The sequence below is a fragment of the Microcoleus sp. LEGE 07076 genome (assembly GCF_015207455.1).
In the GTDB taxonomy this organism is placed as follows: Bacteria; Cyanobacteriota; Cyanobacteriia; order Cyanobacteriales; family Microcoleaceae; genus Microcoleus.
Map to the genome: position 1 here is coordinate 1 of NZ_JADEWV010000021.1, position 49,210 is coordinate 49,210.

General features: G+C 45.5%; 51 protein-coding genes, 1 tRNA gene and 1 pseudogene. 29 read left to right on the plus strand and 24 right to left on the minus strand.

Annotated features, from left to right (window positions below):
- Positions 1-296: 296 nt before the first annotated feature.
- The gene (locus IQ270_RS05445) at positions 297-461 is read left to right on the plus strand and encodes a hypothetical protein (protein ID WP_193972232.1); all 165 of its coding nucleotides are present in this window, start codon (positions 297-299) and stop codon (positions 459-461) included.
- Positions 462-501: 40 nt separating this feature from the next.
- On the opposite strand, the gene IQ270_RS05450 is transcribed toward IQ270_RS05445, so the two are convergent.
- Positions 502-777, minus strand: coding sequence for a hypothetical protein (locus IQ270_RS05450; protein ID WP_193972233.1), 276 nt, complete (start codon positions 775-777; stop codon positions 502-504).
- A 539-nt stretch (positions 778-1,316) separates the two neighbouring features.
- Between IQ270_RS05450 and lpdA the strand changes: the two genes are divergently transcribed.
- From lpdA to IQ270_RS05465, 3 genes are all read left to right on the plus strand, one after another.
- Positions 1,317-2,753 (plus strand): dihydrolipoyl dehydrogenase, encoded by a 1,437-nt coding sequence (gene lpdA, locus IQ270_RS05455; RefSeq protein ID WP_193972234.1) that lies wholly within the window; start codon positions 1,317-1,319, stop codon positions 2,751-2,753.
- A gap of 277 nt (positions 2,754-3,030) precedes the next feature.
- Positions 3,031-3,522, plus strand: a complete 492-nt coding sequence (locus IQ270_RS05460; RefSeq protein ID WP_193972235.1) for a DUF4365 domain-containing protein — start codon at positions 3,031-3,033, stop codon at positions 3,520-3,522.
- On the plus strand, positions 3,519-4,094 hold the full coding sequence (locus IQ270_RS05465) for a hypothetical protein (protein WP_193972236.1): 576 nt from the start codon (positions 3,519-3,521) through the stop codon (positions 4,092-4,094). Before IQ270_RS05460 ends, IQ270_RS05465 begins: the two co-directional genes overlap by 4 nt.
- On the opposite strand, the gene IQ270_RS05470 is transcribed toward IQ270_RS05465, so the two are convergent.
- From IQ270_RS05470 to IQ270_RS05485, 4 genes are all read right to left on the minus strand, one after another.
- Entirely contained in the window at positions 4,091-4,480 is a 390-nt protein-coding gene (locus tag IQ270_RS05470; RefSeq protein WP_193972237.1) for a HEPN domain-containing protein, read from the minus strand. The genes IQ270_RS05465 and IQ270_RS05470 overlap by 4 nt on opposite strands.
- A complete protein-coding gene (locus tag IQ270_RS05475) occupies positions 4,477-4,803 on the minus strand; it encodes a nucleotidyltransferase domain-containing protein (protein WP_193972238.1) in 327 nt (108 codons plus the stop codon). The genes IQ270_RS05470 and IQ270_RS05475 overlap by 4 nt, the downstream gene beginning before the upstream one ends.
- 101 nt (positions 4,804-4,904) lie before the next feature.
- The gene (locus tag IQ270_RS05480) at positions 4,905-6,251 is read right to left on the minus strand and encodes a DUF2254 domain-containing protein (RefSeq protein WP_193972239.1); all 1,347 of its coding nucleotides are present in this window, start codon (positions 6,249-6,251) and stop codon (positions 4,905-4,907) included.
- Positions 6,248-7,279, minus strand: coding sequence for a mechanosensitive ion channel family protein (locus IQ270_RS05485; protein WP_339384338.1), 1,032 nt, complete (start codon positions 7,277-7,279; stop codon positions 6,248-6,250). The genes IQ270_RS05480 and IQ270_RS05485 overlap by 4 nt, the downstream gene beginning before the upstream one ends.
- Positions 7,280-7,354: 75 nt before the next feature.
- On the opposite strand from IQ270_RS05485, the gene IQ270_RS05490 reads away from it, so the two are divergent.
- From IQ270_RS05490 to IQ270_RS05500, 3 genes are all read left to right on the plus strand, one after another.
- Entirely contained in the window at positions 7,355-7,534 is a 180-nt protein-coding gene (locus tag IQ270_RS05490) for a hypothetical protein (protein ID WP_193972240.1), read from the plus strand.
- Positions 7,535-7,683: 149 nt separating this feature from the next.
- Positions 7,684-8,073, plus strand: coding sequence for a hypothetical protein (locus tag IQ270_RS05495; RefSeq protein WP_193972241.1), 390 nt, complete (start codon positions 7,684-7,686; stop codon positions 8,071-8,073).
- Positions 8,074-8,087: 14 nt separating this feature from the next.
- Positions 8,088-8,273 (plus strand): hypothetical protein, encoded by a 186-nt coding sequence (locus tag IQ270_RS05500; RefSeq protein ID WP_193972242.1) that lies wholly within the window; start codon positions 8,088-8,090, stop codon positions 8,271-8,273.
- A 41-nt stretch (positions 8,274-8,314) separates the two neighbouring features.
- On the opposite strand, the gene IQ270_RS05505 is transcribed toward IQ270_RS05500, so the two are convergent.
- Entirely contained in the window at positions 8,315-8,707 is a 393-nt protein-coding gene (locus IQ270_RS05505; RefSeq protein WP_193972243.1) for a hypothetical protein, read from the minus strand.
- Positions 8,708-8,868: 161 nt separating this feature from the next.
- Between IQ270_RS05505 and IQ270_RS05510 the strand changes: the two genes are divergently transcribed.
- Together IQ270_RS05510 and IQ270_RS30710 are read left to right on the plus strand one after the other, a co-directional pair.
- Positions 8,869-10,338, plus strand: a complete 1,470-nt coding sequence (locus tag IQ270_RS05510) for an NB-ARC domain-containing protein (RefSeq protein WP_193972244.1) — start codon at positions 8,869-8,871, stop codon at positions 10,336-10,338.
- On the plus strand, positions 10,298-10,528 hold the full coding sequence (locus IQ270_RS30710; RefSeq protein WP_228056098.1) for a hypothetical protein: 231 nt from the start codon (positions 10,298-10,300) through the stop codon (positions 10,526-10,528). Before IQ270_RS05510 ends, IQ270_RS30710 begins: the two co-directional genes overlap by 41 nt.
- Positions 10,529-11,200: 672 nt before the next feature.
- Here IQ270_RS30710 and IQ270_RS05515 read toward each other — a convergent pair.
- Entirely contained in the window at positions 11,201-11,593 is a 393-nt protein-coding gene (locus tag IQ270_RS05515) for a XisI protein (protein WP_193972245.1), read from the minus strand.
- Positions 11,578-11,997 carry a XisH family protein gene (locus tag IQ270_RS05520; protein ID WP_193972246.1) on the minus strand — a complete coding sequence of 140 codons (420 nt, stop codon included), beginning with the start codon at positions 11,995-11,997 and terminating at the stop codon, positions 11,578-11,580. The genes IQ270_RS05515 and IQ270_RS05520 overlap by 16 nt, the downstream gene beginning before the upstream one ends.
- Positions 11,998-12,145: 148 nt before the next feature.
- Between IQ270_RS05520 and trpC the strand changes: the two genes are divergently transcribed.
- The 3 genes from trpC to IQ270_RS05535 all read left to right on the plus strand — a co-directional run bounded on the left by trpC (position 12,146) and on the right by IQ270_RS05535 (position 14,877).
- A complete protein-coding gene (gene trpC / locus IQ270_RS05525; RefSeq protein ID WP_193972247.1) occupies positions 12,146-13,045 on the plus strand; it encodes an indole-3-glycerol phosphate synthase TrpC in 900 nt (299 codons plus the stop codon).
- 350 nt (positions 13,046-13,395) lie between these two features.
- Complete coding sequence (locus IQ270_RS05530; RefSeq protein WP_193972248.1) at positions 13,396-13,641, plus strand: DUF5340 domain-containing protein; 246 nt, start codon at positions 13,396-13,398, stop codon at positions 13,639-13,641.
- Positions 13,642-13,719: 78 nt separating this feature from the next.
- Positions 13,720-14,877: an alanine--glyoxylate aminotransferase family protein gene (locus IQ270_RS05535; protein WP_193972249.1), complete on the plus strand. Its 1,158-nt coding sequence runs from the start codon at positions 13,720-13,722 to the stop codon at positions 14,875-14,877.
- A 53-nt stretch (positions 14,878-14,930) separates the two neighbouring features.
- Here the strand turns inward: IQ270_RS05535 and IQ270_RS05540 are convergent, their stop codons facing one another.
- Positions 14,931-15,143 carry a DUF2949 domain-containing protein gene (locus tag IQ270_RS05540; protein ID WP_193972250.1) on the minus strand — a complete coding sequence of 71 codons (213 nt, stop codon included), beginning with the start codon at positions 15,141-15,143 and terminating at the stop codon, positions 14,931-14,933.
- A 133-nt stretch (positions 15,144-15,276) separates the two neighbouring features.
- On the opposite strand from IQ270_RS05540, the gene IQ270_RS05545 reads away from it, so the two are divergent.
- Together IQ270_RS05545 and IQ270_RS05550 are read left to right on the plus strand one after the other, a co-directional pair.
- Positions 15,277-15,423, plus strand: coding sequence for a hypothetical protein (locus tag IQ270_RS05545; RefSeq protein WP_193972251.1), 147 nt, complete (start codon positions 15,277-15,279; stop codon positions 15,421-15,423).
- Between the two features lie 444 nt (positions 15,424-15,867).
- Positions 15,868-16,104, plus strand: a complete 237-nt coding sequence (locus IQ270_RS05550) for a hypothetical protein (protein ID WP_193972252.1) — start codon at positions 15,868-15,870, stop codon at positions 16,102-16,104.
- Here the strand turns inward: IQ270_RS05550 and IQ270_RS05555 are convergent.
- Both IQ270_RS05555 and nblR read right to left on the minus strand, forming a co-directional pair.
- Complete coding sequence (locus IQ270_RS05555) at positions 16,101-16,616, minus strand: DUF192 domain-containing protein (RefSeq protein ID WP_193972279.1); 516 nt, start codon at positions 16,614-16,616, stop codon at positions 16,101-16,103. The two genes, IQ270_RS05550 and IQ270_RS05555, sit on opposite strands and share 4 nt — an antisense overlap.
- A gap of 203 nt (positions 16,617-16,819) precedes the next feature.
- Positions 16,820-17,515, minus strand: a complete 696-nt coding sequence (gene nblR, locus IQ270_RS05560) for a response regulator transcription factor NblR (protein WP_193972253.1) — start codon at positions 17,513-17,515, stop codon at positions 16,820-16,822.
- Between the two features lie 399 nt (positions 17,516-17,914).
- On the opposite strand from nblR, the gene rbsK reads away from it, so the two are divergent.
- The gene (gene rbsK, locus IQ270_RS05565) at positions 17,915-18,901 is read left to right on the plus strand and encodes a ribokinase (protein ID WP_193972254.1); all 987 of its coding nucleotides are present in this window, start codon (positions 17,915-17,917) and stop codon (positions 18,899-18,901) included.
- 106 nt (positions 18,902-19,007) lie between these two features.
- Here rbsK and IQ270_RS05570 read toward each other — a convergent pair whose 3' ends face one another.
- Positions 19,008-20,282 (minus strand): ribulose bisphosphate carboxylase small subunit, encoded by a 1,275-nt coding sequence (locus IQ270_RS05570; protein WP_193972255.1) that lies wholly within the window; start codon positions 20,280-20,282, stop codon positions 19,008-19,010.
- A 128-nt stretch (positions 20,283-20,410) separates the two neighbouring features.
- On the opposite strand from IQ270_RS05570, the gene IQ270_RS05575 reads away from it, so the two are divergent.
- Entirely contained in the window at positions 20,411-21,682 is a 1,272-nt protein-coding gene (locus tag IQ270_RS05575; protein ID WP_193972256.1) for an aspartate aminotransferase family protein, read from the plus strand.
- A 452-nt stretch (positions 21,683-22,134) separates the two neighbouring features.
- Positions 22,135-25,770, plus strand: coding sequence for a CHAT domain-containing protein (locus tag IQ270_RS05580; RefSeq protein ID WP_228056099.1), 3,636 nt, complete (start codon positions 22,135-22,137; stop codon positions 25,768-25,770).
- 261 nt (positions 25,771-26,031) lie between these two features.
- Here the strand turns inward: IQ270_RS05580 and IQ270_RS30715 are convergent, their stop codons facing one another.
- The 3 genes and pseudogenes from IQ270_RS30715 to IQ270_RS05590 form a co-directional block, all read right to left on the minus strand.
- Positions 26,032-26,466, minus strand: a complete 435-nt coding sequence (locus IQ270_RS30715; protein WP_228056103.1) for a CAAD domain-containing protein — start codon at positions 26,464-26,466, stop codon at positions 26,032-26,034.
- 363 nt (positions 26,467-26,829) lie between these two features.
- Positions 26,830-28,254 (minus strand): annotated as a pseudogene (gene gltX / locus IQ270_RS30720) (glutamate--tRNA ligase); the annotation flags it as partial.
- Positions 28,251-28,484, minus strand: a complete 234-nt coding sequence (locus tag IQ270_RS05590) for a hypothetical protein (RefSeq protein WP_193972258.1) — start codon at positions 28,482-28,484, stop codon at positions 28,251-28,253. The pseudogene gltX and the gene IQ270_RS05590, both read right to left, overlap by 4 nt.
- A 120-nt stretch (positions 28,485-28,604) precedes the next feature.
- On the opposite strand from IQ270_RS05590, the gene IQ270_RS05595 reads away from it, so the two are divergent.
- Both IQ270_RS05595 and IQ270_RS05600 read left to right on the plus strand, forming a co-directional pair.
- Entirely contained in the window at positions 28,605-29,087 is a 483-nt protein-coding gene (locus IQ270_RS05595; protein ID WP_193972259.1) for a thiol-disulfide oxidoreductase DCC family protein, read from the plus strand.
- Positions 29,088-29,188: 101 nt separating this feature from the next.
- On the plus strand, positions 29,189-29,398 hold the full coding sequence (locus tag IQ270_RS05600; protein WP_193972260.1) for a hypothetical protein: 210 nt from the start codon (positions 29,189-29,191) through the stop codon (positions 29,396-29,398).
- Positions 29,399-29,456: 58 nt separating this feature from the next.
- Here the strand turns inward: IQ270_RS05600 and IQ270_RS05605 are convergent, their stop codons facing one another.
- The 4 genes from IQ270_RS05605 to IQ270_RS05620 form a co-directional block, all read right to left on the minus strand.
- Entirely contained in the window at positions 29,457-30,119 is a 663-nt protein-coding gene (locus IQ270_RS05605; RefSeq protein WP_193972261.1) for a Uma2 family endonuclease, read from the minus strand.
- A 162-nt stretch (positions 30,120-30,281) separates the two neighbouring features.
- Positions 30,282-30,355: transfer RNA gene (locus tag IQ270_RS05610), tRNA-Asp, on the minus strand.
- 56 nt (positions 30,356-30,411) lie between these two features.
- Positions 30,412-31,539 carry an esterase-like activity of phytase family protein gene (locus IQ270_RS05615; protein ID WP_193972262.1) on the minus strand — a complete coding sequence of 376 codons (1,128 nt, stop codon included), beginning with the start codon at positions 31,537-31,539 and terminating at the stop codon, positions 30,412-30,414.
- 120 nt (positions 31,540-31,659) lie between these two features.
- Positions 31,660-33,441, minus strand: a complete 1,782-nt coding sequence (locus IQ270_RS05620) for a TM0106 family RecB-like putative nuclease (RefSeq protein ID WP_193972263.1) — start codon at positions 33,439-33,441, stop codon at positions 31,660-31,662.
- 95 nt (positions 33,442-33,536) lie between these two features.
- Between IQ270_RS05620 and IQ270_RS05625 the strand changes: the two genes are divergently transcribed.
- From IQ270_RS05625 to IQ270_RS05650, 6 genes are all read left to right on the plus strand, one after another.
- Entirely contained in the window at positions 33,537-34,688 is a 1,152-nt protein-coding gene (locus IQ270_RS05625) for an aminotransferase class V-fold PLP-dependent enzyme (RefSeq protein WP_193972264.1), read from the plus strand.
- Between the two features lie 188 nt (positions 34,689-34,876).
- Positions 34,877-35,437, plus strand: coding sequence for a Uma2 family endonuclease (locus IQ270_RS05630; protein ID WP_193972265.1), 561 nt, complete (start codon positions 34,877-34,879; stop codon positions 35,435-35,437).
- Between the two features lie 200 nt (positions 35,438-35,637).
- Positions 35,638-35,862 carry a hypothetical protein gene (locus IQ270_RS30725; protein ID WP_228056100.1) on the plus strand — a complete coding sequence of 75 codons (225 nt, stop codon included), beginning with the start codon at positions 35,638-35,640 and terminating at the stop codon, positions 35,860-35,862.
- Positions 35,825-36,103: a hypothetical protein gene (locus tag IQ270_RS05640; protein WP_193972266.1), complete on the plus strand. Its 279-nt coding sequence runs from the start codon at positions 35,825-35,827 to the stop codon at positions 36,101-36,103. The genes IQ270_RS30725 and IQ270_RS05640 overlap by 38 nt, the downstream gene beginning before the upstream one ends.
- 128 nt (positions 36,104-36,231) lie before the next feature.
- Positions 36,232-37,566, plus strand: a complete 1,335-nt coding sequence (locus IQ270_RS05645; RefSeq protein ID WP_193972267.1) for an AAA family ATPase — start codon at positions 36,232-36,234, stop codon at positions 37,564-37,566.
- Positions 37,567-39,654 (plus strand): tetratricopeptide repeat protein, encoded by a 2,088-nt coding sequence (locus IQ270_RS05650; RefSeq protein WP_193972268.1) that lies wholly within the window; start codon positions 37,567-37,569, stop codon positions 39,652-39,654. It begins immediately after the preceding gene.
- An 18-nt stretch (positions 39,655-39,672) separates the two neighbouring features.
- On the opposite strand, the gene IQ270_RS05655 is transcribed toward IQ270_RS05650, so the two are convergent.
- The 3 genes from IQ270_RS05655 to IQ270_RS05665 form a co-directional block, all read right to left on the minus strand.
- Complete coding sequence (locus IQ270_RS05655; RefSeq protein ID WP_193972269.1) at positions 39,673-40,206, minus strand: hypothetical protein; 534 nt, start codon at positions 40,204-40,206, stop codon at positions 39,673-39,675.
- A complete protein-coding gene (locus IQ270_RS05660; RefSeq protein ID WP_193972270.1) occupies positions 40,203-40,772 on the minus strand; it encodes a hypothetical protein in 570 nt (189 codons plus the stop codon). Before IQ270_RS05660 ends, IQ270_RS05655 begins: the two co-directional genes overlap by 4 nt.
- A 332-nt stretch (positions 40,773-41,104) precedes the next feature.
- Positions 41,105-42,328: a ferrochelatase gene (locus IQ270_RS05665; RefSeq protein WP_193972271.1), complete on the minus strand. Its 1,224-nt coding sequence runs from the start codon at positions 42,326-42,328 to the stop codon at positions 41,105-41,107.
- A 503-nt stretch (positions 42,329-42,831) separates the two neighbouring features.
- Here IQ270_RS05665 and IQ270_RS05670 point away from each other — a divergent pair.
- The 4 genes from IQ270_RS05670 to IQ270_RS05685 all read left to right on the plus strand — a co-directional run bounded on the left by IQ270_RS05670 (position 42,832) and on the right by IQ270_RS05685 (position 46,374).
- A complete protein-coding gene (locus IQ270_RS05670) occupies positions 42,832-43,416 on the plus strand; it encodes a hypothetical protein (protein ID WP_193972272.1) in 585 nt (194 codons plus the stop codon).
- Complete coding sequence (locus IQ270_RS05675; protein WP_193972273.1) at positions 43,409-44,137, plus strand: DUF3120 domain-containing protein; 729 nt, start codon at positions 43,409-43,411, stop codon at positions 44,135-44,137. The genes IQ270_RS05670 and IQ270_RS05675 overlap by 8 nt, the downstream gene beginning before the upstream one ends.
- 194 nt (positions 44,138-44,331) lie before the next feature.
- Positions 44,332-45,180, plus strand: coding sequence for an alpha/beta fold hydrolase (locus IQ270_RS05680; protein WP_193972274.1), 849 nt, complete (start codon positions 44,332-44,334; stop codon positions 45,178-45,180).
- Between the two features lie 108 nt (positions 45,181-45,288).
- Complete coding sequence (locus tag IQ270_RS05685; RefSeq protein WP_193972275.1) at positions 45,289-46,374, plus strand: pentapeptide repeat-containing protein; 1,086 nt, start codon at positions 45,289-45,291, stop codon at positions 46,372-46,374.
- 369 nt (positions 46,375-46,743) lie between these two features.
- Here the strand turns inward: IQ270_RS05685 and IQ270_RS05690 are convergent, their stop codons facing one another.
- Together IQ270_RS05690 and ggt are read right to left on the minus strand one after the other, a co-directional pair.
- Positions 46,744-47,610 (minus strand): choice-of-anchor L domain-containing protein, encoded by an 867-nt coding sequence (locus IQ270_RS05690; protein ID WP_193972276.1) that lies wholly within the window; start codon positions 47,608-47,610, stop codon positions 46,744-46,746.
- Between the two features lie 302 nt (positions 47,611-47,912).
- A partial coding sequence (gene ggt, locus IQ270_RS05695; protein ID WP_193972277.1) for a gamma-glutamyltransferase occupies positions 47,913-49,210 on the minus strand: 1,298 nt, incomplete at its 5' end.

The following is a 49,210-nucleotide window of genomic DNA, read 5'->3' on the forward strand; positions in this document are numbered from 1 at the left end:
GGAGAGCCCGTCCAGGACGGGCTCTCCCGCCCCTCCCACAAACTTGTCTAAATTATTTAATTCGCGCTCCTAATTCATATCCTGTCCGATCGACCGCGATTAAAAGCCGGGGCTGGTTTGGGAGATTGTCAATTGTTGGCAGATATTTTTGGTAAGCGATCGCCTACGAGATGAGGGGCGATCGACCGGACGCGAGATGGCTGAGTAAGTTACCAAAACTCTTGTCGCTGCTTCGTTTTGTGGGATTTTGCTCTCAAGCCATACCTCTAGATTTTGCCGATCTCAAACAATAAATTATGTTGATCGATCGCTTCACAGCCCAATTCAGCAGCGCCAAGAAACGTGCGATCGCCTCGATCTCCTATCCAAAGAATTCACATCCGAAAATTGATGCCAGAAGTGTCCTCTGGCGATCGCACTCTCGGGTAAAATCCAATCAGGGCGATCGCCCGCGGGCCTAGATCGTCATTTGCCGGACATAATTAATTAAAACGTGTCGCACTATTGATTAGATTCGCGATTCTGGCGCTTATTCTGAATAAACTGTTCCAAATCGGCGATCGCATCTTCAAAATCAGACAAATTAATTTTCGCAGGTTTAGCCTTCTTCGGCGGACTCGAAGGCTGACTCGCAGACTTAGCTTCAGGAGGCGGAGACTGAGGCTGTGCCGCTTCAGTGTTGGCAGCTTCTATATAATCAAACAATTCATCCAGGGACTGAAAAAAAGATTGAGCCGAGGCCCGGCGTGAATCTTTGCTATCGTCGTCATCCATCATAATCTACTCCATAGACTCTAAAACTTGCCGAGAAACTCCGCCCCCGGCGCGTACAGATATTGGACATCAAAACCCCAATCAGCTAAAACTCTTGAGAAATTTCACTTCGATCCGAGATTAGATCCACCTCAATCCCCCTTAAGAAGGCGAGTAGGGGTTGACTTTGACCGCCTCTTGTTCCCTCCTTATTCAGGGGCTGCGAGGGCGATCGGGGCTATAGGATCAAACACGAAACCCGTACTGCATTTGACTTGGTTGTTGACACCGATCGGCATTGTCACCCCTCAAAGTGTATCTAGCTTTGCCCGCCGTGTCAGTGATTTGAAACTTGGCGCACACTCAGATCGAAATCATCATCCCTAAAAAAATTTCAGTTACTGTCTAATTAACCCTAGTCTAGTCGAGAATAAGGACACAGGACTCATGCAACTATTACCGCTGTTTGTAGGTGGCGATCGCCACCTACAAGCTTAAAATAACTGACAGACGGTGTTTTTGGCTTGAGTCCTAAGATTTCAAAGGCATTAGGAGATTTTAAGGTGACTCAGGGATTTGATTACGATTTAGCAATTATCGGCGCTGGCGTGGGCGGGCACGGGGCGGCCATCCACGCGGTTAGCTGCGGGCTGAAAGTGGCAATTATCGAAGCGGGCGACATGGGCGGGACTTGTGTCAACCGCGGCTGCATTCCCTCCAAGGCGCTGTTGGCGGCTTCGGGGCGGGTACGGGATTTGCGAAATGCTCACCATTTGAAGACTTTGGGGATTCAGTTGGGAAGTGTGGAGTTCGATCGTGGGGCGATCGCCAATCATGCTAACACTATTGTCAGCAAACTGCGTGGTGATTTGACCAACAGCCTCAAGCGTTTGAATGTCGATATCATCCAAGGTTGGGGCAAAATCGCCGGTTCTCAAAAAATCATCATTGAAACCGACAAAGGCGAGAAAACAATTACAGCCAAGGATATTATTCTCGCTCCCGGTTCAATTCCTTTTGTCCCCCCAGGCATAGAAATTGACGGCAAAACTGTATTTACTAGCGACGATGCTGTCAGATTGGAATCGCTACCGAAGTGGATTGCGATTATTGGTAGCGGTTATATCGGTTTGGAATTTTCCGATATTTACACTGCATTGGGCTGTGAAATCACGATGATTGAAGCTTTAGACCAATTAATGCCTACTTTCGATCCAGATATTGCTAAGTTAGCGGAACGGGTGTTAATTACACCCCGCGACATTGAAACGAAAGTCGGTGTGTTGGCTACAAAGATTACTCCAGGTTCCCCGGTAATTATTGAATTAGCTGATTTCAAAACTAAAGAAATTGTCGAAATTTTGGAAGTTGATGCTTGTTTGGTAGCAACTGGCCGAGTTCCGGTGAGTAAGAATTTGGGGTTAGAAACTGTTGCTGTGGAAACGATGCGCGGTTATATCCCGGTCAACGATAAGATGCAGGTTTTGGCTGGGGGAGAACCGGTCAAGCATTTGTGGGCGATCGGCGATGTGAATGGCAAGATGATGTTAGCTCACTCTGCATCGGCGATGGGCATTGCGGCGGTGGAAAATATCTGCGGGCGCGATCGGGAAGTGGACTATTTGAGCATCCCGGCGGCGGCTTTTACTCACCCAGAAATTAGCTATGTGGGAATGACGGAACCTGCGGCGAAGGAGTTAGGAAAAACCGAAGGGTTTGAGGTAGCTTCTGTCAAGACTTATTTTAAGGGAAATTCTAAAGCTATTGCTGAAGGTGAAACCGACGGTACGGCTAAGGTGATTTACCGGAAAGATACTGGGGAATTGTTGGGCGTTCACATTTTCGGTTTGCACGCTTCGGATTTGATTCAAGAGGCGGCAAATGCGATCGCCCAACGGGATTCTGTCAACACTTTAGCATTCCGAGTGCACACTCACCCGACGCTTTCGGAAGTGTTGGATGAGGCGTTTAAACGCGCGGCTGGAGCGGGCAGTCATTAATCTGTAGGGGCGGTGTTCCCGTTGGTGTCAAATTAAGTCTAAACCCTTGAGAAAACTCGTTTGCATTCCAGTCGAGCTCCCCCTGGTTGTAGGGGGACTTTGAGAATACTCTTGTCCCCCCTTCTTAAGGGGGGTTAGGCAGGATCTCCGGGTCTTAAAACACCCCATAGGGGAGATATAAAGCCTATCGGAGCAACAAAAGACTGGTACTATATTTGACGTGTTTGTTGACACCAATGTGCGATCGCGATCGCCCCTTTTTGAGAATTGTGTTTAAATGGAACTGAATCAGCGAAAAGAATTATTTAGCAAAGCTTACGTGCGTGCTGTGGCGGCAGTCGCTGGCTGTTCTGTAGATCAACCTGAGAATGATTATGATAGCGTGGATCTCTGTATCAAGGCGATCGGCAGCGATCCAATGCAACCGCACCGCCTCGAATTGCAGTTAAAATGTACTTCAAGAGATGTACTCGATGCTCAATCTGTGCGATATCCGCTCAATGTCAAAAATTATAACGACTTGAGGGTCACTGCGTTTATTCCCCGCCTGCTGGTTGTCGTTTTAGTACCGGAAAATATAGGGGAATGGATACAACAGTCAGAACAGGAAATGTTGCTTAGACATTGTGCCTATTGGGTATCGCTGCGGGGAATGCCTGAAACTAGAAATACAAATCGCATTACTGTTGAATTGCTCCGCCGGAATAAGTTTTCACCAGATGCTCTTGAGTCAATTATGCAGCGTATTAGCAAAGGAGGTTTCCCATGAAAGTAACTGTACGGGATTTGGAAGTTTTCAAAAGTTTAGATGTGAATGTAATTATAGCATATTTACAAAAAAATGGCTGGCACGAACACAGCCGAATTTACGACAATAAAGGAGCGATTTGGGTTAATAAAAATGAGGCTGGAGATGTATTTGATATTGCGCTACCCTTGACAAGGGAGTTTGCAGATTATCCAGCTCGCATGGGAGATGCTGTCAAGACGCTGGAACTTACAGAAAATCGTTCTCAACTAGAGATTTTAAGCGATTTAATTACTTCGTTAGACAATACTGAGATTCAGGGATTTGTTGTGAAGGTCGATCGCGAAGATGGAGAGAAAATTGCTCAGGTAGCAATGATGGGTTTTGTAGTGAACAAGCTGCGGAAAATCTATGTTGAACTCAAAGAAAATGATTGTAATTTAGCACTGAAAGCTTATCAGGACAGAATTCCTGTCACTTGCGCGGGCGATTTGGTTAAAGTAGGTGGATCTTTTGTGATGCAGAAAGTACAGGGTTTTGCTTTGATGCTGGAGGAAGCTAAAGAAGATGAAAATGCGCTCTCGCTTATTTAGGACAGTGGTAGAGTGCCGATCGCACTTTGGGCTAATTCGAGAAATTGCTCACCGCAGTTAATTTGCTCCGCAGCTTGCTCGACAGTCACAGTATCAAGTCCCCCGTAATCCCCACTATTTCGCAAGTCTTGAGCATCGATTAAAAACCTGTGAAACTCAACAGGAACTCTTCCTGTACAGGCAAATTCTCGGCCAAAAGCTCCAATCACTGCGGCATGACTCGAAAATGACATTCCTTCGCCATCTAAAAATGCCTCAGCAATATAAAACATGGCATAATAAGCGCGAGATGCTGCATAGTCTGGGAAACCATTATTTAGTAATAGCTTTGCCGCCGATAGACTTTGACGAGCTTTCAGGAGCAAGTCTAATTGTTCTGGTTTCATAAAGCTATTCCCTCTTTACGAATATTCCTCAATAAAGGCCCGTTGTAGTGTATAAATCTCTGTTCGTCCATAAACATACAGCTAATAACTTCATCATTTTGGAGTGACAAATCGGCTCTAATGTGACTGGTTCTTTTAATTTCTTCGCCAGGATTGACTTGTCCTTTGAGAACTACTAACACATCTATATCTGAATCGGGATGTGCATCGCCTCGCGCCTGGGAACCGTAAAGTACCATTGTGACAAGGCGGCTGTCGTAAAGTTGCTCGAAGTGCGATCGTAATTCTGTCAGTATGTTCTTAAGTTTATCGTTAATTTTCATATTTGTTGTGAATAATTTAAGGGCGATTCCCTACGGGATAGCTACGCACGCGCTTACTTTGACTAATTCAGTAGTCGAAATATTGAAACTTCCGGTAGTCCTCAATCCAGGTCTATAGCTTTCAATGCTGCTAAATATCGCTCTTGAATGTCTTTGCGATCTAATTCATCCAAAGTTGCCTGCTGGCTGGAGCGTTCAGTCAAATCTGCGTGTCGCCTGAGTGCTTTTCGGTGTGTGGTTCGATCGGTAAAACGAGCAACAACAGCGATCGTCTCTAGCAAGCGCATCGTGACAGCTACATTCGATCGTCCATTCTGTCGAATTTGGTTAAAGGCTGCATCGATCACATCTGCAAAGGCGATCGGTTCTGCAATCATCCGAAGCTGGTTGCTGTCGTCGTAGCGGTAGGGAGAGGGAATCTCTCTTTGGGTTAAACGACAAAGAGCCGCACTCAGTTGGTCAATACAGCGGATAGCCGTAAACGGATCGTTGATTCCTGGGGAAAGAGCGCGTACTGCAATTTCAACGAGTTGGTCGATCGAAAACTCCACATCTTGCTGTTCTGTGCGCTGCGAGCCAATCAGAAAGGCACTGTTAATCTTGGATGCAAGTTCATCGTTCACCTGTTTTCCTGGAAATACTTGTGCAAGTTCGCTTCCTTCGACAGTAAAGCGACCTGGGCGCTGTAGAATTTGTAACAACAGGTTGTGCTCGATCGCAATTTGCATTAGTTGGCGATCGTTAATGGCTTGAATGTAGCCACCATTGATTGCTGGAATTGGACGGGCATCTTCCTCAAAATTAGCTGGAATTTCAGCGGAAATATCCGATGGGTTGTCTTGCTGCTTGTTTTTAGCTTTACTGGTTCCAATACTTTCTGGAAACAGTCGATCGATCGCATCATCAAGTTCGCCACCCACTAATTGAATCACGCGATCGACCTGAATTGATGAGGCAGAATGATGAATGAAATAAATCAATACGCCAATGCTGGCGATCGCCAAACCAATCCCGCAAGTTACCGCCAGGTGCGGGACAAACTCATGTTCTTCTGACCCGTTGATCGTTCGCAGCACCATCAAGCTATACACAAATGTGGAAATGAAAGTTCCCAACACAATTTGGTTTCCTCTATCTTGCATGAAGTTACGCAGCAAGCGAGGGCCAAACTGGGAAGATGCAAGCTGAAGGGCAACGATCGTAATTGAAAAAGCAGTGGTAGCAACGCTCATCATTGAACTGGCGATCGCCGAAAGAATCGCGCGGGAGCCGCTAGGGCCTAGAGTATAAGCCCAACCCAATTCTCCAATGAGGTTGGTTTTTTGATTTTGGTCAATCCCGATGGTGAGAAAGGAAAGTGCGATCGCCAAAAAAACCATGACGCTTGGAACAAACCAGAAACTCGAATTTAAGGAGTCCCACAAGTTGTTGAACTTGATATTTTTCACTTATTTTCACCCTCAGTATGTTTATTGTTTGACATTACTTGGCCATCCTCAGATTTAGTGCGTTGAGACTCAATTGCCGCCAGTTGTCTGAGGGCGCGACTGATATTGCGCGATTTGGGAACTTCAGCTTGTCCGGCGGGCCAACCTTCCCGTTGACGGGTGCGATCGCCATCAGTGTCTTCTGTCTGATCGTGGAACAAAATTTGCTGAGTTGGGAAGGGCAGATCGATCCCATTTGCTACTAGCTTGTTTTTAATGTTAGTTAATACGCTATCTTGAAAATCTAAGAGTTCGGCGCGACGAGGAGGCTCCACCCACCACCGAGCGCGAATGTTAACACTGCTACCTGCCAATTCTACGACGATCGCATCGGGAGCCGGATCTTTTAGCACTCCATCAATTTCATGCATTGCCTCTAAAATTAATTGTCTGGCGGTATCAATATCATCTCCGTAGCCAATCCCGATGTCATACTGCAAACGGCGCTTTTCAAACGCTGTGTTCACGACGACTGAGTTGGTGAATAGTTCTGAATTGGGAATTACAATGCGCCTACCATCATAGGTTTTGATTGTTGTCGCCCGCGTTTGAATATTTTCTACAGTTCCCTCAAAGTTTTTGAAGACAATTTGGTCATCTATTTGGAAGGGTTCAGTTAGCAGGATCAAAACACCTGCCAGAAAATTTTGCAGGATATCGCGAAACGCAAACCCGATCGCCACACCACTAATCCCCAATAGCTGAACGAGATCGCTTGCTTTGAGGGACGGAATGACGATCGACAGAGCAATAAACAACCCTGTAAGAACGGTTGCTCCTTGTGCTAATCGCCCCAGCACCAATCCTAAATTGCGAGCTTGGCGGTGAGCACTGGTTAGTTTTCTCACCGTTCGCTTCAAGGTTTTGCCAATAAAAAAGAAAATTGCAAAAACAATCAGTGCCAGTACAATATTTGGTAATAAAATCAGGAAGTCGCTTGCCATTGCCTGGATTTTACTCCAAACATCGGTGATTTTTGTTGTATCCACAAGAATGTTAGCCAATACGTCGTACCCAATTTTATCCCAAAGCGATCCGATCGACCTCTACCAAAGGTTAGTAATTTGCTAAAGTGCAGTGTGGCTGAATTCGGGATCTCTGATTTATTGAGGGCGGGGGTTGGGGGCGAGCTAATTTTGAACGAATTCGAGAAATTCTTGTGCTTGGGCGATGGTATTTGTGCCGATCGGGCGATCGTAACGGCATCAAGTTCGCCACAATCTCCAGCATTTCGCAATTATTGAGCGGGCGTTATCTTAAAATTCCCTCTCGACTGATATTTTTGAGTGGCGGGCATTGATAATTAGAAAACCGTTTTTCATTGATCAACTGGCAGCCAATCACTACGTCATTTTGCAGGGATAAATCTGCTATAATTGAAGGAGAAAGTTGTATGGTAAAGTATCCGAAAATGAGAGAGGAGTTATTAGAAACTCTCCGCAGTTTGGCAGATAGAGAATATCAACATAAAGCTTGGCTAGAGAGCGATTATCCACCAGGAATTGAGTGCGACACTTTTGATGGTGCGGTTCATTTTCTTTACGACGATACAGTGTTGGCAGAAAACCCGGATGCGGCGATCGGAGTAATTATTGAAGATGAAAAAGAAGCTCGTTTGATGTCAGCAGTTTGTCAGGCTATAGATTTAGTGTTTGAGGTTTTGGGGACAGGAGTTTCTGATGAGGGGTATATTAAATCTGCTGAGTGGACAATGGTAGTAGAGGCGGCATTGAAAGCTTTGCAGGTTATGGAAGTTCGATCGCAGCAAGCAGTTAAGGTTTAAGTGAAAGTGCGATTATGAATGGTTATCAAAGCGGTAAAAATTCCCTATGTTGTTGGAGAAACAGAATTAGTCATACTCAAAAAAATAGCGATCGCACCTCAATAATAGAAGGGCGTTCGCCTGGAGCAGTTTACCTTTTTTATGATTTCAATCCTAGAAAAGAGAAAGTACATTTATTAGAACAACAAAGTGTTATGTAATAACCGTACTTAGTTGTAGCTTCGCTAGCTTGATAATCGACTTACTTACAAGTTACTTTAGTCAGGTACATTGTACACTCTTCACAAAATTCCCATTGCTCACTTTTTTGATTCCACTGCATAGTGCCGACTGTACTATCACGATCGAAAGTAAAATTTATGGCTTGGGTATATTGATTTGCCTTGCAAAAAGCATTTGCGCCTTGCTGACGTGCTTTCTCACTTAGCCCACTAGCACCTTTTACTACTACATCAACTGGAATATTATCTCCTTCCCTTGGATTGCTAAAAACACGGGTATCAGTAGCAGCAATATTACTAGACTTACCAGTATTTCCATTGTTTTGATTGCTTTGGGCTTTTGTTGGGAGGTTATAAGCAAGGGTCGAAATAGTTAAACCTAGAACGAAAAAAACACCGAAAATTCGTTTCATACCTTTTATACCTGTTGAGTGGAAATCTTACTATAAACATCATCTGCAAAAAGTAAGTTTTTGCAAGTCGGAAAAAGTCGGGACTTTAACAACCGACTCAAGTAGGAAAAAATAGGAAAAAGTAGGATACAATCAGTGAAACTCTAATAACAACGCAACCTATGGACGTTCAAGAAGTCTTAAAACTTGCCGACGACCTAGTTTTTATCAATACGGGAAAACACTTAGACAATCTGCAAGAGGTGATACTGCGGGGAACTTTACAATGTCAGAAATACTCAAAAATAGCAGATGAATCTCACTGTAGTGAAGGTCACATTAAAGATATTGCCTCTGAATTATGGAAGCTACTATCAAAAATATTAGGCGAAGAAGTCAATAAAGCAAATTTTAGAGTCAGATTGGAGCAAGTAAAATTGTCAAATCTCTGGAACTTCAATAATAAAGATTGTTTACACATTGGTGAAGTCAACTTCTGTGAAAATAGTTCACATTCCCCAAAAGTCCCCAACTCACCAATTGATGAAGAACCCCTAACCAAAGGCAATACTGAACCCAAAGTGCGTCAATTCTTAGCTGAAATGCCTAAGTCTGCCATTTTCTACGATCGCACCACATCTCTCACCACCCTCAAACAGTGGATTCTACACGAAAACACCCGCCTACTCGCCATACACGGCATAGTCGGCATTGGTAAAACCGCACTCGCCGCCCAACTTGTCCAACAAATCAAACATGAATTTGATTTCGTTATCTGGCGAAGTCTCGCCACATCTCCACCCCTGTCAATACTTCAAACAAATATAATTCAATTCTTCTGTAGGGGCGGTGCCCCCGTGCCCGCCCCAAATGCCGACGGTGTGGTTGTCCCAGAAAATGGGGCAACCACAGGGGGATTGCCCCTACTGGGCTACTTGCAAAAATACCGCTGTCTGCTGATACTGGATGACGTACAAATGGTAAATAGCCGCGGACAACTCGCTGGCAATTACCAACCTGGATATGAAGATTACGGCACGCTATTTCGACAAGCAGGAGAATTATCTCACAACAGTTGCTTAGTGTTGCTCAGTTGGGAACAACCCAGAGAAATCGCCGCATTAGAAGGCAAAAACCAGCCAGTGCGATCGTTACAACTCAATGGTTTAGGTACGGGCGCGGGGGAAATCCTTAGAGAAAAAGGTTTAGCTGAACATGAAAAATGGTCAGAAATAATTGAACAATACAGAGGCAATCCCTTGTGGTTGAAAATAGTTGCTACAATGATTCAAGATTTATTTAACGGCAGCCTATCGGAATTATTATCTGACGAGCCACTATTTTTAGGTGATTTAGAATCTTTACTGCATCAGCCATTTAATCGCTTATCCGAGTCGGAAAAACAGGTAATGTCATGGCTAGCGAGTGAAACCGCGCCAGTTTCCATCTCAAAAGTGCCAGAGAATATCCAATTATCCCGATCGCAATTTTTGAAAGTTATGCAATCCTTGGGAAGGCGTTCATTTGTTGAAAAAATCCAGAATGGCGATTCCCTACGGGATAGCTACGCTTCACGCACATTTTTTACCCTGGCACCGATACTAAAAGAGTATGTCAAAACTAACTATTCCCGCCCAAATAGTGAGTCATAAAAATTATATAGCAAATCCCGGTAAGGAGACGGCAATGCCGTTTCCCTACAGTGAATTTTCGGGAATTTGGAAATGTGCGATCGACCTTTGTTTATTGAATTTGCTTTTCAGTCCTCTTTTAGAGGACTTTCGCTATGAGACGGGGGTTTTCAACCCCCGGCGGAATTGCGGGTTAGCGCGAGAACTTTGACGACGGGAATGTGCGACAATTTTCGATTTTAGATTCGGAATTATTTTAGGTGTGGCGAGAAACCGGGTTTTTTCGAGAATCTTTCTTCACAGTCGGTGATTTAGCAAAAAACCCGGTTTCTGAGATTTTGGGTTTTGTGCTAAATCCCTTAAATTTGATAAAATTAGATATCTGCAAAACATCTGAACGATCGCTAAATGTTTGACTCCGACAGGTACAGCAGCTTGCTATCTCAATATCAACCGCGCATTATCAAAAATGAAGATGAAAACGAGATATTTTTGGAAGTCGTAGAAAGCTTGCTCTCTCGGACAAATATAACTCCAGAAGAAGATACCCTCCTAGAACTATTAGTCAAACTAATTGAAGATTTTGAAGAAACGCATTATCAAATAAATGCTTCAACGCCCCACTCAAGACTTCTTCATTTGATGGATGCTAGAAATCTAGAGCCAGCGGATTTAGTAGAAATTATGGATACAATTGACAGAGTAACTCAAATCATTAATAACCAGCTAGAAATTACCAAAAAACAAGCTGAGGCTTTGGGAAAGTTTTTTGATGTCAATCCGAGTTTGTTTATATTTAATTACAATCTTTCATATTTCTTAGTCCGCCCAAGCAAACTTCGTTTGTTTAGACGCGATTTCAATTGCCGAATAATTTATCGACTTAAGCCGATCGCACAACAGCAGATTCAGCAACAATTCCTTCATCTTTGTCGCTCAAACCAGTTCCAAATTCAGTATATTGCCGCACTCCAGGATGCCGAAAACCAAGCACAATATCTTCTTTAGGAACACCTGCTGCTAATAAATCCGTCGCCACTCCTTCTTCAGTATCATCATATTGAATCCAGATTTTACCGTCTATTAAATCGAGGTGGATTGGTGTAGCATGAAGGTAATTGTCATCATTCCAACCAAGATCCAAAACTAAATATCCTCCTCGTTCATCATCAAATAACAGTTGAGAATGATAGCCGTCAGGTATAGTATTGCGGAATTTAGCGTGTTCCTGAAGTATAGTTTTGATAATTTCTTGGTATCTCAATCGGGTATCCATTGAAGTATTGCCTCACTTTTTTCATCAAAAACAATCAGTTTAACAATTTGATTCTTTAATAACACCTGCCCTAATTCTATGGTAAATACGCTCTTAAAAGCAGGCTTAGAAATAGCCAGATATAAATTTCTATCGCTCTGCATTTCATTAAGCACTTGGCGGTAAAGAACGTACTGTCCTAAAGCCTGTTCCAAGTCCCTTACATCCGATCGCCCTACAAAACTCTTAACCTCAACAACAATTTTTTGGGTTCCTTTTTCGGCATTAATTAGACGCTCTGCACCCAAGTCAGCAGATAAACGCTTGCGACCAATTTGCATGGGAAATGGATCGTGAGTAATTGTCCAGCCATCCTTTTGTAAGGCACGCTTAACTGTCTCGTGATATATATCTTTAGCTGACACGGATTAGCTCTCAGGCTAGGAGGATTTACTGTAACTATTATATAATACTTTTAAACTTGTCGCGATCGCGGTAAGGTATAAATCCCCAGCCTAAAAACCGCGCTGTCAACTGTCAACTGTCAACTGTCAACTGTTTATCCCCCCTATCATGCTTCAAATCCGCCGCCGTCCCCCCAGCACCTCCGTCTCCGTACTTTACCTCAGCTACAAAATCGCCGTACCCGACGCCGAACCCCAGCACATCCTCGAAGAAATCGTCTGGCAAAAAGAGGTTGAAGTTGCCCAAAAGCGCGATCGCACTCCCTTATCCGAACTTCACAAAAAACTCCCATTCGCACCGGCAACTCGCGACTTTCTTGCCGCCCTCAAAAACGGCAAAACCACACCAGCCATCATCGCCGAAGTCAAAAAAGCTTCTCCCAGCAAAGGCGTAATTCGCGAAGATTTCGACCCAGTGGCGATCGCCCGATCCTACCAAGAAAACGGCGCAACTTGCATCTCCGTACTCACCGACGAAAAGTTCTTTCAAGGCAGTTTCGACAATCTCGCTAAAATCCGTGCCGCCGTCGATTTACCTTTACTTTGCAAAGAGTTTGTAATCTATCCCTACCAAATCTATCTCGCCCGGATTCACGGCGCTGATGCTGTATTGTTAATCGCCGCCATTCTCTCTGACAAAGATTTACAATACTTTGTGAAAATTGTCAAGACTTTGGGCATGACTGCTTTGATTGAAGTTCACACTCAAGAAGAACTCGATCGAGTATTAACCCTACAAGGCGTAAACTTAATCGGCATCAACAACCGCAACTTAGCAGACTTTTCGGTCAGCCTAGAAACCACCGCTCAACTGTTAGCCTCCCGCCAAACTGAAATCGCAGCAAAAGGCATCCTCACCGTCAGCGAGTCAGGAATTCACACTCCCGATGACCTCACCCGAGTTGCCAGCGCCGGGGCCGGGGCTGTCCTCATCGGCGAATCTTTAGTCAAACAGCCAGATCCGGGGGCTGCTTTAGCCACGCTTGCTAAGGGGCATCAGAACACCTGAAAGGCGAGACCGCTTGACAAACACCCCCGAATTCTGATAAAAATTGATAGAGTAGGTAAACGATCAGAATTTCTAGCCTGCATCGGCTCGATCGCTTAACTCTAAAAAAATATCACTCAAAGCAATATTGCAGAGAAGTATTTTGCCAGAAAGCGATTAAATGTATTCGCTCTCGCTAGTCGATCGCCAGATTTAGCGATGCTAATGCACCAAGCCCCGAAAAGTCGAGCGGCCAAGCAGGGGTTTTTGTACGGTTAGAAAACACATAAAAAATCGGGCGTCTAATGTTCACCTGTGATGCCCCATGCAGTTGCAATGGGGTGTCGGTTCGTTGAGGTATCTTAGCTTTCATGGAGCCAATTCCCCTTCCTTCGTACATTCATTATGAATTGCTACTTCAATTGTTAGAACGCAAAACTATGTTTGCTGTCAGTCCACAATCGCCGCAGCAGCAACAAGTTCACCAACTTATTATTACACTCCGCAAAGCCCTGGCGATTCAGAAGCAATTAGAACAAAGCTGCGAGCGATCGAACTTGGCAGTAGAATATCGGTGGTCTTTAAATGAAACTAACCCTACGGGAGTCAAAAGTTAAAAAACTTAGAGTACCAACATGAGGTATCGTATTTGATTTATTCTGTAGAACTCCCACAGAAAAAGTTAGGAAAATATCATGGACAACAAATCAATGCTGATGATTCCCGGGCCAACGCCGGTGCCGGAAGCGGCTTTGCTGGCGATGGCAAAACACCCGATGGGCCACCGCAGCAAGGAATTTGACGCGATTTTTGCAGACTGTACCGAAAACCTCAAATGGCTGCACCAAACCAGCAGCGACGTGCTGAGTTTAAACGTTTCCGGTACCGGCGCGATGGAAGCTGGGATAATTAATTTCTTGAGTGCGGGCGATCGAGTTTTAGTCGGTACAAACGGCAAATTTGGCGAGCGTTGGGCTGAAGTAGCCGAAGCTTACGGTTTAAATGTCGAAATTATTAAAGCCGAGTGGGGTCAACAATTAGACCCCGAAAATTTCCGCGAAAAACTCGAAGCAGATACAGAGAAGCAAATCAAAGCCGTCATCATCACCCACTCGGAAACCTCCACGGGCGTTCTCAACGACCTCGAAACTATCAACGGCCACGTGAAAGCCCACGGCGAAGCTTTAATTATGGTTGATGCTGTCACCAGTTTGGGTGCTGCCAATGTGCCGATGGATGCTTGGGGAATTGATGTGATTGCTTCTGGTTCTCAGAAAGCTTACATGATTCCCCCTGGTTTGGGTTTTGTGGCGGTGAGTCCTAAAGCTTGGGAGGCTTACAAAAGTGCGAAACTGCCCCGTTATTATTTAGATTTGGGCAAATACCGCAAAGAAGCTGCCAAAAATACAACTCCTTTCACTCCGCCAGTAAATATGTTTTTTGGACTGCAAGTAACTTTGCAGATGATGAAAGCCGAAGGGTTAGAAAACGTTTTTGCGCGGCACAAACGCTTAATGACAACTACTCGTGCTGCCGTAAAAGCTTTAGGTTTGCCGTTGTTCGCGGCTGACGGTGCAGCCAGCCCTGCGATTACTTCGGTGATGCCGCCAGCATCAGTAGACGCTCAAAAAGTGCGGACTTTGATGAGAAAGAATTTTGACATTGCTCTTGCCGACGGACAAGACCATTTGAAAGGTAAAATCTTCCGAATCGGTCATTTGGGCTTTGTGTGCGATCGTGATATTCTAGCAGCTATTTCCGCTTTGGAAGTGGTGTTGCGAGAACTGGGTCATGAAGGCTACACTCCTGGTGCCGGCGTTGCCGCTGCTGCGAAAGTTTTGACACAATCTTAATCTAAGTTGTTAAGGGATTTTGGGTTTTGGATTATCTAAAATCTAAAATCCTTTTAATATGCTTGCGCCAACCAATCAAAGATTTTATCCAACTGTTCGAGAGTGACTAAACCGTACTGCCACAGAACCATCGGCAAGGAATTCGGGTCTTTATCGCGCTGCCGCTGTTTGTCGCCGCGGCGTTCGGCGACGGCGATTGATGCGGGCGAAATTGCCAACTCTTCTTGTAAAAATCGAATTAATTTAGTGTATGTAGCGGGTGCCATGTGATTTTGCCTCCATGTGTTGGACACCATTTTCTGATGGGAACCTGATGTTTTTGATTAGTAATAAGCCAGTTTTAAATCTGTCTTTTAACCGTTGATAACTGTTTGAAGAGTATTAGCGGTTGGTGAAACTGTGAAAGTCAGTGCTGAGTGCGACTTGCGCGAGCCAACCTTTCCCAAAAAGCGAAAAGTTTTGCAGTTTTGCGAATGGCCCGATCGACTTGCGATCGCGATCGGAACCTCAACTGAATACCTCGGCATATTTGCAGCGCGAATCTGAAATAAATTCAGCTACTTAAAACTAATAAATCAGGTTCAGAGTTTAACTTCATCTGCGAAAATCCAGAATCCGCAAATCTACTTCCCCAATATTGGTCAGATATTTTGCTCGAACCCTAATCTGCTACCTAAGATTAACTTTGCCAATTAAATTAGCTCGTCGCATCTTACTTCAGATAGGTTTAATAGATTGAGCTCGCTCGCCAGAAGTTCCAGAGAATTTCCTTTCGCGATCGACGCCCTTGAGACCACCCTCGTCTCTCAGGATTCCGGCCCGAGTCGCTGACTCGTCTCGTACCTGGAACCCACAATTTACAGCTCCTGCAAACAAGCTCAAGTCCAGACTGACTGAGATCGACATCCTAGCAAATCTTTTCCTGTTTGTGCTGAATCTTACATTAATAATTTAACAGATTTTGTAAATTTTTGTAAAGTTTATAAATTTTTGCTGATTTTGCGAAGCCCGACGAAGGAAGAAGGAAGACGGAAGAAGGAAGAGGGAAGAAGGAAGAAGGAAGAGGGAAGAAGGCAGAAGGAAGAAGGAAGAAGGAAGAGGGAAGAAGGAAGAGGGAAGAAGGAAGAGGGAAGAGGGAAGAAGGAAGAGGGAAGAAGGAAGAAGGAAGAGGGAAGAAGGAAGAAGGAAGAAGGAAACCAGGGGATTGTTGCTGCGTGCAGATTTTAGTTGAAAAACTCGATTTCAATACGATCGCCCACTTTGACACCGAGTTCAGCAGCTCGCCCGCTCCGGAGTTCGATCACTCGATCGACAGAAGTATCGGGCCCGTAGGTGGGACAAGGATCGGCAGTACAAGGAGGTGTTTCTGCTGCGATGGCTGTGACGACTTCATCCCGCAGAAAAATCATATCCAGAGAAATCAGGCAATTTTTCATCCAAAAATTGACCCACCGCGCCGGTTTAAACTCAAACAGCATTCCTCTGTCATCGGCCAAAGAAGTTCTGTACATTAAACCCATAGCCTGTTGTTCGGATGTTTTGGCGACTTCTAGTTCGATAGGGCGATCGGCTATCCGAGCTCTAGCAGAAATCGGCAAAACTTGACCGGATGTTGTCGCCGTCGGAGACTGCGAGGCCAAAATGCCAGTAACACCAGCATCCGCGACAGGTAAAGCCGGCGAACATCCCAGCAAAAATACAATTACCCCAATATTTAGGAAAGTAGCGAAATAACTCATAATGATTTTAGATTTAGAATCGAGAATCGGTAATGGGGAATCGGTAATGGGGAATTGGTAATGGGGAATTGGTAATGGGGAATTGGTCATTGGTCATTGCTAGCAAATAACTAATGACTAATGACTAATGACTAATAACTAATGACTAATGACTAATGACTAATGACTACTGACTACTGACTACTGACTACTGACTACTGACTTCAAGCTTCGCGCATCACGTAACCTACACCGCGCACCGTCTGAATCAAGCGCTTTTCGCCCTCATCTTCAATCTTGAGCCGCAGATAGCGGATGTAAACCTCAATCACATTTGACTCGCCGAGAAAGTCGTAACCCCAAACATTTTCCAGAATTTGTTCCCTAGTCAAAACCTCGCGGGGATGTTCCATCAAATATTTTAGCAGCTCGAATTCTTTCATCGTCAGGTCGATCGTCCGTCCGTTACGCAGGGCCCGCCTAGAGGCCAAATCCAAAACTAAATCGCCAAACCTCAACTGTTCGCTGCTGCTGTTATCCGGCTGCAAATACAAGCGCACCAAGTGCAAAAACTCGTCAGTGCGGTAAGGTTTGAGAAAATAATCGTCCGCCCCAGCTTCCAGACAAGCCACGCGATCGTCAATTGTATCGCGACCGATCAATAATAGAACCGGTACCCGATTGCCGCTACTTCGGAGGTGGGAACACAGCGACAGTCCCGACTCAGGGCCAAGTATGCGATCGATTACAATCAAAGCTGGCTGCAATTGTTGGGCTAAATGTTGGCCTGTGGCGGTATTTGAAGCTACTACGGGTTCGTAGCCTGAAGATTTTAAGTCTAGACTCAAGTGTCCGGCGAGAACTTCGTCTGTTTCTACTAGCAAAACACAGGGATTGCGATCGAGAGTAATTGCAGCCATTGAATTGACCGGTGAAGACCATAACTGTTCTAGCACGTCTTAAGGGACAGTTGACAGTTGTCAGTTGTCAGTTGTTAGTTGTTAGTTGACATTTGTCAGTTGTTACTTATCAGTTGTTATATGATTTTCAGTTGTATCGGAATGATTTAACCGCAGAGACCGCAGAGGACACAGAGAGAGAAGATGGAGATGAATATAGGACGATGTAATAGGATTTGCTGTCAGTTGTTAATTGCTCGTTATGAGTTATCAGTTATTTTTTAGATTGATGAATTTCAAAAATAAGTAATATAAGCTAATCACAAATTACAAGTCACTAATTAACTAATTTAATATCAAAATCAGAGGACTGAAGTCCTCACTAGAAACCTAATTATTAGTTACCCAATTCAACAATTTATGAGCATTATTGTATTTGGCAGTATCAACATTGACATAGCAGCGAAAACTCCTCGTTTGCCACAGCCAGGAGAAACTATCATCGGTAACAATTTTTTTACTGCCGGCGGCGGGAAAGGCGCAAATCAAGCCGTGGCAGCGGCGTGTCTCGGCACTTTCACCCACATCATCGGCCGCGTTGGTAACGATCAATTTGCTGAACAATTATTGACAAGTTTACAATCCTATGGTTTGAGTAAGGAAAATATATTAATAGATAAAAGCACTCATTCAGGTGTGGCAATTATTGCGGTAGACGATAGCGGGCAAAATAATATCATTGTGATTCCGGGTGCAAATAATAATGTTGGTGATGCAGATATAGAACGTCTTAAAAAAGTGTTGCCTGAAGCTACATCGTTGCTGTTACAGTTAGAAATTCCCCTGGAAGTTGTTCAAAAAGCTGCGAAAGTTGCTCGTGAATTGGGGGTGCGAGTTATTCTCGATCCAGCGCCGGCTGTGGCGGATTTGCCGCTCGAACTTTATCCGCTAATTGACATTATCACGCCGAATGAAGTGGAAGCTGGACAGTTAGTCGGTTTTCGGGTGCATGACACGGAAACAGCGATTTTAGCGGCCAAACAGTTGCAGGAGCGCGGTGTTAAGAATGTTATTGTCAAATTGGGCGATCGCGGGGCGGTTGCGGTGACTGGGGATGAAAGTTTTGTTGTGCCGGCTTTTGCTGTGGAGGCGATCGACACTGTGGCTGCTGGCGATGCTTTTAACGGCGGTTTGGCCTGTGCCTTAGATGCAGGTCGATCGCTGTCAGAGGCGCTGGTGTGGGGTTCCGCAGCGGGCGCTCTGTGCACAACTCAAGTGGGCGCTCAATGTGCTATGTGCGATCGCCCAACTTTTGATAATTTTTTGCAGCATAATTTAGAGCGGACGGTTGAAACCGCATCTATACAAACGATGTCCGCCGGACGCCGACTGAAGACGATAACATAATTTTAACTGCCGGGTCTTCAACCGGCGTCCGGCGGGTTTTGCTTGTATAGACGCGGTTTCAACCGCGAGCGTCTTCTTGAATTTGTAAGGTGCGCCGAAGCGCACCCTACTTTGGCCGCTGAATAATGGTTTCTACTACCCGGCGCTTAACTTTTGGATCGATACCAATCAGCCGCACGTATTCGCCGCCGTGTTCCGCCAAACAAGTTTCTAAAGATGCAATCACATCTTTTTCTTGTGCTGTTTTAATTGTGGCGCAACTCTGCCAAGAACCAGTCTTGAATCGGCGACTATCTGCATATTCCATGCCAATTTTGCAGCCCCTTGCTAACAACTGCTGCACTTGTTCCAATACCTCGGAACTCAGCCGCGAAACTTGACCGTTACTAACTTCCGAACTTGGGTTGACGTAAGCCTTATAATATTTTGAGGATGGGTCGTTTTGTTGATTCTGCGTTGGCGCAGCAGCAGGAACATTGACGGTTCCTTGAACGTTGAACAGCCTCGATTGGTTGTATTCATCTACTAAGCGCATTTCCTGTATCCGCTTTTGTTGACCTACCATCAAACTGCCCATTTCTAATAAATGAGCTAGGCTGAAATTCGGGTTTTGGAAATCCGGCGGTGCTTCCACAGTGTTTACCAAACGCTTGGAAATTCGCTCTATTCCTAGTTTGTGAATGAAGTCGCGGATTTGTTCGTCGTAAATGCGCGATCGCAAAGCACTAAAAAAGTCGATCGACTGATCTAGAAAATTATCAACCAACCCCACAATCTCGGCTTTTGACAATTTGTCCGACTCAAAAATTCCCCCAACAATTCCAATTTTATCATCCCGGCTGGGTTCCCAATAAAACTTTTCCATCCGCCCGTCGCGAATCAGCGGCGCGTACAGGGTTGAAAAGTCATTTCCGGTGACAATAATCGGCACTCGGTGCAGCGGCGTACTGTCATAACTTCCGGGTAACTGCACGTTAGTTGGATTGTCCGCAATATTCATCAGAGTGGCGTTGACCATCTGAGTATTGACGGTATATTGAGTAGTAGTATCGAACCGACCAGCACCGGCATCCAAATCGTTAATAAAAATTGCACACATCTCGCCGCGCACCCGAATTTGCTCAGCGGCTTCCCGGTAGCGCAAGCGAATTAAACGCGCCGGATCTCCAGCATCGGGACTTTCTAATTCCCCGCCAGAAATCATCACGGGTTCAAAGCCCATCCGCCGAAAAACCAGTTCGGTTTGAAAAGTTTTACCTTCTCCTTTGCGGCCGTGAATTCCCAAAATTAGGGGAACTCTTACCCCGGGCAAATTTAAAAAGTTCTTAGTGATGTGCACCGCAACTTTATCTAGAAAGTTAGGAGAAATGTAATAACTCATCGGTAGATTTGTGAAAGATTAATTGCTGTTACTGTTATGATTTTATGACAAAAGTAACGGTCTGCACCGCGAATCTGCATTTTTACCGTACAATCGAGGTCTACATATTATTTGTTAAGGAGCCGTTCGTGAGTCCAGAAACCTTACTAAAAGAACCAAGCGTGCAAGCTGAAGCCAGTTTGTTCAGTTCTGAAAGCTTCGACAGCTATGTAATGACAACTTACGGGCGTTTTGCGATCGCCCTGGAACGAGGTCTCGGCTGCCGCGTTTGGGATACCGAGGGCCGCGAATATCTCGATTTTGTGGCGGGTATTGCTACTTGTACTCTGGGACACGCCCACCCGGCAATGATTGCAGCGGTAACAGAGCAAATTCAGACTCTGCACCACGTTTCTAACCTTTATTACATCCCCGTACAGGGCGAGCTGGCAAAGTGGCTTGTAGACCATTCTTGCGCTGACAGAGCTTTCTTTTGCAACTCTGGCGCGGAAGCTAATGAAGCGGCAATTAAACTAGCCCGCAAGTACGCCCACGAAAAATTAAATATCTCGAATCCGACAATCATTACCGCCGTGGCGAGTTTCCACGGGCGGACTTTGGCGACAATTACGGCGACGGGACAGCCTAAATATCAGAAGGGTTTTAGTCCGTTGGTGCCGGGATTTCACTATGTGCCTTATAACGATATTAGCGCGATCGAAAGTGCGATCGAACAACTAGACAAAGATGAACGCCAAGTAGCTGCAATTATGCTGGAAGCGCTGCAAGGTGAAGGGGGAGTTCGCCCGGGAGATATCGCCTACTTCCAGCGTATTCGGGAAATTTGCGACGAAAAAGGGATTTTGCTGATTCTCGATGAAGTGCAAGTCGGGATGGGGCGTAGCGGCAAATATTGGGGCTACGAAAACCTGGGGATTGAACCGGATATCTTTACGTCGGCGAAGGGGTTGGGCGGCGGTATCCCGATCGGCGCTATGCTGTGCAAGTCTTCCTGCGATGTGTTTGAACCGGGAAGTCACGCGAGCACTTTCGGCGGCAATCCTTTTGCTTGCGCTGTAGCTTTGCGCGTTTGCCAAACTTTAGAAACGGAAAACCTTCTAGAAAACGTCCAGCAGCGCGGAGCACAGTTGAAAGCAGGGCTTAACAAGCTGGCGGCTGCATATCCGCATTTAATTGCCGAGGTGCGCGGCTGGGGCTTGATTGTCGGGATGGAATTGCAGGCTGATATTGCGCTGACTTCGGCTGATATTGTTAAATCTGCGATCGCCGCTGGTGTACTGTTGGTTCCGGCAGGGCCGAAAGTGCTGAGGTTTGTGCCGCCTCTGGTTGTCTCTGCTGCTGAAGTCGATCGGGCTTTGCTTGCAGTTGAGGAAGCGTTGCGCTCTCAAGCGTTACACTAAATCTACTGAGTTGATTTTTGAGGACTTGCAGGGGAACCCAGAAACCGGCTTTTTTTACGAAAATACAGAGGTTGCAGCCCGCACACTCGGTAAAAAACCCGGTTTGTTGAGACGGTTTTTGTTAGCTGTAGCCCTGCAACGGGCGATCGCAATATGCAGGCGCGCTATTGCGACTCCACCCGGTTTATTGAGAGATTTCTGGTTACCAAACCTGATAGTTTCCAAGAAACCAGGTTTCTGAGTCTAAAATCTATCATGGTAAACATAAACCCGCCCCGCTGCAAGTCTGTGGGGGCGGGTTTGTCAAGTTTATGACTCGGGCAAAAATCGGTTTTTTTAGGCAAATACGTTGTGGCGATGTGTATGGTGGAAAAAAACCGGTTTGTTTAATTCCGCGCAGGCGACTGGTACCTCCGATCGGGGATTGAAAATTAAACCAGGAACTGATTTAATTGCTGCACAGAAGCAGCGATCGTATCGTTAATAGTTCGGCGGAATGCACGATGGACGAACAGCGTCGCAAAACTGATGTTAATATGCTCCAAGTGCTGCTGGAAAATCCTGTGGACTCAGGAATAGATCTGATTTTGAAGACAGACTCAAAGTCGATCGACTTTGGGTTCGTGCAAACGCTTTACTTGGAAGCGCCAGTACCGACGGCAGAAAGTTTGCTCAAAGCTGCAAAATTTTTCCAAAGGGCGATCGCACCCTTAGAATTTGCAAAGGACAATCCTAAAACCGGCGTAGCATATCTGGTTTTTTTAGCAGAAGTATTGCAAGCAGTGGCGCGCAGCGGCGATTCGCAGCACCTGTACTCGCTGCTGAGAAATAATTTAGACAAACTCGACCATAATTTCGCAGAACTGCTGCGCTGCTGGGCAACTTTGGTACTTCCTGCTGCCAAAGAATCGGAGACAAGGCGCATTGCAGCCCTGATCGGCAATCTGAGCAACAAAATTGGGCGGTTTCCCCTCGGTAGCAAGGCTAATAATTTGGAAATCGAAATTGCCGGTTACGAAACGGTTGCTAAGGTTTTTACCCGCAAAGACTTTCCCCAAGAGTGGGCGGTGATGCAAAATAATTTGGGCAACGCTTACAGCGATCGCCCTAAAGGCGATAAGGCTCAAAATATCGAAATTGCGATCTCTTGCTTTGCAAATGCCCTGCAAGTGCGGACTCCCGAACAGTACCCATCTCAGTGGGCGACGCTGCAAAATAATCTGGGCAACGCTTACAGCGATCGTCTCAGAGGAGATCCGGCAGACAATTTAGAAGAGGCGATCGCCTGCTATCAAAACGCGCTGCAAGTTCGCAGCCGCGAGGCTTTCGGGCAGGAGTGGGCTAGCACTCAAAATAATCTCGGCCGCGCTTACAGCCGCCGGCTGCGGGGCGACAAAGCCCAAAATCTGGAACTGGCAGTCGCTTGCTACCACAATGCTTTGCAAGTTTACAACCGCAAGGCGTTTCCCCGGCGCTGGGCAACGACTCAAAATAATTTGGCAAATGCTTACTGCGAGTTCCAGCAGGGCAACCGAGCCGAAAATCTCGAATACGCGGTAACTTGCTATCAGAGAGCTTTGCAAGTGCGGACTCGGGAGGCTTTTCCCTTGCAGTGGGCGACGACTCAAAGGAATTTGGGCCGGGTGTTTATCGATCGCGCTAAAGGCGATCCGGTGGAAAATCTGGAAATGGCGATCGATTGCTTTGACAATGCTTTACAAGTCTACACGCGCATCAAATTTCCCGATGCTTGGGCTTCGATCCAAACTTACCTCGGCAGAATCTACAGCGTGCGGGTGAAAGGGGAAAAAGCCGAAAATATGGAAATGGCGATCGCCTGCTACCAAAATGCTTTGCTCTTTTGCAACCGCCAAAAATCTCCCCAACGCTGGGCAATGCTCTGCGTCTACCTCGGCCGCGCTTTCAGCGAACACGTGAAAGGGGAAAAAAACCGCAACCTCAAAAGCGCGATCGCCTGCTATCAAAATGCCAGCCAAGTATACACCAAACAGGCAGAACCCAACCGCTGGGCAATGCTGCAAATTTATATCGGGCAGGCTTTTGCGAAATTGACGGAGGCGGACAACTCGTCCCACCTCGATCGCGCGATCGGCTGCTATCTGCGTGCTTGCAAAGTTTACACTCGCGAAACCTATCCCCATCGCTGGGTTCAAATTGTATTTTATTTGGGTCAAGCTTACCGAGTTCGAGGCGAGTTGCTTCGCGCCTGCGGCGTTTTTATTGCTGCTGTCGATACTGTGGAATTCTTGCGCCCTGAAGCTGGGATTGGTGCGGCCAATTTGGACGATCGGGCAAGTACCGCAAAATTCAAATTAGCCAGCACCTGCACTGGACTCTATAAATGCCTGGTGGAAGTTTGCCTGGAACTCGGCAGCACCCAACCCGAATATTGCGCTAAGGCTCTGGAATACGCCGAACGCCACAAAAATTGGAATTTGGTACAACTGCTGCTTAAATGCGAGCTGACTCCCAAAGGCGACATTCCCGCAGCGGTGATCGGCTCGTTGCAGTCGCTGCAACTGGAAATAGCCCGGGTACAGCGGCAGCAAGAACAGCGACAGCCCGAGCCGAGCCATAGGTCGATTTCTGAGAGCGACAGCCAAGATTTGAGCAGCGGTTCTCTGCTGCCGAGTTCGGACTCGATCGACTTAAATCAATTGTGGCGGCAGTTTGATGGGTTGATTGGTCGATCGGTGCAGGCAAACGACCCTTTCTTCAGCTTAGCTCGCAAAGTTGAACCGATCGCTTTCGAGCAAATTCGCCAATTGTTGCCTGATGCTAATTGTGCTGCTGTGGTGTGGGCGAGTTGGGAGGATTTGCTGGTGGCTTTTGTGGTGGTTGCTGACGTGCAATATCCTGCCGTTCACCTGTATTCGCCGGAAAATGCTTTGGCAGCCGAAACTTGGGCCCGGGAGTACCTCAGCGCTTATTCTGAGCAAAAAGGTCGCTGGATCAATCATCTGCCGGCTCGGCTCAAACGCTTGGCCGCGCTGCTGGAAATCGATCGAGTGGTGGCGCTGATTCCCCAAAATTGCGATCGGCTGATTTTTGTCCCGCACCGATTTTTGCACGCCTTGCCGCTCCACGCTTTGCCTCTGGGAACCAGAGAAGGGTTTGAGGAGGGCGGGACAAGTTTTAGCTCTGGGTGGGGTTCGAGCGGCAGTTTTGATGGGGAGACGCACAGCGGTTCTGATTTTTCTGTGGGTTCGGCTTTTGGTGAGGTTTCAGCCGCTGCTGGTTATTTGCTCGATCGATTTGCTGGAGGAATTCGCTACGCTCCTAGCTGCGAGCTATTGCGGTTGAAACAAATCGCGCGCAGCGCAGCTATTGGCAGGTACAGACCGCGCTTGCAGCACCTTTTGGCAGTTCCTACTTTCACCAAAGATTCGCACTACAGCAACATTGAAATCGGCACTGTTTCCGAATATTTTTCCACTAGACAAGTTTTGCGCCAGAAGCCGGCAATTACACAGGCTTTTTCCCCACAAACAGGCAAATTTCAGCAGAAAAAATGCGCTCACTTTGCTTGTTTGAGTTTGCTGAATTTGGCAGAATCGCTGAAATCCGCTGTGTTTTTGAGGAATGAGTCTGTGAGTTTGGCAGAAATTTTTAATTGGGATTTTCGGCAATACTTTTTAGTTACTTTATCGGCTTGCGAAATTGCGAGCGATTCCCTCGGCGGTGCTGAAGATTTTGTCGGTTTGTCCGCGGGTTTGTTGTATGCTGGTACGTCTAGTGTAGTCAGCAGTCTGTGGAGGGTGAACGATATTTCGACGCTGCTGCTGACAAGAAAATTTTATGAAAATCTCGGGCGGTTTCCTCGGTTGCAGGCTGGGGATGTGGCGATGGCGCTGATTGAGGCTCAAAGGTGGCTGCGGGATTTGACTGGCGAAGAATTGGAGATATTGTTGGCGGATTTTCAACCTCAAATTTCGCAAATGTTCGATCGGCTTTCTCAAAGTTCCCGCCTGATTGCGGAGGCATCTTTGCAGCAAATTCGCAACCGCAAACCCTATCCTTTTGCCAATCCTTATTATTGGGCAGCTTTTACGGCGGCGGGGGTTTAGTCAGTTGTTAGTTGTTAGTTGTTAGTTGTTAGTTGTTAGTTGTTAGTTGTTAGTTGTTAGTTGTTAGTTGTTAGTTGTTAGTTGTTAGTTGTTAGTTGTTAGTTGTTAGTTGTTAGTTGCCCCGAAAGCATTAGTTATTAGTTAACAGTCAACAGTCAACAGTCAACAGTCAACAGTCATTAGTCATTTAAAAACCCGACACTAACAACTTATTTAAAATTGTCAGTGTCGGGCACAAAATCAACAGATTATAGCAAAAACTTAGGACTTTTTGCCGAGAATTTGTTCTTTCAAAGCTTGAATTTCTTGACCTAATTGTTGGCGGTTGGAAGAGCGCAACAAATAGCGGTAGACAAACCACGCGGTGTATCCGATACCAATTAGCTCAAATGTGGGTGCTAGCAGGGGGATGTCGTTGAGTTCGTCTACTATGCCCAAAAGCACTTTCAAAGAAACAATCGAGGCTACAATGACACCAACAACTGTCAGCGGACTTTTGTACTGCTCGTAAAAGCTGCCGATGTAAGCGGGAAACTCCGACAAAATTGAGATAATTTGTTCTTTGATCTGCTGAGCCTGACTTGGCGGTTCTTCGGTAATTATGACTTTTGTGGTACCGCTCGAACTGTCTGCTTCATTTTCAGCAGGAATATCGGTGATGATAACGGTTGTTTCTGGTTCGTTTGATGAAGTCATTTCTCCACTCGCAATAGTTTTTTGCTGGTTGGCGGCAGGTATTTCAACTGCTGCTGCGACTGTTTCAAGAGCCGGTATTTCGACTGCTGCAACCTCCCCGTCGGTTGGTTCGAGAGCAGACACTTCGCCTGTTTCTGCTGTCGGTATTTCGACTGCCGAAACTTCCGCCGCCAGTGCTTCAGGAGCCGATATTTCGACTGCTGAAACCTCTGGTGCTGAAGTCGGTATTTCGGCTGGTGAAACTTCCGCTGCTGGGTGTTGTGCGACAGAAGTTTCGGTTGCAGTTTCCGTGTTTTGTTGTTCTGGGGCAGGAGTTTCTGCCGCGACACTAACAGTCGGCAAATTCAAGTTGCTAATAGCCTCTTGCAAGCGGGTTTTAGCCGTGCCCCGCTGGTGAAGGATTACCCAAGATTCTATCAGGTCGGGGCCGTGCATTGCACCTGTCAGGGCTGCTCTGAGCGATCGCATAATTAGCCCTTTGTTCAGATTTTTCTGTTTGCTGAGCTTTTTAGTGATTTTCTGAGCTTCAGTCCCCATCAGGGTGGAATGACTTTCCAGAGCTTCTAGAACTGCTTGTAATGCCTGTGCAGCATCTGGTTGCTGCAACTGTGCTAGTGCTTCTTCTTCGTATTCCACAGTTGGAGAGAAGAACAACTTGCACATACCGACGGCATCGGTTAACCGAACGAGACTCGGGCCGATTAAAGCAGCTATTTGTTCGAGCCAGGGGCGATCGGCCTCGGAGTCAAACTCATAACCGGCTTTCTGCCAATAAGGTATCAGCAAATCTGTCAATTGCGGCACTGGCATTTTGTGGAGATATTGACCGTTGAGCCAGTTGAGTTTATCCCAATCAAATTTTGCACCGGCTTTGTTGACTCGATAGAATGTAAATAATTCTGCTGCTTCGGAGAGTGTAAATATTTCCTGCGTTGAATCCGGCGGAGTCCAACCGAGCAAAGTCATGTAATTGACTAAAGCTTCGGGGATGTACCCCATGTCTTTGAAGTCAGAAATCGAGGTTACGCCGTCGCGTTTAGAAAGCTTTTGCCCTTGGGAGTTTAAAATCAGTGGCGTGTGGGCAAATTCTGGGATTGTCGCGCCCAAAGCTTCGTAGAGCAATATTTGTTTGGGAGTATTGCCGATGTGATCTTCGCCGCGGATGACGTGGGTGATGGCCATGTCGATGTCATCGACAACTACGGCGAGGTTGTAGAGTGGTTGGCCGATGACGCCGCCGCTGGATGCCCTGGCAATTACCATGTCGCCGCCGAGGTCGCTACCTTTCCAGGTTACGGTGTCGCGCACCATGTCGTTCCAAGAAATTGTGCGATCGTCCTCAATGATAAACCGAATCACAGCTTGTCGCCCTTCGCCTTCAAAAGCTGCGCGCTGTTTGCTTGTCAAGTTGCGGTGGCGGTTGTCGTAGCGGGGGGCTTGTTTGTTGGCTTTTTGTGCTTCCCGCATGGAGTCGAGTTCTTCCGACGTGGTGTAGCAGCGGTAGGCGAGTCCATTGTCTAGAAGGGTTTGGACTGCTTGTCGGTATGTTTCCAGACGTTGCGACTGAAAACTCGGGCCTTCGTCCCAGTTCATACCCAGCCAAGTCAGTCCTTCGAGGATGTTGTCGGTGTATTCGCTTTTGGAACGTTCTACGTCTGTGTCTTCTACCCGCAGGATGAATTTGCCGCCTTGGTTGCGGGCAAACAGCCAGTTAAATACGGCGGTTCTGGCGGTACCGATGTGGAGGTTTCCGGTGGGACTGGGGGCTAGACGGACTCTGACGTTCATTTATCTTTTTGCTTTTTGATTGGGGGCAATTTGCTGGTTGGGGGAATAGCTGTGGCTGTGACTACAAATTTTATTATATTTTGTTGCCGCCTTAAAAATTGTGTTTGGCAGTTGGTTTGCCTGGAATTAGGGGATAATGCGCCATTGAGCGATCGGGCGAAAGTGTCGGGCTTTGCAGCAGACTGCATCTTGACGATATTAGCATTGTCGGCACCCAAGACTGGATTCACCTTTGGGCCTATTTTTTAAAGCAGCAATAACTGCGGCAGGGATGCTGAAGGCGCACTCGATAATTATTAATTCTTGTAAAATGTTTGTGTGCGATCGACCACATTAAAACATATTTCCCTATGTCTGCGACTAAAACTGAATTTCCCGAATCTGTTGAAATTAAGCCATCTTGGCAAATTGAGCTTTTGTACGACGGTGAATGCCCGCTGTGCGTGCGGGAGGTGAATTTTTTGAAGAAACGGGATGCAGGGCGAGGCTTAGTGTCGTTTGTGGATATCGCGGAGGATGGCTACAACCCGGAAGCTCACGGCGGAGTTGACTACGAAACGGCGATGGGGCGGATTCACGCGGTGTTACCCGACGGTACGGCAATTAAAAATGTTGAGGTTTTTCGCCGGATTTATGAGATTTTGGGGATGGGCTGGGTGTATGCTGTGACTAAGTTGCCGATTGTTGGGACGATCGCCAATTGGCTGTACGGAATTTGGGCCGAATGGCGGCTGCCTTTGACGGGAAGACCGGATTTAGCGACTGTTATGGGCGATCGAACTGCGCGGATCGAGTGCGAAACTGAAGGCCGCTGTCGGGTAAAGTCGGAATAGAGTTAAATTGAGTAAGTGCGATCGATCGATTTGCAGATTTCAGCAGGAACCAACTGCAACTAACATTAAAGATTGGCTACTATATAACGGCGGGAAAGAAAATGCAAGATGCAGGCTATACAGTTTTCATGGGCTTCGGCGGCCTCTGGGTAGTCATGGGAATTATCGCTGTGATTGTCCTGTTCAAATCGGACGGTCAAAAGTTGAGATTTGGCAAATGGGGATTGTTGGTTGCTATTCCGATCCTAGTGCCGATCGCCCTGGTGTTAAGCTATCAGATATTCCGACCGTTGATTATCCAACATTTTTGAGCGCTAGTGGGAGTCGATCGTCTGCGGGACAAAAAAATTAGTTAAATCAAGTTAAATATTATTGCTCGTTTTCGGGCGATCGCAACTTCTGTCTCACCCATTGACGCAAAGCATCAATTATAGTCATATCATCCTCCGTCTCGGCCATCTGCAAAAACTGATTGATGATTTCGGAAGAAACCATCGGAAAAGCGCCACTGTATTCACAGATCGCATATTCTCCGTTCTGAAGTTGAAAAAATTGTACCGTCTCTCCTAGATATCTCCAAATTTCAGGAACTCCTAAGTTTTTGTAGATAGTAAAGCGATTAGTAGATGGACTGGTGAGATCGACTTCGATGATTAAATCAGGTGGCGGGTCGGTTGACAAGTTAATTTTTCGGCCGGTAATGCGATCGACATTTTGGATATAAAAACAGGAATCCGGTTCTGCACCTTGTTTTAACTCTTCACGGTTTAGAGTCGTCGAACCAAATCCCTTACGTTTGAATTTTAATTCATCACTTAAAGTCGTCACAAACTGTTTTAGCAAACAGTTAATTGTTTCATGCAAGTCGGATGGAATGATAATTTCTAAGACTCCTTGAGAATAAGAAAACCGTGAGGATCTCTTGTCTCCTGCTTCTGCTAATAAGCTTTCATAAGTCTGCCAACTGATATTAGATAATACTATCCGTTGTGTAGTTGTTTCCGGTGACGGCTTAATGGGCGTAACGAGCATATTTTCCCACTCCTTAATCATGTCCGGTTATTTAACTATCATAAGTTCGTAGCAAGGACTTTAGTCCTTGTTTGCATTTTTGAGGACTAAAGTCCTTACTACAAAAAAACTCAATTTAGAAAGAGATTTATCAAAAGCTTAGACTTTCGATTTACGAGAGAACGGGACAGACGGGGCTCGAACCCGCAACTTCCGCCGTGACAGGGCGGTGCTCTAACCAATTGAACTACTGTCCCTCGTTTTGCCGTTTTTTCTGGCACAATCTCTATTATGCCGATGACCTCACCTTTTGTCAAGAGGTTTTTTGAACTTTTATTTTGAAGCCCAAAATCTGAGTCTCTTGTAGGGGACTGAAGTTGTTGTCGCTGACCAAAATCAGACCTCTGCTACCATCTGCCAACTCGGGGCCAAATGTCAACCCCTCAATGTTGTCTAGGGGAATTTTCAGGGTTTCCAAGTCCAGCAACAGCCGTTTTTGGGCGGGGGAAACCTCGCTGATACGTGTTTTGAGGCTTTCGATTGCTTCAATGCGATCGGCTTTTTCCAAAGAAATCTCAAATAGTTTAACAGTAACTCCAGTTTCCAGGGAGAAAGCGCGCTCTAAACTCAGCAAGCGGTTATCCTCTATCGCCACCAAATCCACTAAACCGTTGCTAGTTAATTTTCCCAGAGGATTGGCACCGGCGGGTAGCGGTTCGGTGATGTAGGCAAAGGAGGCATCTGGATTGCCACTCACCGCATCGTAGCGCAAAATCCGGCATGGACTTCCAGTTTCGAGGGAAGGTACTGCGCCATCTTGAACTGTAGCGTTTTCGGTGGCGGTGAATAGGTATTTGCGATCGGCTGTTAAAGTTAAACTTTCAAAAGCGAGATTGTTGCGAATACCTTTAGTACCTTTGTCATCGGGCAGAAATACTTCAGGAATTACTAGCGTTTTCAGCAGTTTACCATCAAGGGAGAATTCTTTGATGAAAGGAGCGATTTGGCGATCGACATCTCCCTCAGAAGAAACAAATACGCTGTTGCCAGTAAAAGCTATCCCTTCTGGATCTAAACTTAATTCTGGAAAACTTTTACCGTTTTCATCTAATAAAGTCGTCACACCAGTAAATTCAATCTTTTCTTTTTCCAGCTTACCAGATGCCAAGTTAATTTTTAGAGAATAGAAGCGCGCCGGAGCCTTGCTACTGCGGTCATCAGAAATGGCATAATAAACTTGTTTCTCGGCATCATAGGTGATTCCCGAAAGTCCGCCAATTTCCGTACCCTGAAACGGAGAACCTGTTGGAAATATTGCCCTGCCGATAAAATCTATTTTGGTAACAGCAAAAGATTGAGCCGACATACCGACAAAAATAGCAACGGTTGCTGCTATCAAAATCCCGAAAACAAATAGAATTAATTTGGCTGACTTTCGCATTTTACTAATAACTAAATTATGATTCTAAAACTCTCTTCAGTCCGCGCAGGCGGACTTCGTTTGTGTAAACCTGGTTTCAACCGCCGAGTTTTATCTTTCGCGGTTCATTAAATCATAAAATCACTGTTTCTGACTCAGCAAAAAATTGGTCAACCAATCTTTAACCACATAAGTAGCGCGACAGTCGTCCTCATTGTACCGGACGATCGCCTCCAAGAAATCTCGATCGCCCGTTTTGAGCCAATCATCGTACCAGCAGACACACTGAGCCCCGTTAGCCTTAGCATCGCGCCAGTCAAAACCCAGCCAGCGCGCAATAGGTTTGAGTGCATAACTTTCCACCGGCACAATCGCTTTTTCCGTCACTTGTTTGTGAATATCTACAAACCGTTTCAACACGGGTTTCCACAAATAAGCTGGAGTTTGGTAAAGTTTAGCTAATCGCTTAAAAGTCTTGACTTCGTAGTCGCAAAAATGAAAAATCGGAGCAATGGGATAAGCCCACATTAATTCTAAAAATTGCTCCCAGATTGCACCTTCCTCCGCTGCTGATTCTGCCAGAAAACCGTGGAATTTTTCAGTTTGGTTGTACCTGTCTACCACTAACACTCCGTGGAGGTAATCTAAGTTTAACTCGGGTTCGGCTTCAATATCAAAGTAGAGTTCGATTGGGGCGATCGACAAAAAGACAGATTGAGAATAGGGAATGGGTTTCTTGCGGAGAATTGGCGCAGGCTGGGCGGGTGCTGCTGGTTTATTTGGTCTAATTTGTACTTCTTCAGCTGCGATGTCATTCAAGATATTATCTACAATATCTGGTAATATTTCAGATGAGTTAAGTTCTTCTAAATTCTCACTTCTACCTTCTTCTCGATCCTTAATCCCTGTATCGGTTTCCCTTCTTCGTTCTTCCGACTTCCCTCGGACTTCTTCCCGCAACAGCGGTATATCTAGCAAATGAGATTGAGCTTGCCGCACCACATCAAAAGCAACTCTGTCAGGGAATTCTGGATACTCAGCAAGCAGTTCGGAACTAGCACGAGCGAGAGCTTCTACATCGGTAATTTCTAGAGTTTTTAGTCTAGCATAGCGGCCGGCAGTAACTCCCGGCAATAGCGAAAGGTGTTTGATTGATTCGGCTTCGGCATGGCAGATAGTGTACCAACCGCAAAGATTGCATTTTTGTCGGGAAATAAACACTTCTGGTTTATCCCGATTTTCTATCATCTGAATACAGTTATTTAATATTTCTAGCATCTGAGGAATTCGCTGGTCAAGATTCACTTGCCAAAACCCTTTTTTTCGCAGCATCAGCCACGCACTGTCGGGGATTTTTCCCTGCACTGAAGCTAATATTTTTGCGTGAAAAGCTGTTATAATTTGATAGTCTAGTTTGGGTCGCTTGCTGAGCCAAATATCCGCAGTAACGTAACTCCAATCGCCAAATTTGGATTGTCCCGGCTGTTTGATTAATAAATGCGGGCGGCTGACGAGGGTAATATTTGAAGAGTGCAGGGTGGAGGATTCAGGATGAATAGAAGTTTGGGGAAGTTCTGGCGTATCTGACAAACATTGACCGTTAATTCCTACCAGAGAAGTTGGTGTACCGTTGGTTTTGCCCAATTCGCCCTGGATGAGAACTCCTCGGTAAATGCGATCTGCTCCTTGCTGCATTAAACTCAATGTAGCAGCAGCTCCCGCTTCCCAATCCCCTTTAGGATATGATGGTTGTTGGTAAGTCTCGCCTGCCAAAACCTGCTGCTGATACGTCCCGCTGTCGCGCATCAGTTTCAGCAGAAAGTCGCTGGGAGGATCTAATTGTTTCGAGTCTCCGCAAGTGTCTAAAAATGCTCGGAGATTGCATCGCTGATAGGAAAGTAGCAGTTTGTCAGTTATTAACATTTAGTGTTTACAAGACATAGAGTATTAGGCAAAAGGTATAAAAATCACAGCATCATTTATTCAATAATAACGCTATCAATAATTACCTAGAAAAAATGACAAAGGACAATCATCGGCAACAATTTTCAGCTTTGGCCAATAAAGCTTATTTTAACTACGGCGGACAAGGGCCGTTGTCTGAGCCTGCTTTAGAGGCGATTTATGGGGCATACAAACGGGTGCAGGTTGGGGGGCCGTTTTCGGGGGAAATCGGTGCTTGGGTGGCTCAGGAGGCGATGCTGACACGACGTGCGATCGCAAACGAGTTAGCCGTCCCTCCCGAAACGATCGCCTTGACTGAAGATGTCACCGTCGGCTGCAATATTGCGCTGTGGGGCATTGATTGGCGATCGGGCGACCATTTATTGCTCTCTGACTGCGAACATCCGGGCATTGTAGCTAGTGTAATGGAACTTCAGCGCCGTTTCAACATTGAGGTTTCGATTTGTCCCCTGGTGGCTACTTTGAATGGCGGTGATGCGGCGCAGGTAATTGCTGATTGTTTACAGCCAAATACTCGCTTGTTGGTAATCAGTCATATTTTGTGGAATACTGGTCAAGTTTTGCCTCTGGCTGAGATTGTAAAAGTCTGCCATAAAACGAAAGTGAAAGTATTAGTTGATGCGGCTCAATCTGTGGGGGTTTTGCCTTTGAATTTGATTGAGTCTGGGGTTGACTTTTATGCTTTTACTGGTCACAAATGGTGGTGCGGCCCGGAAGGTTTGGGCGGACTTTATGTGAGTGCGGAAGCTTTAACAGATTTGCATCCGGTGTTTATCGGTTGGCGGGGAATTGTGACGGATGCTAATGCTAAAGTGCTTGGATGGAAGCCTGGAGCTCAACGTTACGAGATTGCGACTTCGGCTTATCCTTTGTATGCGGGTTTGCGAAGTGCGATCGCCCTGCAACACACATGGGGTACGATCGAAGAAAGGTATGCAGAAATCTGCCGTTTGAGCAAGTATCTCTGGGAGCATTTGTCGGAAATCAGTCATGTAGAATGTTTGCGGACTTCGGCACCGGAAGCGGGTTTAGTTTCGTTTCGATTAACTAATGGAATGCCGCACAAACAACTGGTTGATTTGTTGGAGAAGCAGGGAATTATGGTGCGGACAATTCTCAATCCTGACTGCGTGCGGGCTTGCGTTCACTATTTTACCACTGAGGCGGAGATTGATAAGTTGCTTGGGGCGATCGGCATAACGTAGGGTGCGTCGCCTTGAGCTATTTCAACTAGCTGGAAAATCTCACAGTGACGCACCCTACAAATTGGTTAGGGCGATCGGCATAACGTAGGGTGCGTCGCCTTGAGCTATTTCAACTAGCTGGAAAATCTCATAGCGACGCACCATATAAATCAGATATAATCAAAATAGAACAGAGCGGAGTCAAAGCTATGTCAACTACAGAAAAAGTTCGCTGGACAAGCGCTGATTTAGAATCATTACCCGATAATGGCAACCGTTATGAAATAATCGGAGGAGAATTGATTGTGACAAGAGCACCCCATTGGGAACATCAAGACGTTGCTAACAATGTTTGTGTTGAACTAACTATTTGGTCAAGACAGACTAAGTTAGGCAAGGCTGTCCAAGTACCGGGTCTAATCTTCACGGATGGTGATAATGTTATCCCTGATGTGGTTTGGGTAAGCTATGAGCGTTTAGCACAAATATTAGATGAGTCGGGACATTTGGCTGGTGCACCGGAGTTGGTGGTTGAGGTGATGTCTCCAGGTGAAGAAAATGAAAGGCGCGATCGGCAATCTAAGTTAAAATTATATTCAGTCCAGGGCGTGCGGGAATATTGGATTTTTGACAGACTACAGCAAAAAGTTGAGATTTACCTGCGGGAAAATGGGATTTTGAAATTAGCGATGACTTTGTTTAAGGAAGATAATTTAACCAGTGTTTTGTTACCGGGTTTTAGTGTGTCGGTGGCCGTATTGTTTGCGTAGAGATTAACCAAAGCATAAATAACGGAGGAAAATAAACGATGAATTTAGAGCAAGCAGTATGAGTGGAATTGACCGCGAACTTACTCTAGAAACCAGAACCAGTCTCATTGACAAACATCTCTCCGGAACCCGAAAAGCCCAAAGCGAAATTGAAAGCGAAGGAATAGTCCATCTCTTTAATAACAGAGAAACAATGGAAAATGGAAAGAGTCGCCACAGAAATTAAGCTCAGAGGGGAACGCACAGGAGCCGACGATTTAGAGGATAATTACGAACGCTATGGATTGTACTTTTCAGAACCAATTGGTTATATACTAAAAGCAGACGGTACTCGGATATCACTAGAATACGGTGAAATAAAAATTAAGAAAACCACAGGTAAATATCATGTCATACCTCGCACAAGACCCCGCACAAGCTACTAAGATCAGTCAAGAATCAGAGCAAGAGACTGAGTGGGAGTTTGCGGAAATCTGGGCTGATACTCTGATATCTCCTCCTTATATCCTGATGTTAGTTAAGGAAAGATCGGGGAATTTTTGCATTCATAATCCGGCACAAAACTATAAAGTTATTTTTTCTAGTGACAATTACGAATCTGCTAAAATGTGGCTACTAGAGGATGAATACGAGCGTTTGAATAGTCGCATTTTACAGGAAGTATAAAGTAGTGTCGCTAAAATGTTGCTGATTAACTAAAGTGGGACTTACGTCCAAGGGAATATTGAGCAGTAGAGGTGTGAGATTGCAGGGCATTGTGATAAACTAAGAGTTATAGTCTATATATATTCCCTATGACTAACCAGCGCCTAGCATCCTTCCAAACAGCCTTCCAGAATCTTCAGTTACTTCCTTTAGTCACCGTAGAGCAACTGAATAAATTTCATGTGGAATATGGCACTGAGATTTTAGAAGAATTGGAGCATTTGGTTGAAGATTGCTCACCAGACAATAACAAAATCATTTTTACAGGGCATCGTGGGTCAGGTAAATCGACTTTGCTGGGTCAATTTTGCCGGGACACGCAGGCTCGATACTTTGTAGTATTCTTTTCAATTTCTGACATGATTGAAATGTCAGATGTGAATCATATTAACATTTTGTTTGCTATGGCAGTAAAGCTGATGGAAGCAGCAGAAGAACGCCAGATTAAAATCGGTTCTAAAACAAAAAAAGCTTTTTATCAGTGGTTTAGCAAGCATACTCGAACTGAGGGAAGTTCATTTGAGTCGAGCATTGAGAAAGAAGCGAGTGGAGAAGCTGGTGTAAATGCTTGGTTTGTGAAATTCTTTGCCAAGTTGAAGGCAACTTTGAAGGCTAACTCTGTGATTCGTGAGGAAATTACCACTGAGTTTTCGAGACGGATTTCAGACTTGATCGATCGCATCAACGATATCGCTAGTGCGATTGAAGCGGCGTGCGGACAAGAAGTTCTGGTTGTGATTGATGACCTTGATAAACTCGATCTAGAAATTGTAGATAAAGTTTATCGAAATAATATCAGTGCGTTGTTTCAGCCTCAATTTCGGATTATTTATACAATTCCAATGGCGGCGACACGAGATATGTCGTTGCGAGGAATTATTCAGAATGCTACGAATAATAAGATTCAATCGATGTGGGCGACAAAGTTGTTTCCGCGTGGACAAGATAGAGTTCCCAATGCCTCTCCTGTCGCAGAAGCTGTCACATTATTTGAGAAAATTCTTTACAAGCGAATCCCCAAGGAGTTGATTGCACCGGAAGCAACTCAGATGATGATCGTTAAAAGTGGTGGTGCATTGCGAGAATTTATTCGTTTGGCTAGTCTGTGTTGTGGGTTATGTTTGAAGCAGTTACGTCGCACACCAGACAACCAAGATTTGAAAATTACGTCTGAGATTTTGCAAAATGCGATTAAAGACTATCGGATTAATTTAACAGAACCTCTTGGACAAAACCGCTATCAAATTCTAGTAGATGTATACCAAAATTATTTACCCCTAGATGGAATGGATCAGGATTTCTTGGATTTATTGCACACGCTTTACATCCTAGAATATCGCAATGACGATTTGTGGTTTGGAGTTCATCCAGTGGTTCAGGAAATATTGCAGCGGCGTGGCTTAATTGGAGCGGGGACTAATTAAATGCTTGACAGTGAGATCGTGGACGAGCAATCAATCAATGAGGATAGTTACGATGGACTTGTCTCTTTAATTGAAGCAAGTAAAGGTATATTGTCATTGTTGATTGCCTCCTGTCAACCTGGAGATTTTCAAACTCAGATGATTAATCGTTACGAAGCCGAACTTGCTCCCAAGATTCGTTGTTATCGTGTGGTGTTGAATCAAAAAGAACCGAGTTTAAGAGCTGCGTTGGAGCAACTGGTTCAGGATTGCCCAGAGTTAAAAGAAACCCACGCATCAGCCGTAATTACTGTAACTGGAACTGAGGCTTTGATGGAGTTTGTGTCACAATCTGACTCTAATCATCGGTCGGAGTTAAACCGTTTTTTCGGCTATTTGCAATGGACGCGGGAGGGGTTGCGAGAGTTTCCTTATCCGATCGTACTTTGGGTAACACCAAATATTCTGAGTCGCTTGAGTCTGGAAGCGCCTGATTTTTGGAGTTGGCGGAGTGGCGTATTTCGATTTGTAGCACCGGCGGTGGAAGCAACGGGTGTGGTTAACCAGACTGGGGAAATTTCTCTGCTGATTGAGTCTGAGAGAAGAGAGACTTTACCGCTAGAGGAATTGTTAGATCAGGTAGAAAGTCTGGAACAACAAGCTATGGAAACTCCTGCATTAGCAACGCTATACAATCGAGTTGCTAATGCTTATGCAAACCGGGTAAAGACGGGCCAAGCACAGGATGATACACAGGAGATCGATCGGGCAATTCATTTATTTGAGAAGTCACTTGCTTTACAAAGAAAATTGAACTTACCCACGGCGGAATCTGACACTTTGTTACAGTTAGGTGATATTTACCGTGACTTAGGATTGTGGGAACAGGTATTCCCTCTATATGAGCAGTCTTTAGAAATTGCTAGGAGTTTGAAAGATAGCCTACGAGAGGCGGCTGCTTTGGGGCGACTGGGGAATCTTTACCAACAATTAGGGCAATTCTTGGATACAAAGGATGAGAGAGATAGCGATAAATCTGAAGAGGAAAATCCGCTAGAATATGTAGAGTTTATCAAAGAATTATTACTAGCAGAAGCAGAAAGCAATAGTGATATTACTGTAGTTTACCCTATTCTCGCTCAACGGCAACATCTCCTCAATCCCCGTTTCTCTGAAAGTTTACAGAAACTTGCAGAGGATTTAATTGCTCACCAAAATTCAGAAACAATTGAGTTAATTTTCAGCCTTATTGAAAATTTAAGTATGAATATTAGTAACTTTTCGCTGGGAAGTAGAGCAAATAATCTGGAAGTTGCCATTACTGGTTATCAAATAGTTTTAAGTAATCGGGAACCCGGAAGCGAACAGTTTGCTCGAACCCAAAATAATCTGGCAATTGCCTACAGTAACAGAATCATCAGTTCGCGGGCGGATAATCTGGAGAAGGCGATCGCATATTACACCGCCGCCCTCGAAGTTTACACCCTTGAAGCTTTTCCCAAACAATGGGCAATGACGCAAAATAATCTGGGATTAGCCTACAGAAACAGAATCAGGGGAGACAAAGCAGAAAATATCGAACTGGCGATCGCATCTTACGCTGCTGCATTATCCGTCTACAGCCACGAGGCTTTTCCCGAATATTGGGCAATGACGCTAGATAATCTGGCAATTGCGTACAGAAACAGAATCAGGGGAGACAAAGCAGAGAATATCGAACTGACGATCGCATCTTACACTGCTGCATTATCCGTCTACACCCGCGAGGCCTTTCCCCAAGATTGGGCGATGACGCAAAATAATCTGGCAACTATGTACAGAAACAGAATCAGGGGAGATAAAGCAGAGAATATCGAACTGGCGATCGCATCATACACTGCTGCATTAACCGTCCTCACCCGCGAAGCCTTTCCCGAATATTGGGCAACGACACAAAATAATCTGGGATTAGCCTACAGTAACAGAATCATGGGAGAGAAAGCTGAGAATATCGAACTGGCAAAAAAGTGTTATGAAAATGCTTTAACAATTAGAACTCGTGAGGCTTTCCCGCAAAAGCATACAGAAACTTTGTTTAATTTAGGTAATCTTGATCGAAGCAATCGGTAAGGGCAATTAGCTTCGGATTCACCCGATCGCACTTTCACTCAACAACGCTTCAATCTGCGGATTTGCCCACTCTCCTGCAATTTTTTCCTCATATTGCTGCCATTTACCCCTAGGAAAACTCCCAACAGCAAAATCAAAAAATCCATGTTCCATAGAGAATATGCCACCGCGTTCATACATTATGATTAGAGGTTCGTAGGGTTCAGGTAAAGTAAATTTACTAACTTTAGGTAAATTTTTTACCCGCTCCCAATGGAGGAACCACTCGCAGGTTTTCTCAATCACACCCGCCACATAAAACGGTGTCTCTGTGAAATGAGTCTTAAGCAGTTTAACCTTAGTATCATCGGCACATTCTAAAGGGCAGATATGAGCAGCCACATCAAAAAACGGCCATTCATCTGTAGAATCTAAAGCTTTTGCCCACAGCGCGGCACGTCTCAAGTATTCTCGCAAAAGGGCAATATGAGAGTTAACGCGACTATCGTCAGGCTCCCATTTAATTGCTAAAATTCGCTCTAGTGCAGTATCAGTAATTGTTTTTGCAGTCATATTTTTTCTCTAATAGCTTCAAGCAACTCATCAAGATTTGAGAGGTTGTCAGCAAGCATCAGTCCTTCCGCTGACTTACCTATTATATTAACCCAGTGGGAAAATGGGTTGGGCCTCCCAATATTGGGAGCGATATCGTGTGCTCCGAAATTCTCCGGGGTTGGCCAGTTACCAAAACCATACATGGGATGCTCTATCCAAGCTTCAGGCGATCGATAAGGAAGTCCATCGGCCATTAATGCTTGCTCTATGTACTCGTGGGCTATCAACCGCTTAAACTTGATAATTTCTCTCGGTTGTAGCTCACCATTTTTTGCACTTATCCATAAGTCACCAATCTCACCATCAGGTGTAAAATTACCTCTGACACGGCTAATAGTATTTGTCTCATCATTTGGAATATCAAGCTCGTGTTCCTTGATAAATATGTGTTCTTTTACTTGGCGGATAATTTGTTCAGAAATCTCTAGATAATTAGCAATTTTATACACATCATCCGTCATGGCGATAATTTCTGCATATTGACGGATTTCTTTCTGATTAGCATCCCCAAAATACTGTGGCACGATCCAATACCATTCTCATTTTATTCTTTAACAACTTTGATTTTTGAAGATATCTGATGGCGACGCACTTTACACCATTGATCAAAAAGCCGATCGCCCTTTCCCTAAAAATACCAAAGGACGATCGACCTTTCACCTAAATTAATCTCGACTTATACCAAGTCCTGGTTAAATTTCTTAGTCCGCGCACCATCCGGACTTCGTTCGTGTAGACGCGGTTTCAACCGCCGAGTCAGAAAGTATTACCCACTCCGACAAAGAAACCGGGTTTTTGCTTAATCTGTCGTCTTCAACGCAGTATTATCGCAAAAACCCGGTTTCTCAGATCCTAATTAATGATTGTGTCCGTGCCCACCATGAGAATGCCCGTGATCTCCATGAGAATGCCCATGATCGCCGTGAGAATGACCATGATCGCCATGATTATGCCCATGATCGCCATGAGAATGTACGTGATCGCGAACAACCAAATTCGGATTCACCGCCACAGCCATCTCACTCAACAACGCTTCAATTTGAGGATTAGCCCACTCAGCCGCCATTTTCAGAAACTCAGGATGGTCATTTACGCAAGGCAATTTGCGGTAAGTAACTCCTTGACGTTGCTTCTGCAAACCCTCAATAATGTGGTCTACATCTAACAAAGTTTCGTGGTTTTCTGTCGCAAATCCGATCGGCATAAACACGATCGCAGTTGCACCCAAATCAATCAAATTCTTCGCAGCCAACGTCGCATCCGGCTGAGTCCATTCAATCAGCGGTGTATCGTGGTTCAGCCAGCCCACCGAAATCAAAGGATAGCGATACATCAAACGTTCCCGCACGCGATCGTACAAAGCTTGACTTTCCACAATACCCGAAGTAAAGCCCTTCGCCTTGTGCGGACAACCGTGATTCATCAGCACAATCCCAATCTGAGAAGGCAAATGCGCTACAGCTAAATCGTTCTTAATTTCCGCTTCAACCAAATCTGCCATTAGTTGAATGTAAGCCGGTTCATCGTAAAAAGAAGGAATGTAACGCTGTCCTGTTACCCAATGTTCTTTACCATCAAAGGTTTGTGCTAAAGCATTGTTCACCTGTTCCACAGCAATCCCGCTAGTGAAAACAGAATCAACAACCAACAGCGGATAAATCAGAATTTTATCAAATCCTTCAGCTTTAATTTGCGGGATTACTTGTTCCGGCAAAAACGGCGCGCAAAAGTTAAAAGCTTTGAACACTTTTACTTTGTCGCCCCATTTTTCCTGCAAATTTTGTTCAATCCCCGCCCGTTGCTGTTCAAAAATTGCATTGTGTGGCGACACGAATTGACCGTGTTGGTGACTCCACTCGTGCAAGTCAAAAATTGCCAAAATCTTCGCCAGCGGCGGATAAATCCAAGTTGGTACCGGCGCAAACTTTGCCGTCAGCAAGTTTAAAGCTTGTTCGTTGTAGTTGGCAAAATCGTCGTAGCTTTCGACTTCGCCGTAACCCATCAGCAAGACAGCAACCCGGTCATTACTTGCGGGTGCAGCAGATGTTTTGAATTCGATTTTTTCTGGAGAAGCAACCACTTTGTATTCCTCAATTTGAATTTTTTTGAGAGTCGCAGCAAAGATGAACCAGAATTGCGAAAAAACCTGGTTTCTAGGCTGCCAGGAGACCCCTTTCGCATCCCCCTGATTGTTGGGGGACTTTGAGTAGACTCCTGTCTCCCCTTTTCTTAAGGGGGGCTAGGGGGCTCTGGCCTTAATAGTCAAACAGGCGTCTGTAATTGGGTTTGACCTTAAGTTAACACCTATGGGGCTGGGGGGGATGTGAATCTGATAGGAAAGACAACAGCATACGCATCAGAGTTGCGAACAGAGGTTAAGTTTTATGTTTTCTTAAGACTTCTTCCCCTTGCCTCTGCTGTAAGTGCCTCAGAGTATTTCCAGGGCTTTTCTCTGGGGGATACTCTTCAAACTAGACTCTGTTATTAGTTTAACATCCTATCCCCCTGGATAGCATATAATTAGTTAGGCTGTACAATTAAGTAAAGTTATGTTAAGGTGATAATTAATTTTAGTGAAGCAAGATGAGACTGGTAATTTGTCCGGGAGTTCACGACCCAAAACTAACCGATCGCTTCCTAGCCGGACTTTCGGAGGTGTGGGAACCAGAAAATCCTCGGCATAATACCCAAACATCTTACCCTGTTAAGATTTTTCCGGCTCATAAACACCCGCCTTTTTCAGCGCTTGACATATTTCAGTTTTTATGCAGTCAAGAGTTGACCGGAGAAAGTTTAGTATTTGTGAGCTTTTCGGCAGGAGTAGCCGGAGCGATCGGGGCGGCTCTTCTGTGGCAGCAACTAGGAGGCCAAGTCGGGGCATTGGTTGCCCTAGACGGTTGGGGAGTACCCCTGGGGGGCAATTTTCCCATCCACAGGCTCAGCCACGATCGCTATACACACTGGAGTTCGGCCATTCTCGGCAGCGGTGGAGACAGCTTTTATGCCGATCGCCCCGTTGCACATTTAGATTTGTGGCGAGCTCCCCAAACCGCAAAAGGCTGGCACCTCAGCCAAAACAGCGCCGGTATTGAAACGGCAAAACCCACAACCGCAGCCAAATTTTTAGTCCACCTATTGCAACAGTACGGAGTCCAATCAGTTGTTTAATTTTGATTTATTAACATCATCGGCGATCGCATCTACTGCCACCGTTTCGGGCCTCGACAATGCTGTCGATTCCGACAAAACCAACAGCATCAAACAGTGGCTAATATTTAGCGCTTCAGCATTTTTAGTTTCAATTCCGGTCTTCGTGCAAGCACCGTTAGTTCGCTTGTATCCAACCATCAGCCTGCTCTCAACAATTCCTTGGTTCGTCCTCAGTTTAATCTTAATTTTCCGCCCAAAAACCCAACTCTGGGGAGATTTATTATTGGGATTTGCTGGATGTTGGCTGGCAGGTTCGATCTATTGGGGTTGGTTTAGATGGGAACCTATTTTACATCTACCTATAGAAGCAATTGGCTTGCCCTTTGCTATTTGGTGCTTGAACAAATCTTGGGGAAAAGTTGGCAGCTATTTTTACTTGGGTTCGCTATTTGGGACTGCGATCACTGATTTATATTTTTATTTGACTGGGTTGATGCCCTACTGGCGGCAAGTCATGCACGCGGAACCGGAATTAGCAATGCCGATTTTTCAAAGTGCGATCGGGCAAATCGAAACTTTTTGGGGCATAGGCTGTGCTCTACTTTTAATTGCTGTGTTGCTAACAGTCGGTTTGCTGAGTTTGCGCGATCGAGAACTGCACTGGCGCGCGTTTAGCGGAGCCGTGTTAAGCACGCTTTTGGTAGATGGTTTATTTTGGCTTGCTGCTTCTGCTGCTTAAGATTTATGATTAGTTTTTATGTTGGTGATTTTTGACCGCAGATGTGGACGGATTGACGCGGGTTAACGCAGATTTTTGGGATGGCTGTAGTCTTGAGATTCCTGACTTTTTTAAGAAGTCGGGAATTTGGGTATTTAGTGAACAATTATGAGTTAAAATCTAAAATCTAAAATCTCAGAATCTAAATCAATATTATGTCTTTCATTTCAATTCGCAGTGTGGAACATTATTACGAGTGGATAACGGCAGATAACAACGCCCAACCCACCGGCAAGCCAGTAATGGTATTTCTCCACGGCTGGGCCGGCTCGGCGCGCTACTGGGAAAGCACGGCACGGGCGATTGCTGACGATTTTGATTGTTTGTTGTACGATATGAGAGGATTTGGTCGATCGCCCTTGCCTCCATCACCTCCTAAATCTAGTTACGATCTCGAAACCTACGCCCGCGACTTAGCCGAATTATTAGAAGCTCTGAATTTACCCCGCGTCTTTCTCAACGCTCATTCTACAGGAGCATCTATTGCTACTTTATTTCTCAACCTTTACCCCGAAAAAGTAGAAAAAGCAATTCTTACTTGCAGCGGGATTTTTGCATACGATGAGAAATCGTTTACCACTTTTCACAAATTCGGTGGCTATGTGGTCAAATTCCGGCCGTCTTGGTTGGCTTCTATCCCGTTTGTCGATCGACTGTTTATGGCCCGGTTTTTGCGCCGCTCTCTACCGACAGAGGTAAGTCTGGCGTTTCTCAAGGATTTCTTAATGGCAGACGAGGAAGCTGCTATTGGTACAATGGTGACAGCAGTCAGCAAAAGAGCAGCCGAGGAAATGCCTCAAGAATTTGCACGGTTGAGCGTTCCCACGCTGCTGGTAGCCGGAGAATTCGATCAAATTATCCCCGCCATCATGGGAGAGCAAGCAGCCTCCCTCAGCAAAAAAGTAGAATTTGTTATAATTCCCAATACGGCTCACTTTCCGATGCTGGAGGATGCCCCAACATATTTGCAGCGCATCCGAGAGTTTTTGCCCGCAGCGGCGTAGTTGAGTTATTGTTCAATTAATGTACGATCGGACAAGCAAGCTTTTAAAGCTGTCTTTACTCCGATCTTAATTTTTAGTTCGTAATTTCTTAAAGCGAAAGGTGGTAATATGAACGACCTCGACCAATACTATAAAGTCCTGGATCTGCTGCCGGGAGCTTCCCGAGAAGAAATTACTCAAGCATACAAGGATTTGGCGTTCATTTGGCACCCCGATCGCATTCCCAAAGACAATCCCCGACTACTACAGAAAGCTGAAGAAAAGATTAAGGAAATTAATCAAGCTCGCGAACAATTGCGATCGATTCAGCCAAGAGGTCAGAATCAGAACGCTCAGCACAAAAACACTCAGCAAAAACACGCCCAGCAACAAAACACCCAGTACAAAAACACCCAGTACAAAAACACTCAGCAACAAAATCCTCAGCAACAAAACACCCAGTACAGAAACACTCAGCAACAAAATCCTCAGTACAGAAACACTCAGTACCAAAATCCTCAGCAACAAAATCCTCAGTACAGAAACACTCAGTACCAAAATCCTCAGCAACAAAATCCTCAGTACAGAAACACTCAGCAACAAAACACCCAGCAACAAAATCCTCAGTACAGAAACACTCAGTACCAAAACACCCAGCAACAAAACGCCCAGTCGCCACCGACAGCACCAAAAGAACCCCGCTACTCTTCCGAACCCTCTTCAGGAAATTATGCTGCACACTACGCTGCAAAGTATGCTCCGAGTCCGACGGGGCCCTATTCTGAGGCTTCCCGCTACCAATCGCCAAAGCCGGAACCATCTCAGTCTTACCGCCAAGCTGGGCCGCAAGCTCCTGATTTGAGCGGTTCTAACTTCAAAGGAGCTTCCTTAAAAGAAAAGGATTTTTCAGGGAGAAACTTGAGCAATGCAAACCTGAGTGAAGCCGACTTAAGCGATACTTTTCTGCACAACGTCAACCTCACAGGCGCGAATTTGCACAAAGCTAACTTGTTCAGAGCAAACCTGTTAGGGGCTTGTTTGATCAATGCCAATTTGACAGAAACAAATTTAATCGGAGCGGATTTGAGCGGTGCAGACTTGAGCGGTGCCGATTTAACAGGGGCTAAAATCGGTTATGGCGATCGAGTTATGGTAAAACTCACAGGAGCTAGATTAACAGGTGTAATCTTACCCGACGGCAGTATTCACAGCTAAATGATTTGGTATCACACGCTTTCCCTCAAACCTCCTGCTTCCTGCTTCCTGTCCGAACCTAACGATAAATATTCGCGCCGACTTACTTAGGGTTTGTTGAATAATCGATCGCACAAACCTAGTTTTTTTGACCCGGTTTTTTGGCTTGAACGACTTGTTTTCGTGCAGATCGTTTCCGGCTGCACCGTCAGGTGATAAATTAGAGGGCAATTTATGAATGATTTTTACCAGTCGCCACCTATCTCGGCGCAATTTTCAGTTGTTCGATTCACAGTCAACACTCAACACTCAACATCATGAGGAGTGCAACCGGACATCATATAAAACCCCGTTTCTGGCTCCAACCCGATCGATCTAATTTAATACTAATTACTTGGGCCCGCGCAACTTTCGCCCAGCAGCCAGCATCGCGCCGCCCACCATCAAACCCGCCACAGTCATGGGTTCGGGAACTGGTTCAGCTTTTAGCGTCCCCACAGAACCGCCTTTAATAAATACAGCAGAATCTAAATTACCGTCACCAATATCTTTAATGCGGATGCTGAGAACATTCCTCTGATTTTGCTTGAGCAAACCCTCAAAACCTAAAACTTTAGTAAAACCGTCCAGCCTAATGATGTTAGCAGCAATACCTGTCAAACTTGGGTTATCAATATAGTCTGGGTGATCGGTAGAGCGATTATTTGGATCGGGAACAAGATGATTAATTGTAACTGTTTTCCCGTCGCTCAACTTTGCCAAATTAGTGCCGTTCAGCAGCAGTTCAAAATCATCATTAAATTCAGAGCAGCCGAACTCAGGAAACTCCTCAGAACCAAATACATATTCAAAAAACAACTTTTCAACCGTCGAATTAGCAAAAAAACTGAGATTGAGTTCAGTCAAATCCCCCTCTTCACCTTTGGGCCCAAAGTCGGTGTTTAAATCGCTGCCGTTGGTACTCATGTTATCTTTCCGATTCTGACCCGGTATATCCGTGACTTTTCCAGTGCTGAGAACAACACCCGATCGCAAACCAAAGGGGTCATTACTAAAAGTACCAAAAGCAGCCGCATTCCCCGTAATTGAAATAGAGAAATTACTCAATCCCGCTGTATTAGTTCCTAACAAATTATTTTTCAAATTCTCAGTGTTATTAGTTGCCCCTACCGAAAATGCCATTGCTGGCGCTGCCAAACAGCTCATAACACCAGTCAATGTAGCAGTTAAGGTAGCCATTTTGTGAAAGTTTATCATAATTTTTTTGTGATAATCACAAAGATGATTCAATGCACAACCTAATTCTTACATTGTATAACTGTCAATGTCCAGTGCCTTTACAAGGACTTTATATTTAGGTATATTTACGGTTTTTGTGGTTAATTGTGTGGAGTATTTTTTGGTAGTTAGTCAGTGAATAAACATGAGTACAAAAATATCGATACCAAAATACACGCAGACAGATTAATAATTTTATGATTTACGGAGTTCATACCAATAAAACCGGGTTTTTATACGGTTGGCGATCGCCACAATTACTAATGACAGATGACTGATGGCTAAAATCCTTTTGCAGATCCTTCCCCGCGCCGATCGGCAGATCCTTCCAACCAACCATCAGGCGTCAGGACGATCGCATTAGCATTTCCCCAGCCGTCGCGTTCGACAATTTGGTGTCCCCGGCGACGCAACTCCGATAGCGTGTTTGCATCAAAACCTCCCCTTTCCACCATCAGGCGATCGGGAAGCCACTGATGGTGAATTCTCGGTGCAGATACAGCCTCGCCGACATTCATGTCGTAAACCAACACATTCAGGACAATTTGCAAAACCGTGGTAATAATCGTGCTACCTCCGGGAGCACCGGCAGCGAGGCGAAATTGGCCATTTTCGGTGACAATCACCGGTGTCATGCTCGATAAAGGAGTCTTCCCCGGGGCGATCGAATTTGCCTCACCGCCCACCAAACCAAACAAATTCGGCACTCCCGCAGCCGCAGCAAAATCGTCCATCTCATTGTTGAGCAAAATTCCCGTACCCGCCGCCACCACCGCAGCCCCAAAACCGCCATTCACCGTAAACGTCAAACTCACCACATTCCGATCCGAGTCAACTACCGTCAGGTGAGTAGTTTCCGGCGACTCGTACACAAAGCGGCTCAAAGTTTCAGCGCTAACAGCTTTTACCTCCGTCGAGGGTTTGGCTGTTGTCATGTCGATTTGCGATCGGCGAAATTTGCCATAATTCCTGCTAGTCAAAGCTTTAACCGGTACGCTGACAAAATCCGGATCTCCCAAATATTCAGCCCGATCGGCATAAGCAATCCTCATCGATTCCGCCAGTAAATGTAGCGTATCTGGACTTTTCCTCCCCCACCTTTTGAGATCCGTATCATCTCCGAGAATATTTAAGATTTGCAACAAATGAACGCCGCCGGAAGAAGGAGGCGACATCGCGCAAATTTGGTAAGTGCGAAAGTTACCGCAAACCGGATTGCGCCAAATCGGCGTATAGTTTTTCAAATCTTCCAGAGTCATGATGCCGCCATTTTTAGCCATGTCGGCGGCGATCGCCCGCGCAATATCCCCGCCATAAAAACTTTGGGGATTTTGAGAAATTTGCCGCAAAGTCCGCGCCAAATCCTGCTGCACCAGCACTTCCCCTGGCTTGTACAAAATGCCGCCTCGAGTAAAAATATCCCGCGCCGCCCGATTCTTGGCGATCGCGCCCATTCTCCCCCCAACAGCCTTTGTGAAGCGCGAACTTACCGGAAAGCCATTTTCCGCCAGGGCGATCGCCGGAGCCACCACCTGCGCCCAAGGCAACCTCCCGTACTCGCGGTGCACCCTATAAAGTC

What these genes read in the sequence shown, in the direction of transcription:
- IQ270_RS05690 (WP_193972276.1), bottom strand. Translation starts at nt 47,610, where the DNA reads ATGATAAACTTTCACAAAATGGCTACCTTAACTGCTACATTGACTGGT.
- IQ270_RS05475 (WP_193972238.1), bottom strand. Translation starts at nt 4,803, where the DNA reads ATGAAAATTAACGATAAACTTAAGAACATACTGACAGAATTACGATCG.
- IQ270_RS05465 (WP_193972236.1), top strand. Translation starts at nt 3,519, where the DNA reads ATGAAAGTAACTGTACGGGATTTGGAAGTTTTCAAAAGTTTAGATGTG.
- IQ270_RS05595 (WP_193972259.1), top strand. Translation starts at nt 28,605, where the DNA reads ATGTCTGCGACTAAAACTGAATTTCCCGAATCTGTTGAAATTAAGCCA.
- trpC (WP_193972247.1), top strand. Translation starts at nt 12,146, where the DNA reads ATGCTTCAAATCCGCCGCCGTCCCCCCAGCACCTCCGTCTCCGTACTT.
- IQ270_RS05685 (WP_193972275.1), top strand. Translation starts at nt 45,289, where the DNA reads ATGAACGACCTCGACCAATACTATAAAGTCCTGGATCTGCTGCCGGGA.
- IQ270_RS05600 (WP_193972260.1), top strand. Translation starts at nt 29,189, where the DNA reads ATGCAAGATGCAGGCTATACAGTTTTCATGGGCTTCGGCGGCCTCTGG.
- IQ270_RS05450 (WP_193972233.1), bottom strand. Translation starts at nt 777, where the DNA reads ATGATGGATGACGACGATAGCAAAGATTCACGCCGGGCCTCGGCTCAA.
- IQ270_RS05510 (WP_193972244.1), top strand. Translation starts at nt 8,869, where the DNA reads ATGGACGTTCAAGAAGTCTTAAAACTTGCCGACGACCTAGTTTTTATC.
- IQ270_RS05500 (WP_193972242.1), top strand. Translation starts at nt 8,088, where the DNA reads ATGAATGGTTATCAAAGCGGTAAAAATTCCCTATGTTGTTGGAGAAAC.
- IQ270_RS05630 (WP_193972265.1), top strand. Translation starts at nt 34,877, where the DNA reads ATGTCAACTACAGAAAAAGTTCGCTGGACAAGCGCTGATTTAGAATCA.
- IQ270_RS05655 (WP_193972269.1), bottom strand. Translation starts at nt 40,206, where the DNA reads ATGACTGCAAAAACAATTACTGATACTGCACTAGAGCGAATTTTAGCA.
- nblR (WP_193972253.1), bottom strand. Translation starts at nt 17,515, where the DNA reads ATGGCTGCAATTACTCTCGATCGCAATCCCTGTGTTTTGCTAGTAGAA.
- IQ270_RS05470 (WP_193972237.1), bottom strand. Translation starts at nt 4,480, where the DNA reads ATGAAACCAGAACAATTAGACTTGCTCCTGAAAGCTCGTCAAAGTCTA.
- IQ270_RS30715 (WP_228056103.1), bottom strand. Translation starts at nt 26,466, where the DNA reads ATGACTTCATCAAACGAACCAGAAACAACCGTTATCATCACCGATATT.
- IQ270_RS05505 (WP_193972243.1), bottom strand. Translation starts at nt 8,707, where the DNA reads ATGAAACGAATTTTCGGTGTTTTTTTCGTTCTAGGTTTAACTATTTCG.
- IQ270_RS05445 (WP_193972232.1), top strand. Translation starts at nt 297, where the DNA reads ATGTTGATCGATCGCTTCACAGCCCAATTCAGCAGCGCCAAGAAACGT.
- IQ270_RS05625 (WP_193972264.1), top strand. Translation starts at nt 33,537, where the DNA reads ATGACAAAGGACAATCATCGGCAACAATTTTCAGCTTTGGCCAATAAA.
- IQ270_RS05555 (WP_193972279.1), bottom strand. Translation starts at nt 16,616, where the DNA reads ATGAGTTATTTCGCTACTTTCCTAAATATTGGGGTAATTGTATTTTTG.
- rbsK (WP_193972254.1), top strand. Translation starts at nt 17,915, where the DNA reads ATGAGCATTATTGTATTTGGCAGTATCAACATTGACATAGCAGCGAAA.
- IQ270_RS05620 (WP_193972263.1), bottom strand. Translation starts at nt 33,441, where the DNA reads ATGTTAATAACTGACAAACTGCTACTTTCCTATCAGCGATGCAATCTC.
- IQ270_RS05615 (WP_193972262.1), bottom strand. Translation starts at nt 31,539, where the DNA reads ATGCGAAAGTCAGCCAAATTAATTCTATTTGTTTTCGGGATTTTGATA.
- IQ270_RS05605 (WP_193972261.1), bottom strand. Translation starts at nt 30,119, where the DNA reads ATGCTCGTTACGCCCATTAAGCCGTCACCGGAAACAACTACACAACGG.
- IQ270_RS05650 (WP_193972268.1), top strand. Translation starts at nt 37,567, where the DNA reads ATGCTTGACAGTGAGATCGTGGACGAGCAATCAATCAATGAGGATAGT.
- IQ270_RS05535 (WP_193972249.1), top strand. Translation starts at nt 13,720, where the DNA reads ATGGACAACAAATCAATGCTGATGATTCCCGGGCCAACGCCGGTGCCG.
- IQ270_RS05515 (WP_193972245.1), bottom strand. Translation starts at nt 11,593, where the DNA reads ATGGATACCCGATTGAGATACCAAGAAATTATCAAAACTATACTTCAG.
- IQ270_RS30725 (WP_228056100.1), top strand. Translation starts at nt 35,638, where the DNA reads ATGGAAAGAGTCGCCACAGAAATTAAGCTCAGAGGGGAACGCACAGGA.
- IQ270_RS05645 (WP_193972267.1), top strand. Translation starts at nt 36,232, where the DNA reads ATGACTAACCAGCGCCTAGCATCCTTCCAAACAGCCTTCCAGAATCTT.
- IQ270_RS05640 (WP_193972266.1), top strand. Translation starts at nt 35,825, where the DNA reads ATGTCATACCTCGCACAAGACCCCGCACAAGCTACTAAGATCAGTCAA.
- IQ270_RS05530 (WP_193972248.1), top strand. Translation starts at nt 13,396, where the DNA reads ATGGAGCCAATTCCCCTTCCTTCGTACATTCATTATGAATTGCTACTT.
- IQ270_RS05540 (WP_193972250.1), bottom strand. Translation starts at nt 15,143, where the DNA reads ATGGCACCCGCTACATACACTAAATTAATTCGATTTTTACAAGAAGAG.
- IQ270_RS05680 (WP_193972274.1), top strand. Translation starts at nt 44,332, where the DNA reads ATGTCTTTCATTTCAATTCGCAGTGTGGAACATTATTACGAGTGGATA.
- IQ270_RS05460 (WP_193972235.1), top strand. Translation starts at nt 3,031, where the DNA reads ATGGAACTGAATCAGCGAAAAGAATTATTTAGCAAAGCTTACGTGCGT.
- IQ270_RS05495 (WP_193972241.1), top strand. Translation starts at nt 7,684, where the DNA reads ATGGTAAAGTATCCGAAAATGAGAGAGGAGTTATTAGAAACTCTCCGC.
- IQ270_RS05670 (WP_193972272.1), top strand. Translation starts at nt 42,832, where the DNA reads ATGAGACTGGTAATTTGTCCGGGAGTTCACGACCCAAAACTAACCGAT.
- IQ270_RS30710 (WP_228056098.1), top strand. Translation starts at nt 10,298, where the DNA reads ATGTCAAAACTAACTATTCCCGCCCAAATAGTGAGTCATAAAAATTAT.
- IQ270_RS05570 (WP_193972255.1), bottom strand. Translation starts at nt 20,282, where the DNA reads ATGAGTTATTACATTTCTCCTAACTTTCTAGATAAAGTTGCGGTGCAC.